Below are 57,671 nucleotides of genomic sequence, written 5' to 3'. Positions count from 1 at the left end.
TGTTGCTGTTAGCATTTTCAGCTTCTATAGAAGATATGCCTGTTGTGCCTTCAGATATTGTCAGATAAACATTTGCATATGTCATGTTCTTCTGCCATTTGCCCCAGTAATATACTTTTACTGTGTATGTTCCTGTGAGATCCTTCAGCTCAGGCAGACATTCTGTTTCTGCAACATCATAGTTTGTAGCCAGACCCCAGCTTTCAAGAAGTTTCTGTGACCATTCAGGCTCTGTAACTTCTGTTGTTGTTACGTGAATGCCGTTGGTGTAGGCTGTCTTGTTGTAGTTGTTGTTCTTGATTCCCTTGTCCTGAGTCTTGTAAACAACATTGCCCTGAGCATCTGTTATTTCAACCTGCCACCAATATGCGTTGCCCAAAAGCAGATATACATCCAAAGCTTCGATGTTTACAGATTTTCCTTCAGGAATATCCATTGTGAATCCAAAGTATTCTTCAGCCTGACGCTCAGTCTGCTCTGCAACTTTCGGATAAATAACATTGTCAGCAGCATAAACAGCTGAAGCTGCCATGCTTTGTGCAGGGTCGCCTGTTACGTTGTAGCCAATGTAGAGATCTGATGCATCAGAAGTTTCCTGACCGGCTTCTTCACGGAATGTTGCATCCTTACCGCGAATCTCTGTAATTTTTACACCATAGGCTTCCTTAACTGCGGGATCGCCAACCTCCAGAATCTTGAGGTCCAATGGGCGATAAATACCTACTTCACTCTGTGCAAATGCACCTAAGCTCATAAGAACTGTAGCACATAAAGTAAAAATCTTTTTCATCTTCTTAAAATTTAAATGTTTGAATTTTTTTAAGAGGAGCCGCTTACTTGTTCAGCGGCTCCGTCATTTGTCGCTTTTATTTTGTATAAGGGTTATATCCAGGATTCTGACCAAATTCCTCGGCATTCTGTAATTTATCAAGGAATGTATTTGGAATAGGTCTCAGTGCATGATATTCTTGCATGCAGTCGTCTCCAATCATACTTGGGTTACGTCCTACTATAGTAGAGGCGAAGTTGCCTTGTGGGCTATAAATTCGCTTCATGTCGAACCAACGCAGCCATTCTCCGCAGAGTTCGCGAGCACGTTCTGCCATAATCCACTCGATATTCATGTCTGAGGCTGTAACTTGAGCTTCGCTAAGGCTATGTCCTGGCTTAACGACGCGTGCTGTACGTATTTCCTGGTTAATGATGTTAGCAGCTTCAGATGCTTGTCCTAATGCGATGTAGCATTCTGCTGCAATCAGAGGCATTTCTGCATAACGCATAACAGGCACATCAGCATATCCAAACTGTCCGTTTGCTGCGGCAAGGAGGAATGTTCCGTTTTCATCGCGGTCCCATATGCGATATTTCATAAAGCGCGGGAATGAACTTGCGATGTACTGTGTTGAGGCTGTCGGGTCTGCCTGGTAGTTGCGGAGCGGTGCTCCTCCGTAGGCATTGACATTCTCTGTTTCAAAAACGTCATCAATGTCGATGGCTGCATAAGACTTGCTTTGCTTGAATTCGTCTGTGAGACTCTTCTTTGTGAAATACAAAGCTGTGTCGCCTACTTCAATTTGCTTGCCAATCAGGTCAGGACGGAGATATCTGTTTGCAAGAGCTTCAGTCCATGTGAATGTTTTGCTTGAATTTTCAGGGAATGCCTCCTGGAATATAACGTCATAGCGCAGGTCCCAGTCCTCCCAAAGGTTGAGGAAGTAATAGGTAGGCATAAGCAGTGTGCCTTCTGACGGATATTCCCATGTGGTTGCAGTATTTCTGATACCGGCGTTACCTACAAGTTTCGGTGCGAAATAACGGTACAGACGGTTTGGCTTGCTGTCAGGGTTCAGACTTGAGTTAGATGAGAATGTAGTAACCCACAGGAACTCAGTGTTGTTCTTGTTGTTCTTTGCCTGCCATATCTCATCGTAAGTATTGTAAATCTGAATGCCATAAGCAGCTTTGTTGTTTATAACGTCAAGTGCTGCCTTGAGCGCCTCTTCATAGAAGTATTTCTGCTCTGCGCTTCCGGCTGTCTCATACTGAGCACGAGTCAGCAGAACGCGTGCAAGGAGAGCCTTGGCTGCTTTCTTTGTAGAGCGGCCTATGTGTCCGTTATACGGTGTCACTGGCAGCTTCTCTGCTGCAATTCTTGCATCAGGTATGATAACGTCGTCATAAATTTTCTTACGGTCTGTTCTTACTGCGGTAAATTCTGCTGTTTGTGTTTCTTCCAGACGTAACTCAATGTCTCCGAAGAATTCAACAAGCCACCAATAGCAGTATGAGCGCATGAAGCGTGCCTCACCTTCGAAATCGAGCTGCTGAGCTTCTGTGAGACCAACAACGTCATCAAGGCGGTTGATTATGGCATTGGCATCATTGATGTTGTCATAAACACGGTTCCATACGTTTGCTATCTGACCGCGGTCGCCCTGCAGGTCGACGCAGCGTGTCAGCTGCTTTCCGTATTCATAGTTAGAACCGATGTTCTGCCAGATGTCAGCGTTGCCTTCCATATACAGACAGGGATCCTCGCGTCCGTAATATTTCCAGCGGAAGTTATAGTACATCTGGTTGACAAGATCCTCCATTCCTTCAGGTGTCTTGAACACCTGGTCTGCGCCTTCGCCTGACGGGTTATATTCGTCAAGGCTGCATGATGTTAACGAAAATGCAGTAGCACCGATAAATAATGCACCGGCAATATGTTTATTAATAATATTTTTCATGTTTACTTTTTATTAGAAGTTTACATTAAGACCTATTGTTACGCTACGCTGGTTTCCTTCCGGATCATAATGTTTCTGCCATTCATTCTTAACGAAATACAACGGGTCGTTGATAGTTGCGTATATGCGCAGGTTGCTTATTCTCATGGCCTTAAGTGCCGATTTAGGCAATGTATAGCCAAGTGTTATTCTCTTCAGCTTTATGAAAGAGTTGTCGCAGTAGGCAAGTGCCTGATAGCCGACATAGTCGTAAAGGTTACGTCCTTTGTACAGTGCAGGGAGTGAACCGCCCTCATTTGTTCCGGCTGCCCAATAGTCAAAGTTAGTTGTCATGCCGCCTGTAGAAGGATCATAGTTTGCAACTTTGCTTTCAGCCCACTGTCCCCAACGTGCGTAGAGATAGATGTTGAGGTCCCAGTTCTTGTATCTGAGGTCATTGTTGAATCCGGCAAACCAGTCTGGTGATGTTGAACCAACATAACCGATGTCGTCATTCTGGTCGATAACGTAGTCGCCGTTAAGGTCGGCAACCTTTATGTCGCCCGGCTTGAACGGATTGGTCTTTTCTGCATCTTTAAAGTATTTAGCAGCCTCGTCAGCTTCAGCTGTGGTCCATATTCCAAGATACTTGAATGTGTTGTATGACTTGATAGGATGGCCAATCATAAGAGTCTGTGTCTCTTTTGCTGTACCGATCATGATGTCTGTTCCGTCAACAAGGTCAGTAATCTTCTCTCTGTTAGCAGAGAATGTAAGTGTTGAAGACCAAGAGAAGTCTTTTGTTACAATGTTACGGCTGTTTACGGTGAATTCAAAACCTGTGTTCTTTGTAGAACCGATGTTTGTGTATGTAGCGTATTTACCGTCCATACCGGCTGATGTCGGAAGTGAGCGCAGCAGGATAAGGTCTGTAGTCTTGGTGTTATACCAGTCGAATGTTACGCTCAGACGGTTGTTCAGCAGCACTGCATCGAAACCTAAATCAAATGTTGTAGATTTCTCCCATTTTGTGTCTTTGTTTGCGATTACATAATATCCGCTGCCGTTTTGGTCTGCCACACCGAGAATATATCTGTTTGCAGAGATATCCTGGAAGCCGAAGCTCCAGTTCGCAAATGTTACTCCTGACTGTGTTCCGTAAACACCGATACCGGCATTACCTGTAACACCATATGTAGCACGTATCTTTAAATCGTCCAGCCATGACTTAGTCTTTTTCATGAAGGCTTCATCAGATATACGCCATGCTAAAGCTGCTGACGGGAACCAGTCCCACTTGTTGCCGTCGGCGAGTTTTGACGAACCGTCTCTACGTAAAGATGCGGTTACGAGGTAGCGGCTCTTCCAGTCGTAAGAGATACGTCCTGCGTAAGAGAAGTTCTGTGCCTGTGTATAGAGGCTTGAGTGTATAGAGCTTCCGTCTTCTCCGTCATTGCTTCCGAGGTTCCACCACAGGTTGCCGGGTATTGTCTGTCCTTTTGATGTAGCAGACATTTCGTCTTTTATAGTCTTGTTCCATGTCGTAAGAAGAGTTACGCCAAGGTGGTGATCGTTAGGCAGTTTTGTGAAGTTGTATGTCAGGATGTTGTTCCACTCTATGTATGTACCAGAGGCTTTTGTCATTTCGGCAGTGCTTTTCTGTCCTGTCTTGTCAAGGTTTGCAGCAGACTTGCCGTCAGTGTATGTTCCCTCTGAAGAGTTTGTAATGTGTGTGTTGAGCTGTGAGCGGAAGGTGAGTCCCTCTATAGGATGAATGTCAACGTATGCGTTGGCTACGATGTTTGTGAAGTATGACTCGTTCTTATATAAGTCATCTCCGGCACCGTCGATAAGCGGGTTCACGTATCCGTCGCTTGCGAGCGGGCGCTCAACCAAAGTGTTGCCTATGTTATATGTGTCTGTTTCGGCATCATATACACCATAGGGTGAGCCGAGCTCCAGGCTGGTAGTTGTTGCCTTCTCATAAGGAGAAGATGCGTTGCGTGAGTGTGTGAGCTGGAAGTTTACACCGGCATTGATCCAGCTGTAGAGCTTATGGTCAATGTTTGCACGCAATGTATATTTGTCTGTTCCTGAGCTTCTCTTCCATTTGTTGCCGTCGTTGGCATATCCGAGAGAGAATCTGGCCTGTGTCTTTTCTGTACCTCCAGACAATGTCACGGTGTGCTTGTTGCTCCATGTCACGTCCTTCTGCAGTAGTTTCTCATAGTCAGTCCATACGCCTGCACGGAATGCTGCATAGCTCTCGAGGTCTGAGAATAGCGATGCGTCGTCGTTGGTGCTGTTCCATAATCCTGCGTTTTGTGCTGCAAGCTTGAGTGTTTCGTAATAGTTCTCCGGCGAGCGGTATTCTGCTCTGTCGGGGCGGAATGCTGCTGTTACATATCCGTCGTAAGACACCTGCATCTTGCCTGCTTCGGCCTTCTTTGTTGTAATGATGATAACACCGTTGGCACCCTGAGAACCATAGATTGCTGTAGATGATGCATCTTTCAATACGTCTATAGACTCAATATCGTTAGGGTTAAGGTCGCTCATAGAACCTCCCTGTACGCCGTCGATGATAACGAGTGGGTCGTTGCTACCGTTGATAGAGCGGTTACCGCGGATTCTCATGTCGTCGCCGTTGATGTCAAGACCTGAGATGCGTCCCTGAAGTGCAGTTGCTACGTCTGATGTAGGCGTCTGCACGATAGCGTCTGCCTTGATTGAGGCAACAGAACCGGTCAGGTCGCGCTTCTTTACTGTACCGAAACCGATTACGACAACCTCGTCAAGGTCGCTTGCCACCGGCTTCAACTGCAGGTTAAGGGTGTTTGATGTTACCTTCACTGTCGTTGTCTCATAGCCGACATAAGACACTTCGATAAAGTCTCCCTGGTTTGCTGATAATGAGAACTTACCGTCCAAGTCTGTTACGGCTGCTGCTCTGCTGCCTTTCACTCTGACAGTAACTCCGATCATAGGCTCGCCGGTTTCGTCAGTAATAGTACCTTTTACCGTGCGGCTCTGCTGAACTACCTGTACCGCCATTTCCTTAGCCTCTGCATTCTCTGCATAACCGCAGGCGGGTATGCACAGTAGGGCAGAAAGACTGAAAATGACAGAAGTTTTTGTCAAGGCTTTGCCTGAATAATGCTTCATGTTTTTTTCCATATTTTTAATTCTGTTGTTAAACATTAGTGACAAAGATATAACTAAACGCCGACTTTCGTGACACGCACGATTAACGTGTCAGAATATGTCATCGCTTGTTTCTGGTGTTTTATTTATTGTAGTTTTAATAGGTCTCGGACAAAGGACGTCAATCTTAAAATCACGTCATGTATGTAAAGTTTTCAAGAACTTGTCAAGGTAAAATGTTTTCTTACAGCAATCAGCTTTTTAACCGTTTATAAAGGCTTATGTTTTTCCTTATGGCAGGTTATTTTATTCGTTGCAAATATAGAAGTTTTTTTATTCTTATCTACAAAATATTATAAAAAAGACTTGCTTGTATCAAAAAAGAAAGTTTTTTACTCAAATTTTAGCGTAGTGTGTTGTGAATTCTTAAAAAATATTGACTTACAATTTTAATATATATATGTATGTTTTGCTTGTTTTATATGTTAAATGACTTGTTGACGTGATGCCGACGTTTAGTTACATTTTGTAGCTGATGAGGCCTTATTTCATTTGTAAAATGATTTTTGTGTATAGCATTTTGATATCTTGGCAGGGTGTTAGGCGATAAATGGTTATATTTGCTCTTGATTTTAATCAAGTCTTGCGAAACGCTTTACCTTAATAATTATAAAGAAAAACAAACGATGAGAAAACTTTTACTTTCACTTTTATTTGCTGTCGCGGGCGCTCCCGCATGCGTCATGGCTCAGCACGGGCTAGTGGGCTTTGCCAACTATGCCGACCTCGGGCTGCGCGGAACCACCGGAGGGGCCGGCGGAAAGATTGTGCATGTAACTAACCGCGCCGACTTTGAGAAGTATGCAGGTGCAGAGGAACCTTATATAATAATACTGGATGCCGACCTGAAGGGCTTTTACGACTACAGCACCGACCCTAAGCAGAAGCACGACGTGGTGTCGGTGGCAAGCAACAAGACCATCATTGGAGGAGGCAGCGGCGCAAGGCTCGACAGTCTGGGACTTGACATCAAGGACCGGCAGAATATCATTATACGCAACCTGAAGATATCGAAGGCCGACCCAGACGCCATTGCCTTCAGAAACAGCCACCACGTGTGGATTGACCACTGCGACCTTTCGAGCCAAAAGGAGGAGAACGACGCCAACGACGGCCTGCTCGACTTTACCTACGGCTCGAGCTATCTGACGGTGTCGTGGTGTAAGTTTCACGACCACGACAAGTCGTCTATATGCAGCTCGGGCACGCGTAACATTGCCGACTACGGCCGACAGCGCGTAACGTATCATCACAACGCGTTCGTCAACTGCACGCAGCGCAATCCGCGCATAGGCTACGGCCTGGGCCACATCTTCAACGACTATAACGAGCGCAACACGTCTTATGCCATAGGCATGTTTGCGCGTGCCGTGGTGAATGTGGAGAACTGCTACTTCAAGGACGTGAAGACGCCGTTCAGCCAGATGTACGCCACGAGCGAAGACGACGCCTACTGGGGATTCCTGAAGAGCGAGGGCAACGTATTTGAGGGCAGCAGGGGCGAGGGCAACAGCAGCGGATTCGACGTGAGCCGCTACTATCAGTATGACTTCGCGATGGACGATGCGCAGAGCGTTCCGGGTCTGGTGGCTCAGATGGGCTGCGTGGACGGCATAGAGAGCGACATCATTCCCTTTCCGGGCGACGGCGCAATAGGCGTTGTCAGAGGTACGCAGATAGCCTGCGGCGACATAGAGGGCGCCACGGGTTATATATATAAGGTGGGCACTTCGCCCGATGCGCTCCAGCAGTGCGACCCTGCGGCGCTCGAGCTGCAGCCCGCCACGACATACTATTGGCAGGTTACGGTAGACGGCGGAGAATATTCGGGCAAGACCTCGGGCGTGTTCCGCTTCACCACTGCACCGGCCGAGGCCACATATCCCACGCCCTTTGACGGCGAGCAGCACGCTTCGCTGCGCGAGGTTGACGGCTCCACGTCGCCCTGCGTGCCGCTGAGCCTGCGCTGGCGCGAAGGCTTCGATGCTGAGGGCTACACCGTGTATATGGGCACCGACAGCAGTCTTGACGACGCCGAGGCCAATTATGTCGAGACGGAGGAATGGCAGCCCGGCAGTCTGCGCTACGGTCAGACATATTATTGGCGCGTCGATGCCACCGCCGCCGACGGCTCTGTGGCTACGGGCGACGTGTGGAGCTTTACATCGGACATAAGCCATGCACATGAAGGGCGAAACGAGGTGGAGCATGCCGTAAGGGGAGCGCTGTGCTTCCCTGAGCTCGACAACCAGCCTTCATGGATACTTGCCTCTAACGACTCGTGCAACGTGGGCGATCAGGGCCCCGGCTACATGAGCTTTGTGTGGGTCGGCGAGGCTGCCGAATACGACATCACTACGGCCTACTTCGACGAGGCTTCGGGGCAGGGATGGTTTGGCCTGTACGTTGGCGAGGAACTGAAAGACCAGTGGACGGCAAAGGCCAACAACAACAAGATGGCCACACGCGTTACCAGAAACGTGCCTCTCTATGCCGGCGATGAGCTTAGACTCGAGTTCTACACCAACGGCAACATGCGCTGCCGCACCGACTATATCGACATAGCGCCGTCGTCAGGCTCGTCGGGCATCGAGGACATAGAGGCCACGGCACAGCAGCAAGTGCGCATCTACTCGCTCGACGGCCGCTATCTCGGCAGCGACATCGGCAGGCTCGGCAAGGGCATATACATCATTAACAACCGCAAGGTGGTTATATCAGGCAGATAACTGCATGCAGCGGCAGCAGTGCCGTGGCTCTCTGTTTCGCATCTCGGTCCCGCAGGGGTAGGGCGCGGGGCGGTCGGAGCAACGGCTATGCCAAACATCATGACATGGATTGTGAAACCATGTTTTTAACATTCTAGCAAATTTTGTTAACACTTCGTCTCGGCTTAAAATAGAGACGGAGTGTTAATGTTTTTAACCTTTCACCCCGTTTTTTTGCTCTTTCCGTCCGCTTTCATGCCTTCTTCATCGCCGTTTGCCGCCTTTCATGTTGCAAAAGGTATCGTTTTGCATCGCAGAACATGGCCTTTTATGCCCCGAAACATGTCCTTTTGTAAGCCGAAAAGCCTTGTTTTGGCAGCCGTTTTGCTGTCGTTGAATTGCCGGTTGAATGTAACAGCTTGACATACAGTGTGATATAGAAATGCCGGTTTTTACGCTTTTCTCTGTCAAACGCTTGCCGCTCTTGCAATATTTCCGTTTTAACTATTCTTAATTAACATAATTAACGATATTTTACTTGCATCCGTCCCTGTTTCCGTCCCTGTCCCTGCGGCTCTTCGCCGCATTGCTCTGCATGCTCATGAGGCAGCCTTTTCGAAGGTCGGCCGGCTGCGCCTTGTGGCTTGCTTAGGGCGTGTCGCATAGCCGTCTTTGCCGCCCCCGTTTCATGGTTGCCCGTGCTTATTCGCCGGCATGCTTATGCCGTAGGTAAGAGAGGCCGAATGTTGCCATAAAGTCGCTTTCTCTATAAATATTGTATTACAAACTGCATAAAAACCGCAAAATATTTGCTAACCTGCGATTTTATTGTTAATTTTGCAGCGTTCAGTGGAATGAGGGGCTTTACGAAGTCCCTCATTTTATTTTAAATACCCGTTTATGATAGACAAAAACGTAGTAAAAAATTTAGTTGACGAGTGGCTTAAGGACAAGGAGTATTTCCTGGTAGACATCGAAATCAGCCAAGACGACAAGATTGTAGTTGAAATTGACCATGCCGACGGTGTGTGGATTGAAGACTGTGTGCAGCTCAGCCGCTTCATTGAGGACCATTTGAGCCGTGATGAAGAAGACTATGAGCTCGAGGTGGGCAGCGCCGGGCTGGGACAGCCCTTCAAGGTGCCGCAGCAGTATGTCAACTTTGTCGGAAAGGAAGTTGAGGTTCTCGACGCCGACGGCAAGAAGTTCCGCGGCGTGCTCAAGGCCGTTGACGGGCGCAACTTTACCGTAACGGTGAGAGAGAAGGTTAAGAAGGAAGGCTCAAAGCGCCCCGTGCTGACAGACGTAGACCACGATTTCAGCATGGACAGCGTTAAGTACACCAAGTATCTCATAAGCTTCAAGTAGGAGCAGCGCGCCCCGTGGCGCCGATATGTGCATGAGCCTAAGGCGGCACTGCCGCCCTGACAGATGATAATAATAAAATAAAAATATACAGACAGCTATGGTAGCAAGAAAGAAAGAGGAAGAAACCGTGAGCATGGTTGACACCTTCAAAGAGTTTAAAGATACCAAGAATATCGACCGTACCACTCTGATGAGTGTGCTGGAAGAGAGTTTCCGCAACGTTATCGCGAAGATTTTTGGCAGCGATGAGAACTTTGACGTTATTGTCAACCCCGATAAAGGCGACTTCGAGATTTACCGCAACCGTATTGTTGTGGCCGACGGCGAGGTGAAAGACCAGAACAAGGAGATAGCCCTCAGCGACGCAATAAAGATTGAGCCCGACTATGAGGTGGGCGAGGAAGTGAGCGAGAAGGTTGACTTCAGCAAGTTTGGCCGCCGCGCCATCCTTAACCTCCGCCAGACCCTCGCGTCAAAGGTGCTCGAGCTTGAACACGACAGCCTCTACAACAAGTATAAAGACCGCGTGGGCCAGGTTATCGCCGGCGAGGTATATCAGGTGTGGAAGCGCGAAGTGCTGCTCGTTGACGACGAGAACAACGAGCTCATCCTGCCCAAGTCGGAGCAGATACCTCACGACGTTTACCGCAAGGGCGAGACCGTGCGCGCCGTGATCAAGGAGGTGAACAACGAGAACAACAACCCGAAGATCATACTTTCGCGCACAAGCAACATGTTCCTTGAGCGCCTGCTCGAGGCTGAGGTGCCCGAAATAGCCGACGGACTCATTACCATAAAGCGCATTGCCCGCATGCCGGGAGAGCGCGCCAAGATAGCCGTTGAAAGCTACGACGACCGTATAGACCCGGTTGGAGCCTGCGTAGGTGTTAAGGGTAGCCGCGTTCACGGCATCGTACGCGAGCTGTGCAACGAGAACATCGACGTTGTTAACTACACTGCAAACATCAAGCTCTTCATCCAGCGTGCGCTCAGTCCGGCAAAGATTTCGAGCATCAACGTTGACGAGGAGAACAAGAAGGCAGAGGTTTATCTCCGTCCCGAAGAGGTGTCTCTGGCCATCGGCCGCGGCGGTATGAACATCAAGCTTGCCAGCATGCTTACCGAATATACTATCGACGTATTCCGCGAGCTCGACGAGAGCGAGGTAGACGAGGACATCTATCTCGACGAGTTCTCTGACGAGATCGACCAGTGGATCATCGACTCTATCAAGGGCATTGGTCTCGACACCGCCAAGGCTGTGCTCAACGCTCCGCGCGACATGCTCGTAGAGAAAGCCGACCTCGAGGAAGAGACCGTTGACAACGTGCTGAAGATACTCAGAGCCGAGTTTGAAGGAAATTAAGTAATTCATAGTTCATAATGCATAATTCATAATCAGGCCTCCGGGCTTTTGGGTTGGCATTATGAGGCTTTGGCCGCCGGACGGGCGCCAGTGGCGTCCGCCGGGCACAGATGCCAATTATGAATTATACACACTGGTGATATTTTACGAATTATGAATTATTAAACAAATTTCGGCAACAGCCAATTACTTAATTAAGAAAATGAGCATAAGATTAAATAAAGCAATACGAGAATTGAATATAGGACTCCAGACCGCAGTTGAGTTCCTGAGAAAAAGAAGTGACCTTGGAGAGGTCAAAGAAGAACTGAGCTTCAAGCTCAGCGACAGTCAGTATAACGCACTTGTTGAGGCTTTCAAGTCGGACAAGGAGGTGAGAAGCCAGGCCGAGAAGCTGTTGCTCAAGCATCCGAAGGAGAAGAAACGCCAGTCGGACGGCAACAAGGAGCGCCGGGCGGACAACGCTGTGAGAAGCGTAAAGCCGCAGAAATATACACCCCTTGGAAAGATCGACCTCGACAGCCTGGGCAAGAAGCCTGCCGCCAAACCGGCGGCGCCGGCCGAAAAGCCGCAGGAGGCTGCCGTTGCAGAACAGCCTAAGCCCGAGGTGAAAGAGTCTGCTGCCGCTACGGTGCAGGCCAAGAGCCAGGAGCCTAAGCCCGAACAGCCGGTTGCGGCGGCTGAAAAGAAGCCGGCAGAGCCAGCACAGCCCGCAGGCAATACTACAGCTGTTGTCGAAGAGAAGAAGACTGAGCCTGAAAAGGTTCAGCCCGAAGCAAAACCCGAGGCCAAGGCCGCAGAGCCGCAGGCACAGCAGCCGGCAGCACCCGAAAAGCCGGCAGAGCCGGAACCCGTAAAGGAAGAGAGCAAAATCTTCACACTGAAGAGCGAGAAGAAGCTCGCACCGAAGGTGAACGTGCTCGGAAAGATTGACCTCGACTCGCTCAACCAGAGCACCCGTCCGAAGAAGAAGACCAAGGAGGAGCGCCGCAAGGAGCGCGAGGAGAAGGCCATGCAGGCTCATCCCGACGGAAAGAAGAAACGTTCGCGCATAACCAAAGAGCGCGTAAACATAGACCAGGCCGTTAAGCAGAACAACAACGGCGGTGGCGACAGCCACGCAGACAAGGGCAACGCCAAGAAGAAGAACCGCAAGCGCAACCATAAGCCGCTCGAGGTTAACGAGGAAGACGTTGCACGTCAGGTAAAGGAAACTCTGGCACGACTCACCAGCAAGGGCCAGAACAAGAAGGGAGCCAAGTACCGCAAGGAGAAGCGCGAGGCCGCTCAGGAGCATCTGAAGGAGCAGCGCGCCGAGGCAAAGGCAGAGAGCAAGACGCTGAAGCTTACGGAGTTTGTAACCGTGAGCGAGCTTGCGAGCATGATGAACGTATCTGTAAACCAGGTAATCGGTACATGTATGAGCGTAGGCATCATGGTTTCTATCAACCAGCGACTCGACGCCGAGACTATCAACCTTGTTGCCGACGAGTTCGGTTTCAAGACAGAGTATGTAAGTGCGGAAGTTTCTGAAGCTATAACCGAGGAGGAGGACGACGAGAACGATCTCGTGCCGCGCGCTCCTATCGTAACAGTGATGGGACACGTAGACCACGGTAAGACATCGCTCCTCGACCATATACGCAACACTAACGTGATTGCCGGTGAGGCAGGAGGCATCACGCAGCACATCGGAGCGTATAACGTTACGCTTGCCGACGGCCGCAAGATAACCTTCCTCGATACCCCGGGACACGAGGCCTTCACCGCCATGCGTGCCCGCGGAGCTCAGGTAACCGACATCGCCATCATCATCATATCTGCCGACGACAGCGTCATGCCTACCACACGCGAGGCCATCGCTCACGCTCAGGCAGCCAACGTTCCGATGGTGTTTGCAATAAACAAGATAGACAAGCCGGGAGCCAACCCGGACAAGATACGCGAAGACCTGGCCAACATGAACCTGCTCGTAGAGGAGTGGGGCGGTAAGTATCAGTGTCAGGAGATAAGTGCCAAGAAGGGCATCGGCGTTGACGACCTTCTGGAGAAGGTGCTTCTCGAGGCAGAGATGCTCGACCTCAAGGCCAATCCTAACCGCAAGGCTACGGGCAGCATCATCGAGTCGTCGCTCGACAAGGGCCGCGGATATGTGTCTACGGTGCTTGTAAGCAACGGAACACTGCGCGTAGGCGACAACGTGATAGCCGGAACAAGCTACGGCCGCATCAAGGCCATGTTCAACGAGCGTAACCAGCGCATCGAGAAGGCATCTCCCGCAGAGCCGGCCATCATTCTCGGTCTTAACGGAGCGCCTACAGCCGGCGACACCTTCCATGTGCTTGAGACCGAGCAGGAGGCACGCGAGATAGCCAACAAGCGTCTGCAGCTGCAGCGCGAGCAGGGCTTGCGCACACAGAAGCGACTCACCCTCAGCGACATCAGCCACCGCATTGCCCTCGGTTCGTTCAAGGAGCTTAACATCATCGTCAAGGGTGACACCGACGGTAGTATCGAGGCTCTTAGCGACTCGTTCATCAAGCTCTCTACAGAGAAGATCAAGGTGGACGTAATCTACAAGGCCGTAGGTCAGATTTCAGAGAGCGACGTTACGCTTGCCGATGCTTCTGACGCCCTCATCGTGGGCTTCCAGGTTCGTCCTTCGGCAGCAGCCCGCAAGCTTGCCGACCAGGAAGGCGTTGAAATCAACACCTATTCGGTTATCTATGATGCCATAGAAGACGTCAAGTCGGCTATGGAAGGTATGCTCGAGAAGGTCAAGAAGGAGGTTGTTACCGGTCAGGTTGAGGTTCGTGAGGTTTACCACATCTCTAAGGTCGGAACCGTTGCCGGAGCTTATGTTACCGAAGGCAAGGTTCACCGCACCGACAAGGCGCGCGTCGTGCGCGACGGTATCGTGGTTCATACCGGCGAGATCAATGCCCTGAAGCGCTTCAAGGACGACGTCAAGGAGGTTGGCGTCAACTTCGAGTGCGGTATCAGTCTGGTCAACTTCAACGACATTCAGGTGGGCGATATCCTCGAGACCTTCATGGAGATTGAGGTTAAGCAGAAGCTATAACATAACGAGTGATTTTTCTTTCACAAATAGATTCTTCATTATGCGCCGTTCCTTTTAAGGGGCGGCGCTTTTTTGTGCCGTGAAATTTTATTCATATTTAATTCACTATTATTTTGCGCCATACACTATTTATACTATATTTGCACTCGTTTAATGCGATTAACCTAAATTCTGATATAATAAATGAAAAAGCTTATCGGTGCCGTTTTGTTCGGTGCGTGTGTCCTGACCGCCAATGCGCAGGACGAAATACTGAGGCTGAAGATGCTTACAAGGGTCGACTACCAGAGAGAATACATCAACGGTGAGGCCATACACGACAACTCCGGCTTTAAGGGAAAATATCTTATGTTTGCCATAGACGGAAAGATAGACGAGCATTTCTCTTATGCCTATCGCCAGCGTCTTAACGTGGGTCATTCAGACATGAGCTTCTTTGATGCTACTGACTGGGCCCGCGTAGTATATACTCCCGACGGCCAGTGGGAGTTCTCGGCAGGTAAGGATGTCGTGGCAGTGGGCGGATATGAGTATGACAAGAACCCCGTGGACGTCTACGCAGCATCTGAATACTGGAACAACATATCGCCCTTCCAGCTCGCGGCCACTGTCAGCTACACCACGCCAGGCAGGCACAGCAAGTTTATAGCGCAGTGCAGCCAGAGCATCTACCGCTCCAATGCCCCCGACATGTATTCGTATAACCTTATGTGGATAGGCAACCACGGCTGTCTGGGCACGATGTATTCGGCCAACCTTGTTGAATATATGCCCGGCAAGTATATCAGCTATCTTGCTCTTGGCCATAAGCTCACACTCGGCAAGCTGTGCATCGAGGCAGACTTCATGAACCGCGCCTCGTCGGGGCACACATTCCTGTTTAAAGACTGCTCTATAATGGCAGAGCTTGCCTATCGCCCGATAGAGAAGCTTAATCTGCTCGGCAAGGTTACTTACGATGTAAACCATACGGGCAAGGATGCCGACTATTCGGTGTACGACGGCACGGAGCTTACCTCAGTTGGCGGCGGCGTTGAGTTTTATCCGCGCGACAACATCCGCCTGCACGCCATGTATGCCCATACGTTCGGCACCAACGGCAATCCCGAAGGCACCATGAAGCCCGGACGCGACTATATGAGCGTAGGCCTTACGTGGAACGTCAACCTGCTTAGCCTGAAGAATCCCTGGAAGAAAGACGACAACTAAAGACCGTTCTTTCTGACTGTTATACTGTCGTCCGGCTGTCCTGACACAGCGGCATGCAGCCGGACGCCTTGCAGAACAAAAGATATAACTTAACCTTAATAACTGCTATGATGAAGACAATGTTAAAGAGAGTCTGGCAGGCCATACCGAGCGGAATAGTCTGTCTGTGCGTAATTTTTGCGCTTTTCGGTTACATCGGTTCAATCATGGGTGTGCCCAATATGCTTAACACCATAATGAAGACCGCCCACGACCTTCTGCTCAACACCGTGTTTTATCTCATGGGCATCTGCGTCATCACGGGTGCCATAGGCCGCCTGTTTGTTGAGTTTGGCGTGGTGAGCCTGCTCGAGAAGCTGCTCCGCCCGCTCATGCGTCCGCTTTTCAATCTGCCCGGAGTGGCATCGCTCGGAGCCGTAATGACCTTCCTGTCGGACAATCCGGCCATCATCTCGCTGTCGCAGGACAAGCGCTTCAGCAGTTATTTCAAGAAATATCAGTTTATCTCGCTCACCAACTTCGGCACGGCCTTCGGTATGGGTCTGCTCGTCATGGTGTTCATGGTGGGGCAGGGCTTCTACATCGAGCCTCTGATAGGCCTCTTCGGAGCCTTTGTCGGCTGCATCGTGTCCACCCGCCTCATGCAGCGCAAGATTCTGAAGGCATATCCGCAGTATGCCGAAGAGCAGGTGTGCGACCCGCATGAGGTGGAGGAAGAGGAGCAGAAGGAAGAGCAGAAGAGCCTGTTCCTGCGCACGCTCAACTCGCTTCTCGACGGCGGACGCACCGGTGTAGACATCGGCATAGCCATCATTCCCGGTGTGCTCATTATATCTACGCTCGTCATGATGCTAACGTTCGGCGCCGGAGCCAACGGCTACGACGGCTCGCCGTATCAGGGCGTAGAGCTTCTGCCGTGGCTCGCCAACAAGATCGACTTCCTGTTTGCGTGGCTCTTCGGCTTCAACGACCCGCATCAGGTGGCATTCCCCATAACAGCTCTCGGCGCCGTTGGAGCGTCGCTCGGCCTTATACCCGGCTTTATGAGCGCCGGATGGGTAGACGGCAACGCCATAGCCGTGTTCACAGCCATCGGAATGTGCTGGAGCGGATACCTCAGCACACATACAGCCATGCTCGATTCTCTCGGCTATCGCGAGCTGACGTCAAAGGCCATTGTGTCGCATACCATCGGCGGCATTGCAGCCGGCATGGTGGCGCATTGGACTTATGTGCTTGTGATGCTGATATAAAAAAGTTTTGATAAAAACTCGTCACTCGTCACATCTCCATGTATCATTCTGATTATCAGCAGTATAAGGTGTGACGAGTTGAAAGCCCCACTCATCACGCGTGACGAGTGGGATTTTTAACTCGTCACGCTCTATGGCGTTGACATACAGACGGTTATGTCTGTTTGTGACGAGTGATGAGTTTTTAAGAAAAATATTTGTGCGCGTTTAATAGTCTGTCCTTTCCTAAGTTTGGTTGATTTCAGACGGTCTTTTTCCTTATAAAAGTTGATTCCGGTTATACTTTATAACTGTTATTGGTTGACTCTACTTATTATAAACCACAAGCCTTTGTTTATACTTTCAGCCTGACGACACACCTTTCGCATTATAAAATGCCGTCTTTTACATCATAAAAGGCCACGTTTCGCATTGCGAAAGGTCACATATTGCAGCCTTATTTGCCGTCTTTTACCTGTCGTTATAGTTCATCCTCAATAGCTTTCGTCAGGCATGTTTTAGTTGCCGCAATTATGTTGCCACCGTCCATGCGTTTTCTGCCGTTGCCTGTTTGATGACGAGCGGCAATCCGGCCGGGCAAAAATTCTCTTGGCTTAAACCATGTCATGCCTTTTTGTGCCTTATGCCCCATATTCCTAGTTCGGTGTCTTAAAATCCCAGTTCATCGTTTATTTGTTTTATTTATGCTTGTGTATGGCTAACTTTGTGAAAAAAAGCAATGAGAAGAATATTAACCTACACAATCACGCTTATGATGCTGTGCATCACGGCAGGTAAGCTCTCGGCGGCTCCGCGCGAGCTGCGCATCACTGACGGCAGCAACAGTATAACATTGGCTTTCGACAGCGAGCCCACGGTTACGTTCTCAGAGACGGCACTTGTGGTTACGGCAGGCGAAAGCACGCTGGAATATCCGCTGACATCTACAGTGACCTTTGATTTTGTCGATGCCTCAGGCGTCAAGTCAGTAACCGCACCCGACGTGCGCTTCTCGTTCAGCTCTTCGGCAATAAGCGTCGAAGGACTTGCAGCCGGCGAGGCCGTGGCCGTCTACACCTATGGCGGACAGATGGTTGCCCGTGCCGTTGCCGACAACGGCGGCAGCTGCACCATCGATGCCGGCACGCTGCCCAGACAGCCCCTTATAGTAAAGACAAGTAAAACCGCATATAAAATAATATTAAGATGAACACCATGAACAGAATAATGTCAGCATTCCTGTTGACGGCGGCTGTATGCATGCCTGCCATGTCACAGACAGTTACGGTATTCCAGAAGAACGGCGAAACCGTGAAATATAAAGTGAGCGATGTAGAGAAGATTGTCTTCGAGGGAGAGAAGCCCGTCGACGAGACCAACCTTCTGAGCGAGAAGTATGTTCCGTGTGAGGCCTTCCGCAACTGGATAGACCAGAACCTGGGCGACGGCAGCGGATATTATTCGCTCGACCAGGCTGCCGCTTACGACGGCACGATAGACATAACCGGACTGACCGACATAACCGACATAACGGGCATTGAACACTTCACGTCGCTTACGCGCCTTGTCAGCGAGAACGTAACCTTCCCCGACTTTGACGTTGCGGCGCTTAAGAACCTTACATATCTTAAGATTGTGAACAACTCAAAATGCACCACGCTCGACCTTTCACAGCTTGTCAAGCTTGAGACAGTCAGTCTGTCGCACGACGCCCTGACAACTCTCAAACTGGGCAACAACAGCGTGCTGAAAACTCTTATCTGCGACACCAACATGCTTCAGGATATAGACCTCACGGGATGCACCTCGCTCGAATCGTTCGTGGCTTCGTGCAACAACCTCTCAAACCTCGTGCTGCCCGACTCACCGCTCAAGACGCTCGCCATACATACCAACAGCAACATAAGGTCGATAGACGTAACCAAGGTGAAGCCTACGCTCGAGCTGCTTAACGTCAACGCCTGCGGACTGACAGAGTTCGACCCGACAAACTGTCCTAAGCTCGACTGGCTTGAGTGCGGACAGAACAATCTGAATACTCTCGACCTTTCAGGCTGTCCGCTGCTTACAAGCGTGCGCTTCGATAACACTTCCATAACCGAGGTAAATCTCTCTGAGTGTGTCAAGCTGCAGGGTGTATATTGCGAGTATGCCAAGCTGAGCAGGCTCGACCTTTCGAACAATCCCGACGTTAACGAGGTAAACGCCATGGGCAACGGCCTGACAGAGATAAACGTGAAGGGCTGCACCAACATGGGCTACATGAACCTGAGCGAGAATAAATTTAAGCAGGTGGACATAAGCGACTGCAAGAACATCTGGCTGTTCTACTGCAACCGCTGCACGACGAGTCCTGAAATCAAGGTGTGGAAGGAGTTCGATATAGAGAATGCCGCAACCAACGGATTCTACTGCGACAACGGCAAGTTTGTCTATGAGTTCAGCTCAGAGCAATAGGCCGACAGCACAGACGGCCATCAGATACGGCAATCGTGATTAAGTGACAGATATAACAGCACTTTAGAAATGTTTGGATTTTGATTAGTAAAGACGAATCATGGGCTTCGTGTCAGAAAGGTCCCGGGCGGCAACGCTGTCCGGGGCTTTTGGCGTTATCGGCCCAGCCACGACAGAAAGTCGGCGCGGCGGGCGGCACTTACGCACACCTCGCGCTCGTTGCCCATACATTCAATCTTAACCTTCAGCTTGCCCTTGAACCATCTCGACACCTTCGTCACAGCCTCTATCGAGGTTATCACGTCTCTCGACACGCGGAAGAAGCGCTGCGGGTCGAGCTGGTCGTCAATCTCGTTGAGGCTTCTGAACGATGTTATGTGTTCCTTGCCGTTGGTGCATACGGCATATACATACTTGTCTTCGCTCAGGAAGAAGGCCACGGTGCCGATGTCTACCGACTCAAAGCGGTCGTTGATTGATATGAGCAGGCGGCTTATGTAGTTCTTGCGCTGAAGCGAGGCTTCGAGCCTTGTGAGGGTTTCGGCGGCTAGCCGCTGCACGCGGCGCTCTATCTTCTCAAACTTTATGAAGGCTCTCTCGAGTGCGCCCGCCTCAAGCGGCTTCAGCAGATAGTCGATGCTGTTGAGCTTGAAGGCGTCGAGCGTATACTCGTCGAAAGCCGTGATGAATATCACGGGAAACTCCGCCGGTATCTTTCTGAATATGCTCAGCGACAGGCCGTCGTCGAGCTCTATGTCGCACAGGGCGAGTCCGATGTCCGGATTAAGCTCAAACAGCCTGCACGCCTCTTCCACGGTTGATGCCGTGAACGCCAGGTGCCATTCGGGCCGCAGCCTCTCGCACATGGCCTTTATGCGCCGCAGGCTCAGAGAGTCGTTTTCTATTATAACATAATTCATCAGCGTCTGTGTTTTAATTATATTCTTTAATGGGCTACAGTGCCGGTATCGTTACCGAGAACATGTTGCCGCATCTGCTTACGTCTGTCTTCTTGCCGCTGGCGGCATACATGCTGCTCAGATATTTCAGTCCCATCCCCGTGCTTCTGCCTGTTTCGGTGCTTTTGTGGTGGCAGGGGTTGCTCACGGTTATGGCATCCTCCTTGATGCTTATTGTTATTGTCATAGGCATCGTGGTCGATATCACGTTGTGCTTCAGCACGTTTTCTATGAGCAGCTGTATCGAGAACGGCACTATCATCATGTCAGTATCTCTGTCGCCCGTAACCTTTACTTCGAGGTTGTCGCCATAGTGTTGCGACACAATCTTAAGATAGCAGAACACCGTTTCAAGCTCGTCTTTCACCGTTACCTTCATCACGTTTTTGCGGCGGAGCATGCCGCGGTAGTAGGCCGTGAGGTTCTCTATGAACTCGAGCGACTGCTTCTTCTCGTCGACTTCTATCATAGAGCAGAGCATGTCGAGCGAGTTGAACAGAAAGTGAGGATTGACATACGACTGCAGCAGCTGCAGCTTGTGGGCGGCATTCTCCTTCAGCAGCAGGCTCTCGCGTATCAGCGCACGCTGTCTCTGCAGGCTCACAGCCCAGAACTCTATGCCCATCCATATCATTATTCCGTTGAACACCGTGCCGCCCCAGTTGATTTCAAGTCCGGTGGTGAGCAGGAACAGTATGTTTACGATGATCACAATGCACGAGGCCATCAGCAGGTCGAGCGTTATCTTCTTCCACAGAACAGCAATGTTGCGCGTAAACCATACCGACCACAAGGCGGCTATGGCTATTATCAGGAACGGAACAAAGTTGAACGGCAGCGAATATATGAACGAACCCCAGTCGCCGTTGAATGTCGGCGAGCCGAAGCGCATCCAGCAGTATGTGGCCTGAAAGAAAACCGAATAGAAGAATATTATCAGTGTCAGGCCCAGGGCGTTATAAATCAGTCTTTTATGCTTTTTGCCCATAGTTATTGCAAAGTTAATTATTTTCTTCGATTTCATTAGTGTAAACGTTAAATTTATTTTAACCAAAAACGGTCATTAGTATTGTTTTTCGTTGCTGTCATGCAGGCGCTTATGCTTTATGCACCAGACATGACAAAAGGCTCTGCAATGCTTGTTGCAGAGCCTTCGCCGTGAGCAAGGTCAGCCTGCGGTTGTCCTTGCGCATAGGGTGTCAGCGTATCATCAGTTTCTTTCCGTTGCAGATATATACGCCTTTAGGCAGGCGGGCTATGTCTGCAGGCGTGGCGTTGCTTATTATCAGGGTGCCGTTTATTGTGTAGACATTGCCGCTGATTTCGTCCGTTGTCGTAACCTTGTCAACAGATGTTGTGCCTGCGGTGAATATGCCCACTTCGTCGCCCTCTTCAAGTCCGGTCAGACTGAAGTAGTTGGAGTATTCCACCGTGCGCGGCCGTCCGTTTACGGTTACGCCCTCAATGCTGCAGTCGTCGTTTACAGCCATTATTGCCATCGACGGCTCGTCGGCCGGAACGGTGACAGTGTTGGCTCCTGCTTCAAGCTCCAGCACGTCATAATAGCTTTCGCTCACGCGGTAGACGATTACGTTGTCAGGGTTGTCGATGTTTACGTTTACTATTATTTCGGGCTTTCTGACGGCCTGTTCAATTATTATTTTTGTGTCGTGTTTCACCACGAAGCTGTAGCCCGGGCCGAACCACGCTGGGGTCTTGCCGTCTATCGTAATTGTTAGTGGCGTGCCGCTTTGTTCGTCCTCCCAGCATGCCGGATTGTAATATAGGCTTACGTTGTCGCCGCAGCGTACGGTCAGTTCGTTGCCGAAGTCGCCTGCCGACTGGCCGTTCACCTGTATGTCGGTGAAGAAGCGCCCTATGTCTTCAGCCTGTTCAAAGGTCAGCGTGCAGTCCTTTTCGGGAAACTCTGCTATTATCACAATCTTGCTGCCGTCCTTCGGCATGACGCTATAGCCGTAGTTGAAGGTCTGCTCAACGCCGTCGAGCGTAACGCTGTAAAGGTCTTGTCCGTAGTTCACCGATCCTATTATGAGCGGCAGCTCGCTCTGCGGCATGCTTATCTCATTGACTCCTTCGCTGAGGCTGATGTTCTTGTAGTTGCAGTCGAGCACGCTTACCTCCGAAGACTTGTCCACCTCGATGGTGAATGCCACTTCGCCTTCTTTCTCAGATGTGATTGTCAGGGTCTCTTCCGTCTTCTCGTCGGTTAGTAGTATGGCGGCAGTGTTAGAGCTGATGGCGATGCTCTCTCCGGCAGAGTTCACCACCGACTTTAGCGTGCAGCCTTTTGCCGCACTGATTTCGATGTTTGTCCACGGGCTGACTTCAAGTTCGTTGTCGCCCTCTTTCAGTCCTTCAAGCGGTTCGCCGAAGATGGCAATGCTGACACGTTCGGGGTTGTCAACGTTCAGCGTCAGTTTTATTTTACCCTCGTCCTGGCCGTATGCTGTTATGCCTGCAATAAAAGTGACGAGCAATAGTAGGAGTTTTTTCATAATACTAATATTTTGATGATTACGTTACGAAGTTACATAATATAATATGCTGTGGCAATGGATTTGCGGCAAACTGGGCAAAGCGTTTACCGAACTGGTATTTCCTTGGATTAAAGTTGGTCTTTTATTGGAAGTGATAGTCTTATGATGCAGATGTTTTTTATTATGCTGCCATAAGTTATCGTGCATTTTTATCTAAATCCGTTTAAATCTTGTCATTTTGACGTTTATTTGTTATATTTGCTGTCAAATTAATCGTCAGACTTAGATTAGCTGACCATAAAACCTTTGCCTATGAAAAAGATAATGCTATTTTTGCTTTCGCTTATGTGTTTGGGCGGATGTGCCGACGAGCCGGTTACTGTTGACAACACCACCGTTAGACAGCTCGACCTCAAGCGGTTTATGGGCCGCTGGTATGAGATAGCGCGCTACGACCATAAGTTTGAGCGCGGAATGACAAACGTGACGGCTACATACACCCTGCTCGACAACGGCAGGATAGATGTGGTGAACGAAGGCCTGAAGGACGGCAAGCGCAAGACGGCCAACGGCAAGGGCAAGCTGCCCGACGCGTCTGAGCCGGGCAAGCTGAAGGTGGCTTTCTTCCTGTGGTTCTATGCCGACTATTACGTGCTCGACATTGCGCCCGACTACAGTTATGCGCTCGTGGGCAGCAGTTCAGACAAATATCTCTGGATAATGAGCCGCACAAAGGCACTGCCGCAGTCGGTGCTGACCGGTCTTCTTGACAACTTGCGTCGTCGCGGCTACGATACCACAAAGCTTATCTGGGTAAGACAGTGAGCATGGGCTTAATCATAATCACCGCTTTTTGAGTTATAAGCCGTCAGAAGCAAAAGAAGAAATATTTTGGATAACGCCGCAGCAAGATAAAAATCCGTTTTGTAGTTTTGTCCGTTGAGGCTTTTGGGCGTGTCCTGCTGTTTCTTCTTTTGCTTTCTTTTTTGTTTATTTTACTTGCCTTTCCGTGGCTATTAGTTCCTTTAGTATTTCCTTTTAGGCATGGTTGCACATAATATGCCGTGCTTGCATGAAAGCAATCAAATTAGTTAAATATTTGACTATCTCGGTAAAAAGATGTACTTTTGCAGCCGAAAAGAAAAAGAAGAATTTTATGGAGGATAACAACGGACATTTTTCATCGCGCGACTGCATCATCCAACTTATAAGTACGCGTATGGCATCACGTCAGGCCATGCAGCGCCTTTTGCGTGATTCGGGCGCAGGCATCACTTTCGAGATGCTTCAGATAATGAGCTGTCTGTGGACAGAACAGGGCATATCGCAGCAGACGCTGGCGGTGAGGACGTCGAAGGATAAGGCCTGTCTTACTAATCTTATGCTGAATCTTGAGAAGAAAGGCTATGTCTGCAGGCGTGAAGACCCTAAGGACAAGCGCAACAAGCTGGTTTATCTTACTGATGAGGGCGAGGCCTTCAGACGGTGGATATCTCCCAAGCTGTCGGCATATTATACGCGGCTTGATGAGATACTGGGCAAAGATGTTATCAAGCAGACGGAGAAACTATTAAAAGACCTGCAGCATGCAATCGAGACATATTAGAACTTTTATTGTTGCGCTCCTGACATCGTCGGCTGCACTGCCGGCATGTGCGCAGACAGCGTGCGACACGTTGTATCTCAGTGTTGAGGAGCTTTTGTCAAAGGTGTCGCGCAGTCATCTTCAGGTGGCTGCCGACCGCCTGAAGGAGCAGATGGCTGCCGAGCGCGCCAAGACGGCACGCATGTCGAGGCTGCCTTCGGTCAGCGTGGGGCTGCGTGCCGGATATTTGGGCCAGCCGATATTGTGGGAGAACGGACTGAGCCACGCCACCAGGCCCGACTCGCCCGACTGGCAGCAGAACTATACGGTAGACGTAAGTCAGCCCGTATATCAGGGCGGCAGGATAAAATACTCCATACGCAAGGCCGACCTTGAGCAGGAACTTTCGCGGCTGCAGACTGCTGCAGACGAGGGCGACATAAGGCTTGCCATGCTCAGCCGCTACCTTGAACTCTTCAGCATGTATAAGCAGCATATGGTGCTTGACAGAAAGATTGCTGAGTCGGAGCGTAGGCTGAAGGACATACGCCGCCTGAAGGCCGAGGGCGTAATAACCAACAACGACGTGCTGCGCAGCGAGCTGCAGCTCACCGACGACCGGCTGGCACTGCAGGAGACAGACAACGACATACGCATAGCCTCGCAGCAGATAGACATCCTTCTCGGGCTCGACGAGCGCCTGCTGCTCATGCCCGACACGGCTTTGCTGGCAGACGAGCGTCATGTGGACAACTATGAATACTATGTTGAGCGCGCATCGCTTGCCGACCCTTCGGTGCTTGCGCTGCACAAGCAGACCGAGATAGCCGAAAACAACGTGTGCATAAAGCAGTCGGCATTGCGCCCCTCTGTATCTCTTACGGCGTCTAACACGCTGGCGCGTCCCGTTTCGCGCACTATGGCCGACATGTATAACAACGCATGGAACGTGGGCGTGTCGGTGTCTTATCCGCTGTCGGCACTCTATACCGACCGCCATCAGCTGCGCGAGGCACGGCAGAACGTTCAGCTCATGCATAACGCCGAGGAGCAGAAACAGCAGCAGATACGCATGGCCGTGCAGTCGGCCCTGCTGCGCCACCGTGAGGCCATCAGCCGTGTAGAGGCCCTGAAGCTTTCGGTGAGGCAGGCATCTGAGAACTACCGCATAATGTATAACAGGTATATGAACCAGCTTGCAATACTGACAGACCTGCTCGACGCCGACAACCTAAGGCTTAACGCCGAGCTGCAGCTTACCACGGCACGCACGCAGGTGGCATACACCTACTATGAACTGCAGCGCGCTGTCGGCGAACTGTAGTAAGGACAACATTTAATTAAAGTAACCTACATAAACGACATGTCTATAATCCATCTGAAATATAAGCGCCTGAAGCAACGGCGCCGCCGTAATATCATTCTTAACATAGTGTGTGTCATCATAGCCGGCTCTGGACTGGCCTGGACTGCAAACTATTTCTGGCGATACATCAGCTACGAAATAACCAACGACGCGTTTGTCGACCAGTATATAGCCCCGATAAACGTCCGTGTGGGCGGATATATCCAGGAAGTGCGCTTCCGCGAGCATCAGTTTGTGCATCAGGGCGACACCCTTGTAGTGCTCGACAACCGCGAATATCTGATAAAGCAGAAGGAGGCACAGGCCGCCCTGCTCAACGCCCGCGGCTCGCGCGGGGTGCTGGCTTCGGGCATACAGACGTCGCACACGCGCATAGCCGAGCAGGATGCCAACCTTGCCGAGGCAAAGGCTAAGCTGTGGCAGGCGCAGCAGGACTATAAGCGATACGAGCGCCTGCTGCATGAAGAGTCGGTGCCCGAGCAGCAGTTTGAGCAGGCAAAGGCCAACTATGAGGCTGCCAAGGCACGCTATGACGCGCTGCTGCGGCAGAAGGAGGCTGCCAGTTCGCAGTATGACGAGACAAGCAAGAAGCAGGTGGGCGTTGAGGCTGGCATACTCAGTGCTGAGGCGGCTCTCGACATGGCCAACCTCAACCTGTCGTACACCGTGGTAACGGCGCCATACAGCGGCTACATGGGCCGCCGCACGCTCGAACCGGGCCAGTATGTCAGCGCCGGACAGACGCTCTCGTACATCGTCAGGCAGTCGGGCAAGTGGATAACGGCCAACTATCGCGAAACTCAGATAGCCAACATCTATATAGGCCAGCCTGTGCGCATAAAGGTCGACGGCGTGCCCGGCCGCGTGTTCCACGGCCATGTTACGGCCATATCAGAGGCCACGGGCTCTAAATATTCGCTTGTGCCTACCGACAATTCGGCAGGAAACTTCGTGAAGGTTCAGCAGCGCATACCCGTGCGCATCGACATCGACGACGCCGGCGAGGAGAGCATGAGGCTGCTGCGTGCAGGCATGATGGTTGAAACAGAAGCACTCAGACGCAAATGAAAACAGCTAAGGAGCTCGACATACCCGTCAGGTCGTGGGTGCCCGACCGTCTGGCCGTGGCAGCCGTGTTTATTATCATGCTGCCCATAGCCATGCTCAACGGCACCTATACCGGAAGCATGGTGGAGGTGTCTAATACGCTGGGCGTATACACCGAGGACATCACCATAGGCTATTATGCCGCGTCGGCCGGCATGGCTGTGGCCTATCCCATAGTGCCCAAGATTCTTAACGCGCTGCCGGCAAAGACGCTTCTGCTTGTCGACCTCGTGCTGCAGTTCTTCTTGAGCTGGTTTTGTGCCCGTCAGGCCAACATCGACCTCCTGATAACTGCAAGTTTCATCATCGGCTTCCTCAAGGGCTTTCTCATGCTGTGGATAATACGCCGCATAAAGTTCATATTCAGTCCGAAAGACGTGCGCAGCGAGTTCTATGCCTATTTCTATCCGCTCGTGTTCGGCGGCGGCCAGCTCTCGATGGTCATCACGGCCCTGCTGGCCTATCATTACGACTGGAAGTATATGTACTACTTCATGATGCTCCTTCTGGCCGTGGCCATATTGTCGGTCATCATGTTCTTCCGCATCGACCGTCAGGCGCGCCCCATACCCTGGAAAGAACTTCATCCGCGCGAGATGCTCATAATATCCACCGGCCTGCTCATGCTCATCTATGTGATAACCTACGGCAAGACGCTCGACTGGATGGCCTCTCCGCGCATACGCATCTACATCGTCATAGCCCCTCTGCTCGTGGCACTGTTCCTTTGGGAGCAGTTTCATTCGCCCCGTCCGTTCGTAAGCCTTAAGCCACTGTTCCAGTGGAAGGCCATTCTCGGCTATTTCTATATGATGCTCGTGATGTTCTTCAGCACGTCCACGAGCCTGCTGACAAGTTATATGACCACAATATTGCATGTCGACAACACCCGCACCTACACCATATACATCTGGCTTCTGCCGGGATATGTCCTCGGCGCGTTCATCTGCTTCTGGTGGTTCCGCTGGCAGCGGTGGCGTTTCCGTTTCTTCATTGCCGGCGGCATGTCGTGTTTTGCCCTGTTCTTCGGCATGCTCTATTTCGGCATATCGCCCGACAGCACCTACGAGATGCTCTATCTGCCGATGTTCCTGCGAGGCCTGGGCATGCTTGCGCTGATAATAGCCTTCGCGCTTTTTGCCGTAGAAGACCTTCAGCCCAAGTATCTGCTATCCAACGCCTTCTTCCTCATAACGTTCCGCTCGGTGCTTACGCCGGTCATAGCCTCGGCATTCTACAGCAACACGCTCTATCGCCTGCAGCAGCGCTATATGGTTGAGCTGTCGGAGACCATGTCGGCCGCCGACCCTCTTGCCGCGTCGCGCTGGCAGTCGGCCTTCAGCAGTGCGCTGGCGCAGGGACACGGAGCCGACGAGGCAGTGCAGATGGCCACTAACACGCTCAACACCATTCTGCAGCAGCAGGGCACTCTGCTCGCGCTGAAACATATCCTGGGTTGGCTCTTTGCCGTGACGCTGGCAATAGCCATAATATCACGCTTCATTCCGTTCCACAAGACCGTGCGCGTGCCGGTGGTAAGGACAGGCGAGGATATGGTCTGACGCTGTGTATGTTATGCCCGTATAGCCTGTCAAGTCCTCATGACGATAGGCATATTTGTAAATAAAAGCGAAAAATTCCGGACGTTTGACGCTCTCAGAATGGCGGTGCCCGTCGCAGATGCGTGGTTTGGCGCGAAAATGGCCGAAAATTGCATGGCTTTGATAAGTTGTTGATTATTAGTGATTTATGCTACTTGTGAAGTAAAACAGCAACAGTTAAAAAATATTACTGGGCCACTTTTGCATCAAAAGTGGCCCGTTTACGATATAATACTTATGCTTTTGCAGCCTGAAAGTGCAGCTTTTGGATATAAAAATCAGCCATTTCATGGTCCTTAAACGCTTCATGTGTAAACGTATGTTAATTAACTTGCGCTGTTGATACGGCCAAATTAACATCCATTATATATTGTTTTCCTAGATTGAAAAAATATTTTGTCATGACTTTTTACTGCCGATTTTGTAAGTCATAAATTTCCATTTATGCAGTTAATCGTAAATTTCCATTCTCAGTGTAACACGGTATACAGCGTATTTCTGATACTCCGTCTGATTTACTCAATAATTCAATGCCTATGTCAGCACATACATTCAGGTCTAAACTATCATTGACAACCTTTTTAAGGTAAGATTACTAAAGTGTCTTAAACCTGTGGCTTCCAGTCGTTTACCAGATTAAATAGTTCTTCAACACTTTCTATGTTCATTTTCTTACGCAGTCTGTAGCGTGCTTTCTGAAGACTTTCGGTTGATATTCCTAAGGCTGTTGCCGTTTCTTTTACAGGTATCTTCATGCGCATAAACCCGAGAATAAGGATGTCGTTATGTGTAAGTTGCGGATATGTCTTTTTGATATATTCCACAAAGTCTGTATTTATAGTGGCTTCGAGCATGTCAAGGCGTGTCATGGCTGTCTGCCGTGCTGTGGCTTCACCGACAATCTGTGCCACGGTTTCAGCGTTCTTGTTTTTTGTCTTTTCCAGTTCACTTATGGTTTGGTTCATCTTCAGCGAAATCAGCTCGTTTTCCAGTTTCTTGTATTCCACTTCTGTTTCAAGCCGCTTGTGCTCTTCCTCTTCTGTCTTCAGCCGCATTTTGTTTTGTCTGTACAGCAGCAATATTATTATGCATGCGGCTATGGCCGTCAAGGCGAGTCCGCTGAACAGCAGTATTCTTATGATGTGCGTCTTTTCAGCTTCGCGTATTATCCTGTTATATTTATATTGTTCTTTTATAACGGCGATGCGCTGTGCAGTTTCTCCGTTTTTAATCACGCCCGCAAGGCTGTCGTATTTGTCTCGGTTGCGTATGTATTCTGTCAGATTTCCGTTGATGCTGTCAGAGCGCATAATTATTTTCAGGGCATTGGCCTCGTTTTCCATTTCGCCGTATCTTGATGAGTATTCCATGCTCATCTTTGCATATATCCGCGAGCTGTCCGTCTGTCCCTCTTTTTCCAGCAGCATAGAGTGTACATAGTAGGTTTGAGACAGATATCTGTCGTCTTTCAGCGGATTGTTCTCGAGCCTTTTTATAGTTTCCCATGCTTTGGCGGTTTGTCCTGTTACATAGAACATTTCTGCCATGTTGGCCATGTCCATATACAGCCATGTTTTTTTGCTCGGAAAGTCTTTCTTGTCCAGCTCAAGGAGATTTTTCATGCACGTAAGAGCTGTTTGGTAATCGTTGTCGAGGGTAAAGGCATAATATGCCATCATTCGCCAATAATATTGTGAGCTGTAGTTACCTTTTTTTCTAACGTGATAATACTTTGTAGACTTCAGCAATTTATATCCTTCGCGTTTCTGTCCTATTATTCCGCATATAATTCCGAGATGCGAGTTTGCCTCAAACACCCCGACGTTGTCTCCTTCTTCTTTGAATGCAGCCGCAGCACGGTGAAACTGCCGGTATGCCACAGGGAGGTTCTGATTTTCCCATTCAATCATTGCCTGGTCAAATATCGACCGTCCGTTTTCGTGTTTGGTTTCGCAGGACAACAGGACGGTGAGCGTAAGCAGAAAAGTGATATATCGTATAAAGATTTTCATTTATTTATGGTTAATATGGAATATTGCTCTGATTACAAAATTAGCAATTTTTTTATTTTAAGAAACATTTCTGTCCTTATTTGTCCGTCCTATTAAATATTATTTAACATAATTGTCCGGTTTATTGTCCGTATTATCCCTGTTGTGGTATAAATGAATTAAGCTAAATTTGGCCACAACATTTTTTTGAAGTAAAAACACACTAAAAGTTTTGCATTATGAAAAAAAGAGATTTGTACGTTGCTTTATTGGGGCTTTCGTTAGCAAGTCCTGTTACAGCTCAGGTGTATGTAACCGAAGGGCAGTTCTTTTCTACAGGAGTAAATAATGATGGTGAGGTGCTGATAATGGAAAATCAGTGCTCACCTTATAATATTTGGAAACCTAAAAACGACATCAATGACATTACAGAAATTGGTGGTGTTTCTGCAGGAAATGGTATAGGAGGTGAAGCTAAATGGACAGAAGATGGAAAGTTCGTAACTGGTACAACTCCATGGGATAATATTGTCATACAAAAAGGATGGAATTGTTCGGCGTTTGAAGAACCGGCAGATGCTCCGCAGCCACATCATGTGAGCAATGTGTTTTTCATAGCTAACAGTTTGCTTGTCACCACAGCCAGTACGGCAGACGGAAGTGATATGCGCATACGCTCGACAATGAATAATGGTGACCGTTGGAGAGCGGGTAATATTATCGTATCTGGTTTTCCTGTTGAAAGTGTTGAGGGTGTTATGCTCGACGGATGTAGATTTACTTCGTTAATAGGTTATATGTGTGGCCGTAATGCATCTATGTATTATATTGGATCAAATGGAAATGACATACATGCAATAACGCCTGTATTAAATGGATTTGATGGTGAAGTGGACACATATTGGGCAGTTGATTTTGTGGTTACTTCAAACACTTATGATCCTGCTAAATATGGACTTTTAAGCGTCGAGGCTAAAGATGGTGAGTGCAGCGTTTGGTATACAGCCGACGGAGGCGACACTTACAGCAAGGCCGACGGAACTTATGCAGATGCTGCCGCAACCGACTTCTGCTATACAGGTACTGAGGCAGATGCCGTTATGTGGCTGGTAAACAGTAAAGGTGCTATACAGAAGTCTGTTGATTTTGGCGTTACATGGACAACGGTTTGTGAGATAGAAGGTTCTTTCAAGCGTATCCACTTCTCTGGCAGCGATAACGGCGTAGCCGTGGCCGATGACGCAGTGTATGTAACCACTGACGGAGGCGAGACATGGACAAGGTGTGAAGTCGGATCTGACGACGTGGAGCTGAATCCGCTGGCCGGAACAGTGTGGAACGATGCTTGCTGGAGAGAGAACACTCTGTATGTGTTCGGAACTAACGGCATGGCATACAGCTCGCAGAACTATGGAAAAGAATGGAAAAAGGAGAATATAGACGATGCTGAAGGCCATGACCTTAACCGAGCCACTCTTTCGGCAGACGGAAAATATATTCTCGTAGGCGCTAACGATTTCCGCGTTTTCCGTCTTGGCTTTGAAGACTCACGCTTTGGATATGTAGCTGGAAAATATGAAGTTGAAACAGACACCTGGACTCCAATGGAATGTAGTGGGGTTTTCTCGCAGGATGTTAATAGTTGCTCATATAACGTATCTGGAGACGGCCATGTACTGGTAGGTAATTCTTATCAGATGATAGGCGAAGGAGGCGATGCGCAGAGTCGTGCTCAGGCGGCTGCATGGGTTGATGGCAGTCTGGTTACTCTGCCAGTTTTGGATGAGGAAAGCAATCGTGCTACTCAAAGCTATGCTACAAGTTATGACGGAAGTGTAATTGCAGGATGGAACGACTTTGTAGGTCCTTGGTACGGATGCTATTGGACACGCAACGACGACGGAAGCTACACGCAGCACATGCTGCTCAAGGCTGGTGTAGATGTAAAAGATGTTGACTTTTATAATTTTGATGACACTAAGCGTTATTGCTTCGGTCCTGCCCATGCCGTGTCGCCTGACGGAAAGTGGATAGGAGGTACTGGCTCGTCGACTAATTACACATTGAACGCATGGCTCTATAACATAGAGACAGGAGAGTTTAAAGATCTTGGAATAGACGGCGGTACGGTTGTAAGAGTGAACAATGAAGGAACAATGGCTGTCGGCTATGGTGCAACAGGACTTAGTGCCTTTATATGGACAGAGAAAGATGGATATAAAGATCTTAATGATTATGCCACAGAACTCGGACTCGACTATACAAACAGCGAATTCTCGATGATAAGTTGCGTAGATGCATCTCCAAACTGGCGCTATCTGTGCGGTTGGGGTATGGCCGGCATGGGTAAATATGCCTATATGATGGATACAAAGGGCGAGTCTACCGGCATAGGTCAGGAGATTATCGAACAATGCAAGGCAGAGATTTATCCTAATCCGGTGTCAGACATCCTGCATGTGGCGCTGCCTTATGAAGGACTTAAGACAACCGTTACGTTGTTCGACCTTCAGGGACGTGCCGTGAAGACGCTGAAAACGGAAAACACAACCAATGAGATTGATGTTACAGACGTAAGGCCCGGCATGTATATCCTCGACGTTGAGGCTAAGGGCCTGCACAAAGGCTTCAAGGTGATGGTTAAGCATTAAATTATATAGTGTAAGGCGGAGAGAAGGCCTTAGCGGCTTTCTTTCTGTCTTATTCATAAATGTAGATGTTATAATTTGTATGCTATGAGAAAGATATTATTATTGGCTGCCGTAATGATTTCGCTCTGTCTGCCGGCACAGAATATTACAAGGCTGGTTGACGTAAAAAGAGTTTCTGAATCCTTCAGGACATTGCCCATATGCAGCCCTCGTACAGATATGATGAGTGTCAAGGCTCAGGTAGACAAGCCGGCAAAGGCGCCTGCAGGAGATGTTGAGACTTTTTATCTTGAATATTACGACAGAGTTTACGGCTTTGAGAATTTATGCGTGAGGTCGCACGTGAAGTCTGACTTCATATTTGGCAACGACGGCAAGGTGTATATCCCCAACATGTTTTTCAAGTCTCAGCTTCCGGGATATATCGAGGGTACGCTTTCAGGCAACACAATAACAGTAAGCGGGGCGCACAATGCAGGCACAGTAGGCGAGAACACCTATTATGTGTCACAGGTTGACCCTGAGACAGGAAGTCCTAAAAATGAGGCTTTCACGCTGACAAAAGATCCTGCCACCGGCATTTGGAAAACAGACGGGAACACGCTGCTGGGACTTTATGTAGATGAACTTATCCCTGAAAATCTTTATTCTTATTGCGCCATGCTTAATTATCTTCCTGCCGGCGCGTTTCCTGCCTCAGTGCAGTGCAGGCTGACAGCGGTGGATAATTATGACAGAAACATAAGCAAGACGCTCGAGGTGATAAAGGTAGAGGACGGCTATTATATAAAGGGCCTTATGAGAGGATATGACGACTCGTGGGTGGTTGGCCTGTATGGTGAGAACGGAGATATAAAAATTCCTTCATATCAGGTGCTTGGCGATGACGTGGCTGCTGTATTTGTAGACGAGTTGAACTACAACCAGCCCGAAGGCCTGTTCGTATATGACGCTGAGGCTGACACTCATTCATTGCAGGATAATATATCTTTGATGGATATGTATTCAGACAACGGTACGGACTTTTATGCAACGCAGGTATATGCAAGGATGACCATAAGCGGACTATCTGCAGACATATCAGACGTAAAGGCAGACAGAAAGATTGTTGGTACGGAATATTTCGACCTGTCTGGGCGTCGGCTCAGCGATGCTTACAAAGGGCTTATAATAAGGGTGACGAGATATGCCGACGGCACCAGCAGTGCTGAGAAAATTATGAAATGAGCTTGTTTTTCATTTTCAGGGTCTTGATTGATTATAATTTCTAATATTTTCATGGTTTTGTTTATTGAAAATAAATCATGAAAAAGTTATTGTGAAAGAAATTACAAGCTGTGATGCTGACGGATGTAGGGTGTCGGTATCTGTAAAGGAACCTGGCATCGTGAAACTTTCTGATGGACGTACAATAAAAAATAATGAAATGAAGTAATTGTTCTTCATTTTGAGGGTTCTTAGTTTATAGGATGCGGTTAGGCAATAAATGTGATTTATTCGCTTAACCGCAATTTCTATTTACGCTTCCTTCTGAATTACCGGGCCACTTTTGCATCAAAAGTGGCCCGTTTACGATATCATACTTATGCTTTTGCTGCCTGAAATTGCTGCTTTTGGATATAAAAATCAGTCAATTCTGGCTTTTTAAATGTCTTAGATGTGAACACGTGTTAATAAACTTGCACTGTTGATACGGACAAATTAACATCCGTTATATATTGTTTTCCTGGATTGAAAAAATATTTTGTCATGACTTTTTACTGCATATTTCACGATTCACAATCCATAATTAGCTAAGCGCTGAACAGCGTTTCATAATAGCCCTGCGCTGAACTTAATTTCGCAAATCATAATTGGCTTGCGCCGAACTTTGTTTTTCCGTTCTTAATTCTCAATTCTCCATTAATAATGTGCTTGCCGTATTATATTTTTTCGTAACTTTGCAGACCACAGCAGATTTTTATTTTTCTGCAAAATTACGACAAATAGAGATGGATAATAAAGAAATAAATAAAAACAACGAGTTCGTAAGACAGGTGGCTGAGCAGAAATATGAGTTCGGCTTCACCACCGACGTGCATACGGACATAATCGACGTGGGCCTTAACGAGGACGTGGTGCGCCTGATTTCGCAGAAGAAGGGCGAGCCCGACTGGATGCTCGACTTCCGCCTGAAGGCCTACAACTACTGGAAGACGCTGGAGCAGCCTACCTGGGGACACGTGAACGTGCCCGAGATAGACTATCAGGCTATATCATATTATGCCGACCCGCTGGCAAAGAAGAAGGACGAGGGCAAGAAGGAGATTGACCCCGAGCTGATGAAGACTTTCGACAAGCTGGGCATTCCGCTCGAAGAGCGCCTTATCCTTAGCGGCCAGACGGCCGTAGACGCCATTATGGACTCGGTGTCGGTGAAGACTACTTATAAGGAGAAGCTGGCCGAGAAGGGCATCATATTCTGCTCTATCGGTGAGGCCATAAAGGAACATCCTGACTTGGTAAGAGAGTATCTCGGCACGGTTGTGCCTTACCGCGACAACTTCTTCGCAGCCTTGAACAGCGCCGTGTTCAGCGACGGCTCGTTCGTCTACATACCAAAAGGCGTGCGCAGCCCCATGGAGCTTAGCTCGTATTTCCGCATCAACGCAAGAAACACGGGCCAGTTTGAGCGCACGCTGATCATTGCCGAGGACGACAGCTATGTGTCTTATCTCGAAGGCTGTACGGCTCCGATGCGCGACGAAAATCAGCTTCATGCTGCCATCGTCGAGATTATCGTCAAGGACAACGCCGAAGTGAAATATTCTACGGTGCAGAACTGGTATCCGGGCGACGAGAACGGCAAGGGCGGAGTGTTCAACCTCGTTACAAAGCGTGGCGACCTGCGTGGAGTTAACTCAAAACTGTCGTGGACTCAGGTTGAGACGGGCTCGGCCATCACGTGGAAATATCCTTCGTGCATCCTGCGCGGCGACAACTCTGTGGCTGAGTTCTACAGCGTAGCCGTTACCAACAATTATCAGGAGGCCGACACGGGTACGAAGATGATTCATTTGGGAAAGAACACCAAGAGCACTATAATAAGCAAGGGCATCAGCGCCGGACACAGCCAGAACTCTTACCGCGGACTGGTGCGCGTGTCGCCTAATGCCGACAATGCCCGCAACTATTCGTCGTGCGACTCGCTGCTGCTGGGCAGCGACTGCGGCGCCCACACGTTCCCGTATATGGACATACACAACGACTCGGCGATAGTGGAGCATGAGGCTACGACGAGCAAGATAAGCGAAGACCAGCTGTTCTACTGCAATCAGCGAGGCATACCTACGGAGCAGGCCGTGGGCCTTATCGTCAACGGATATGCCAAGGAGGTTTTGAACAAGCTGCCTATGGAGTTTGCCGTTGAGGCTCAGAAGCTGCTCAGCGTGTCGTTGGAAGGCACTGTGGGATAGTTCTTCAAATTAAAAATTGGCGGGGTAGTGCCGTAGGGGTTTATCGGTTTATTAACGATATATATATAAAATGTTGTTATGATGAATACAAGACCTTTGATTGTTTTAGTCTTGCTGCTTTGTTTGTCAAGACTTGTGGCAAACGCTCAGGACGATGACTCGCGGCGATGGGCAATAGATTTCAGACTCAGTCCTGTAAAGCCGATTGTAACGCTCAACGAAACTCCTGACAAGTATTACGACCCGATAAAGACTGGAGGCGGTCCTAACTTCTCGGCTCACATAGAGTATTTCATTCCGCAGACAGGCTTCTCTGTTGTCGGCGGCTATGACCACGAAGTGATGGATTTCTACTCAGGCGACGTGTCGGCCGATCTGTCGCAGATTATGCTTGGCGGACGCTGGTATTTCCTGTCAAAGTCATGCGCGCTGCAGCCTTATCTCGGCGTAAGCACCTTCTGGAACGTTGCCGGGCGCAAGGATGCAGGCACAATGAGCATGTCGGGAATGTATGGCAGCTATGAGCGCAAATACAGCGTGAGCAGCCCCGTGCTGAGTGTGGCGCCGGTGGTGGGTCTCGACATATATCTGTTTTCGTGTGTGGCTCTTGAAGTTGACTACGGCTTCCGCATGGCTGTCGACGGACACACATCGTCGCAGACGACATTCGGAAAGGACACAACACCCTATGCAATGCGCTCGCCGATGCACCGCCACGCGCTGTCAGTGGGACTGAAAGTTACGTTCCCGTTCAAGTTTACAAACAGTGATGTCACCGGACTGCTGGACTCTCTGCTGACATATCTATATCTGAAATAAACAATCACGGCAGGCGCAAGCCGTAAGGCCGGAATAAATTATAAGCAAGAATTATGTTAGAAATAAAAGACTTACACGCCAAGATTGGCGACAAGGAAATATTGAAGGGCATCAACCTCACCATAAAGGACGGTGAGACACATGCCATAATGGGACCTAACGGTTCGGGCAAGAGTACATTGAGCGCCGTGCTGGTCGGTAATCCTCTTTATGAGGTTACGTCAGGCTCGATAACCTTCAACGGCAAGGACCTGCTCGAGATGAAGCCTGAGGACAGGGCACACGAAGGACTCTTCCTTTCGTTCCAGTATCCAGTGGAGATTCCGGGCGTGTCGATGACAAACTTCATGCGTGCCGCCATAAACGAGAAGCGCAAGTATGAGGGCAAGGAGCCGCTCAACGCAGCCGACTTCCTGAAGCTGATGCGTGAGAAGAGAAAGATTGTTGAGCTTGACAGCAAGCTGTCTAACCGCTCTGTGAACGAAGGTTTCAGCGGCGGCGAGAAGAAGCGTAACGAGATTTTCCAGATGGCAATGCTCGAGCCGAAGCTCAGTATCCTGGACGAGACTGACTCTGGCCTCGACGTTGACGCGCTGCGCATTGTTGCCGAAGGCGTTAACAAGCTGCGCACACCGGAGTCGAGCTGCATCGTCATCACTCACTATGAGCGCCTGCTCGACATCATCAAGCCCGACATCGTTCACGTGCTCTACAAGGGACGCATCGTAAAGACCGCCGGTCCGGAACTGTCGAAGGAAATCGAGGCACGCGGATACGACTGGATTAAAGAAGAGGTGGACTGAACTTAATTTATAATTCACAATTCACAATTCATAATTCATAATTGGATTGCGCTGAACTTCGTTTCATAATTCACAATTCTTAATTCGTAATTGGCTAACGCCGAACTTCGTTTCATAATTAATATACGGATGGATAGCGAAAAACAATATATAGACCTTTACAACCAGTGCCGCGATATGATATGCGCGCACAGCTCAGCGCCGCTCAACGCTGTGCGCGATGCTGCGTTCGACGACTTCAAGCGGATGGGATTCCCGACAAAGAAGGTCGAGAGATATAAATACACCGACATTCCGTCGCTATTTGAGCCCGACTACGGCCTTAACCTCAATCGCCTTAACATACCGGTTGACCCGTATGAGGCATTCAGATGCGACGTGCCTAACCTCAGTACATCGCTCTATTTCATAGTGAACGACGGCTTCTATGGCAAGTCTACGCCTAAGGGGCAGCCGCTTCCCGAAGGAGTGATTGTCGACTCGCTGGGCAAGGTGGCTGCCGAAAGGCCAGAACTGATAGAGAAATATTATGCCAAGTTGGCAAAGACTTCTGAAGACGGCATAACGGCTCTCAACACAATGCTGGCACAGGACGGACTTTTGGTTTATGTGCCCAAGGGCGTTGTGGTAAGCAAGGCCGTGCAGGTAATCAACATCCTGCGCTCTGACGTCGACCTGATGGTTAATCGCCGTGTGCTGATAATAGTGGAGGAGGGGGCTGAAATCAAGCTGCTCTTCTGCGACCATGCCGCCGACGACCGCCGTTTCCTCACCACACAGGTTATCGAGGCTTATGTCGGCGACAATGCCGGACTTGACCTCTACTGCCTTGAGGAGACTCACGCAAAGAACGTTCGCGTGAGCAACCTGTTCATTGAGCAGCAGCGCAGCAGCAGAGTCAACCATAACATAATAACGCTGCACAACGGCATAACACGCAACCGCACCGACCTTGTGTTTGCAGGTGAGGGTGCCGAGTGTAACCTCAGCGGATGTGTTATAGCTGACAAGAAACAGCATGTTGACAACAATACGCTGATAGATCATCGCGTAGCTCACTGTACGAGCAACGAACTGTATAAATACGTTCTCGACGAGAGCGCCACGGGAGCCTTTGCCGGCCGAGTGCTGGTGCGTCATGGCGCACAGAAGACCGACTCGGTGATGCGTAACCAGAACCTCTGCTCAACCAAGGAGGCGCGTATGTACACGCAGCCGATGCTGGAGATATATGCCGACGACGTTAAGTGTGCCCACGGCAGCACCGTGGGTCAGCTCAACGATGCGGCCCTGTTCTACATGCGTCAGCGCGGCATCAGCCTTAAGGAGGCCAAGCTCCTGCTTGAGTTTGCCTTCGTCAACGAGGTCGTAGACGGCATAAAGCTCGAGCCGCTCCGCGACCGCCTGCATTATCTCGTAGAGAAACGCTTCCGCGGCGAACTCAACAAGTGCGAGGGATGCAAGCTGTGCAGATAAAATTCGGTAGTTAGAAGTAGTTAAAGGAGTTAGAGTAGTTAAAGTCATTACCTTTGTTGATGTCGTCATTCTTTATGTAACAATGTTGACTGGAATTTGGCTTTGGCTGCTCTAATTCTGAAAATAAGCTCGGATACTTGCATGTTTTCATCTCTTGCAATATAAAGTTTCAAGGCTTGTTCGCTTTAACTGCTCTGACTTCTCTAATTTACTGAATATTCTCGTTAGTCTTTGGCCACGTTACTTTGTATAAAATTATTTAGGCTATTGACTTTAACTACTCTAACTCCTTTAACTACTTTAACTCCTAAAAAAGTATGTTCGACGTAACCAAAATAAGAGAAGACTTCCCGATACTCAGCCGTAAGGTTTACGACCGTCCGCTGGTATATCTTGACAACGGTGCAACAACGCAGAAGCCGCTGTGCGTGCTCGATGCCATGCGCGAAGAGTATCTCAATGTCAATGCAAACGTACACCGCGGCGTGCATTATCTTTCGCAGCAGGCAACCGACCTGCACGAACAGGCACGCGAAAAGGTGCGCAAGTTTATCAATGCAGGTTCGGTTAACGAAATAATCTTCACGCGCGGAACCACCGAGAGCCTTAACCTTGTGGTTTCGTCGTTCTGCGACGGGTTTATGAGCGAGGGCGACGAGGTTATCGTGTCCGTCATGGAGCATCATTCCAACATCGTGCCGTGGCAGCTTCAGGCAGCGCGCAAAGGCATATCGCTGCGCGTGATACCAATGAACGACAAAGGCGAACTGCTGCTCGACGAATACGAAAAGCTGTTTACTGAGCGTACTAAGATAGTCAGCGTTACGCATGTAAGCAATGTCCTAGGAACGGTAAACCCTGTTAAGGAGATTGTGCGCATAGCCCACGAGCACGGCGTTCCCGTCATGGTCGACGGTGCACAGAGCACTCCTCACTTTGCCGTTGACGTGCAGGACATTGACTGCGACTTCTTTGCCTTCAGCGGACATAAGATGTATGGTCCTACAGGCGTAGGCGTGCTATACGGAAAGGAATACTGGCTCGACCGCATGCCGCCGTATCAGGGCGGAGGCGAGATGATAGAGAGCGTAAGCTTTGAGAAGACCGTGTTTGAGCATCTCCCGTTTAAGTTTGAGGCCGGCACGCCCGACTATGTTGCCACTCACGGCCTTGCCACCGCCATCGACTATATCAGTTCGATAGGCATCGACAACATCTCGCGCCATGAGCAGGAACTCACAAGATATTGCATGGAGCGGATGCAGGAGATAGACGGCATCAGACTCTTCGGCACGGCCAATGATAAAGACGCCGTGGTTTCGTTCCTCGTAGGCGACATCCACCATCTCGACATGGGCACGCTGCTCGACCGTCTCGGCATAGCCGTTCGCACCGGTCACCACTGCGCCCAGCCCCTCATGATACGTCTCGGCATACAGGGCACGGTGAGAGCCTCGTTTGCCATGTATAACACAAAGCAGGAGATAGACGTTCTTGTTGAAGGCATAAAGCGCGTAAGCAAGATGTTCTGACTTTAGTATTTACTTTTTATATAATAGAAAAATCCTGGAAGTGTAGAGTTTTATTCTTCCAGGATTTTTGTTTGTTTCATGCTTCAAGGGCTATTTCCTCTTCCCCCAATCGGTTGTTATTAGATAAAGATATGTGTGGCCTAATGGCCGATATGGGTTTAATATATTGATATGACCTTTAATCTTTGCCGCCTTTTAACCTGTTGTGAAGGACGTCGTGCAGGTCGACAGATGGTAGGCTCGTTCAAAAAATACCGTCAACTTTTTTCAGTAGATGTTGTGCATTTAGGCAACCAAAATCAGGGGTCTGAGCTTATAATTGTCAGCTAAAGGCAGTAGTGAGTTTAACAGAAGTCAGCTTTAATCAGGGAAAAGGCTCTTTGAGGTCAACCCAAATTAGGAAAGGACATATAGCTACAGGATAAAAAAGTTTTCGATAGAAACTCGTCACTCGTCACATCGACGGGTAAAATGCTGACTGTCAGTTGAATATGGTGTGACGAGTTGTGTCCCTTGACTCGTCACACTTGCGTTGATTAACAGTGCCGTGACGAGTTGAGGTTTTAACTCGTCACATCGTAACGGCTTGTTTGTCAATGAATTATGGCCGATTGTGACGAGTGACGAGTTTCTGCGAAAATTTATTATAAGTAAGATCCCGATTACGTAAAAACTTGCTTACGGCCCTGCGAAACATGGTCTTTTGGCGTGCAATATGTATGCTTTTGCACGATGAAACATGGCTTTTTGTATCTAACAGAGGCTTCTGTCTGTATGGAGCTTGCTTGCTGTTTAAATAAGCATATTGATTTTAAACGGTCAGGATGTTATGTCGTCTTGCATTTTGTGTCTATATAAAAGTCTTGTGGAAACGTTGTGTCATGTGGCGTTGCAAAGGCTTGTTAAGCCTTATTTTATCGGTAGTCGCAGTTTTGTGGTAAGTAATGTCAAATCTGTTTTGCATAATTTATGGCAGAAAACTTTATGATTATAAGTCATGATTTTGCTTGTCCGGAGCTGCATATTGAAATAAATCCATATCTCATCGCGTCAAAAAGTTATTGATAATGTAATCTGTCTTTGCTGTTTTTATGTGCTATGAAACTAAAATTTCTGTATAGGAATGTGGCATGAAATGTGGCTGCCGAGTGTTTGAGGCAGTGCTAAAATACTATAATTTTAAACTTTATATAATACTTTTTGTTGACATTCTGCTCTGTGTTTGCGTTTACATTATGCCATATTGAATCGTTTTTGCTTACATTTTGTCAGTGCTTTATTTATATTTATGCAGAAAATATTGCATATTTATCCAATATTGTTATAATTAAGTTAATTACACCTTATTATATATACAATGAACCATAATTACTGCCTGCATTATTTTATGTATTGAAATAGTTTTGAGTCATAATGTCTGCCGGGCGATATTAAATATCAGTAAATAAGCAATTTACATGCATTTTGTGCATAATATCTTAAATATTTGCATGTCAACATAGACGAAACAGATATTAAGCATTATTTAAAGTGTAAAATTTTAACTCAAAAAATGTGCGAATAAACATAATGCAAGAATATAATTAATTATTTATGCATATAGATTTAAAATTCTTTATATGTGTATTCAGGTGTAAATTGCCTTTATTTTGATGCATTCTAAAAGTCAAGAAGTGGTGTATATACACTTTATATACAAATCAAAATGAAAGTAAAATAACACTCAAAGTTTCATTTTACATGAATTTTTATGTGATTCTGTCAGATTTATGTTAAAAACCCGGCTTAAACCCACTTTTTTTTCTTTCATTTTTTGGACTTTATGAAATAATCTTTATTTTTGCATATTGTAACAAAAGTATAATTTATTTATTTAATTAGAGAGAGTATTTATGGAAAAAAGACTAACTATGATTTTGGCCTGCCTGTTCCTGTCACTGGGAATGGCACTGGCACAAACAGCAGTTACGGGAACCGTGGTGTCTCAGGAGGACGGTCAGCCGATTATCGGTGCTACTGTCCGCGTTGTGGGCGCCAGCGCCGGTGCCGTGACAGACGCTGACGGTAAGTTCTCTATCAGCATGCCCGCAGGGCACAACAAGCTGAAAGTAACCTATGTCGGCATGGTTGATCAAGACGTAACGGTAAAGGGCAACAGCGTACGCGTTGTGCTCGTTCCGGATCAGACCAACCTTGACGAAGTGATGGTCGTTGCTTACGGTACGGCTAAGAAATCAGCCTTCACCGGTTCTGCAGCGGTTGTAAAGTCGGATGACATCGCGAAGATTTCAAGCTCTAACGCAATGTCTGCACTTAGCGGTAAAGTATCTGGTGTGCAGATCAACTCTGCTACAGGTGCTCCTGGTCAGGAGAGCTTCAGCATCCGCATCCGCGGTATCAGCTCTATCAACGCCGGTAACGACCCGCTGATCATAGTAGACGGTGCTCCTTACAACGGAGACATCAACAACCTTAACCAGAACGATATCGCTTCAATGACCGTCCTGAAGGATGCTGCCTCTGCAGCTCTTTACGGTGCGCGTGGTGCCAACGGTGTTGTCATCATCACAACAAAGAACGGCCGCGAGGGTACTTCTTCAATCACTGTTGACGCTAAGTGGGGTGCTAACACACGTGGCGTAGAGTTCTACAATACAGTAGAAAGTCCTGCCGGATATTATGAGGCATACTATCAGTCATTGAAGAACTATCGTACAAGTCTCGGCGACGACGCTGCAACAGCTCACAGATGGGCTCTGAACAATATGTTCTCTGGCGGTTACGACCTTGGCTATAACGTTTACACTGTTCCTGAAGGACAGGACTTCATCGGCCCGAACGGAAAACTGAATCCTAACGCAACACTCGGCCGCGTTGTTAACGTTAATGGCACAGAATACCTGCTCTATCCTGATTCATGGCGCGACGCTGCTTATCAGACAGGTGTACGTCAGGAGTATAACGTTACTGCTACAGGAAGCAACGACAAAGGTTCTTTCTATGGTTCTGCTGGTTATCTGAAGAACGAAGGTATCAGTATCGGTTCTGACTATGAACGTTTCACAGGCCGTCTGAAGGCTGACTACCAGCTCAGATCTTGGTTGAAACTTTCTGGTAACTTCAACTATGCTCACTATAAGGCTAACTCTTTGGCTGACGACGGTGCGAGCACTGTAGGAAACATCTTCGTTGTCAAGAACATGGCTCCTATCTATCCTCTGTACATCCGCGACGCAGCAGGCAACATTCTGCAGGATTCTAAGACAGGTCTCGCTATGTACGACTGGGGTGATGGTACTGTAACAGGTCTTACACGTCCTACAATGACAGGTTCTAACCCTATCTTCGCTAATAATTTTGACAAGAACCAGAACGAGGGTAACAGCCTCGACGCTACAGGTACAGCTGAAATCCGTTTCCTCGAGGACTTCAAGTTCACATCAGCTAACACTGTGATGCTCGATGAAACAAGATTTACAAGTACTATGAACCCGTTCTATGGTCAGTTTGCTGCCAACAACGGTTCTATTCAGAAAACACACGTACGTACATGGGCTTACAACTACCAGCAACTCTTGAACTGGCATCACCTGTTCGACAAGCACGACGTAGAGGTTATGCTCGGTCATGAGTACTACCGTACACGTTATTATTATCTGACAGCATCTAAGAACAATGTGTTCTCTGTATTCAACGATGAGTTGGCTGGTGCTGTTAACACAGGTTCTATGAACTCTTACACAACAGACTACAACGTTGAGGGTTGGTTCGGCCGCGTTCAGTACAACTATGACAACAAGTACTTCGGATCACTTTCTTATCGTCGTGATGCTTCTTCACGCTTCCACCCGGATCACCGCTGGGGTAACTTCTGGTCATTAGGTGGTGCATGGATCATCAGCAAGGAAAAATGGTTCAACGCTCCTTGGGTTGACGAGTTGAAGTTCAAGGCTTCTTATGGTGAGCAGGGTAACGACAACATCGGCAGCTACCTCTACACAGATACATACAGCATTGTTCCTTCTGGCGATGGCGCTGGCGTGAAACCTTCTTCAACTAAGGGTAACGAAACTATTACTTGGGAAAAGAACGGTAACTTCAATACAGGTTTCGAATTCTCATTCTTCCGCGGACGTCTTGCCGGTAGCATCGAGTACTTCTATCGTCGTACAAGCGATATGTTGGCATTCTTCGCACTTCCTGCTTCTTCAGGCTGGAGCGGATACTATGACAACGTAGGTAACATGCAGAACATGGGTGCTGAAGTAGAACTCGACGGAACTCTGATCCGTACAAAGGACTTCGAGTGGGGACTCAACCTTAACTTCACTGCTTACAAGAACGAAATCACATCTATCGCTGATAAGAACAAGACTCAGACTGTTGAGGGTTCTGAAGGTTATGCAAGCGGTAGCTACTTCTATGGTGAAGGCGAGTCACTCTATACATTCTACATGCCTAAATATGCAGGTGTTGACGAGAACGGTAAGTCTATGTTCTATAAAGACAAGCTGGATGAAAACGGAAACATAATTGGCCGTGAGACAACAACAACTCCGGGTGAAGCTACATACTATCTCTGTGGTACAGCTCTTCCATGGGCATACGGAGGTTTCGGAACACGCTTCTCTTACAAAGGCTTCGACCTTGCTGTTGACTTCAACTATCAGCTTGGCGGTCAGATTTACGATTCAGACTATGCCGGCATGATGGGTATCACCAGCAGCGGTAGAGGTAGCGCTATCCACGCTGACTTGCTGAACTCTTGGACAGAAGAGAATCCTAATACAAACATACCTAAGCTGATTATCGACGATACAAGTACAACAACCACTTCAGATCGCTTCCTGATCGGTGCTTCTTACCTGAGCCTGCAGAACCTCAACTTTGGTTATACATTCCCGACAAAGATGACAAGCAAGGTAGGTATCGGCAAGCTTCGTGTTTACCTTACAGCTACAAACTTGTGGTTGTGGTCTAAGCGTCAGGGACTTGACCCACGCCAGAGCATTACTGGTGGTGCTTCTTCTGCATATTACTCTGCAATGCGCACAATTTCAGGTGGTATTTCTGTAACATTCTAAAAACATTAAAAAACAAATTGAACATTATGAAAAGATTCATGACAATATGCCTTGGTGCAGCTTTAACTCTGATGACTTCAATGTCATTCACAAGCTGTATCGACGAGGTTGAGCCCACAGACGGAGCGTCTGACGGTCAGGTTACGGGCTCTGAATCAGCTGTGGCGTCATTGGTTAGCGGTCTTAACTCATACGCTACAAATATTTGGAATACAACTCAATTCCCCGCAAGTTTCGGCTATCCTGCATTGATGATAATCCGTGACATTCAGTCAGGTGAACTTGCTTATGGTGATAATGCCAACGGATGTCTGTTCCTTAACTGGCTTGGTGATACCTATGTGTCACGTGAGTATATGGTAAACCAGTTCTTGTGGTATTATCAGACACAGTATGCTAGCGCTGCTACTAACGCTATTGAAAAGATTGATACTCTTGCCAGCGATGCCAACAAGGGTTACTATGCTGCAGCTCTGGCTTATCGTGCAATGCTTTATATAGATATGGCACGCGAGTATGAGTGGTTGCCCAACGACATCACTCAGGGTGTCAGCCCCGAAGGAAATGACATCACGGGTCTTACTGTGCCTATCGTTAAGGAAGGCATGACAGAGGAGCAGTGGCAGAACAATCCTCGTGCAAATAAAGCAGATATGGCTGCCTTCATCCTTGGCGACCTTCAGAAGGCTGCAAGCATGATAGGCTATCTTGACGACGCAAGCAAGACAATGCCTCATCTCGACTGTATCTATGGTTTGATGGCACGTTGCTATATGTGGCTTGAGGATTATCCTAACGCTGAGAAGTATGCACGTCTGGCTATCGACAACTCAACATCTGCACCTGTAACACAGGCACAGGCTCTTAACACAACATCTGGTTTCAACGACCTGAGCCAGTGGATGTGGGGTACACAGTACTACACAGGTTACGTTAACAACCTTTACTGCTGGACAGCAAACATGTGTAACGAAATCAGATATGGTTACACTGGTACACAGCTCGGTTGCTATGTTCAGATTGACGCTAACATGTATAACCGTATCAGCGACGGCGACTGGCGTAAACTCCTGTGGAAGGCTCCAGAAGGAACATCTCTCGAAGGCAAGAACCAGTTTATCAGCGCTGAGGTTGGAGCTCAGCTTCCTGGATATGCTTCATTGAAGTTCCGTCCGGGCGGTGGTAGCATCAATGACTACACTGTAGGTAACGTTGTAGGTGTTCCGTTCATGCGTATTGAGGAAATGTACTTCATCGAGGCTGAAGCTGCTGCACACAGCGACCAGGCTAGAGGCAAGGAGCTTCTTGAGTCATTCATGAAGCGTCACCGCAACCCGAACTACACATGCCGCGCTGCTGATGTTATCGACGAAATCGTATTCCAGAAGGCTGTTGAACTTTGGGGTGAAGGTCAGTATTTCTATGATGTTAAGCGTCTGAACAAGACTGTTACAAAGGACTACACCGGAACCAACCATACAGCACCTTATCTGTGGAACACAACAACTCGTCCTTCATGGATGAACTGGCAGATAAGTCGTTTGGAGGAAATGAACAACAGCGGAGTAACTGGATACAACAACCCGACACTCGCAGATAAGCCTTATGCTAAATAAATTAATAAATAAGTAATAATAAAACAGAAAATATCATGAACAAGATATTCAAACATTCCATGATGCTCCTCTTTTCGGCACTGGCACTCGTGCTGGGCTCATGTACCGAAGAGTTTGAGTACACAGGAGCAACGATCGAAGGAGAGCAGGTGTATTTCAGCAATGCGCTTTCTTCAACCGTGAACCTCGATCCTAATGCCAGTGAGGTGAAAATACCGGTAAACCGCATCCAGCGTACCGGTGAGCTCACTGTAAACTTCAATGTAACTACATCTGAAAACTGTGCAGTTAGTGTTCCTTCTTCTGTAACTTTTGCTGACGGCGACTCTGTAGCATATCTGACTGTTACTTACGATCCTCAGACAATACAGATGGGTCACTTTGATGATGTTACTGTAGCCATTGCAGATGCTAACTATACAACTCCTTACGGAAGTTCATCTTATACATTCTCTATCGGACTGTCTGAGTGGACATCAGTCGGTACAGGTCTTTATCGCGATGCAATCTACCCTGGCTTCTATGGTGCAGAGCAGCTGACTTACAACGTAGAGATTCAGGAGAACATCCTGAAACCGGGTTACTATCGTATCGTAACTCCTTACGGACCTGGCACAACATTCTATAACACTTATGTTGCTACAGGTATGATGGCATGGGCTAACAAGGAGAACACAAGCGTAGTTATCAATGCAACAGATCCTAACTTCGTTTATGTAACAGGCGACTTCTATCCTGGTACAGACGACGGTATGGCTTCTCAGGGATATGGTGTAATGCACGTATTCAGTATCGTTGACGAGGCTATCAAGCAGGGCAACAGCCTTGAGGATATCAAAGCAAGCGAGCCGGGTCTCTTCGGAACTCTGAAAGACGGTATGATCACTCTGCCTACACAGAGCATTTATGTAAACTTCGACGATTCATTCACTCCGCTTGGCTATCTTGACACAACAGGTTGGGCAATTGCTCTGCCGGGCAGCGAGTTTACTGACTACTCTTCTTCGTTCACATACACAGGCCGCTTCACTGACGTTGCAGGCAACAACTACGCTGAGGGTACTATCACTCTTGGTGAGGATGTAGCTAACGCAAAATATGTATTGGCTGCTGACGGTGACGATATCAATGCTATTGTTGAAGCTATCGCTGACGGTTCTATCGAGGCAAACGGTATCACTGAAAGCGGTGATGTAAGCATCCAGATAGCAGAAGGTGGTAAGTATACAATGGTTATCGTTACATTCGATGCTGAAGGCAACATGAGAAGCAACTCTGCTACTACATTCACATTCAGCACTGGTGGCGGTTCAGGTACAGCTAACTGGCAGCCTGTAACATCTGGTACATACGACCAGAACTACTTCCCGAACTTCATCACTGACGAGGGCGGTCAGCCGGTAGGTAACCCGTTCGGTGACGGAACATATTCAACAACTCTCTATGTTGACGGCAACGACCAGACTCACTACAAACTTGAGCCTTGGCTGACACAGGAAGGTAGCCTTGAATTCACTCTCGACGATAGAGGTATCATCTCATTCGATGTCATCGATACAGGCGTAGACTCTCAGACAGGTTACGGTAATGTGCTTGTTGTAAACGCTAACGACATGTTCGCTGATAATCCTAACTATCCGTTCAGCTTCTATGCTGAGGAAGGTATCTTCGCATTCGGTATGATGTATTATGTTAACATGAACGGCCAGCAAGGCTGGATGGGTGGTGCAACAGAAACATTCACTCCGTCACAGAGCGGTGCTCCTTCAATGGTTAAGATGCCGGCTGCTAAGAAAGGTGTTAAGAGTTATAAGGCTGTCAAGGGTGTTAAGAAAGTGCTCAATGCTAAAGTTGACAGAAGCTATGACTCTAAGTTCTTCAGCAACAGAGGACTGACTATCAAGAAATAATGTGATGAATGCTGTGAGTCAAGTTCTTCACTGTAAGACTTGACAATACTACAGACATCATTAAATAACAAGAAAGGCCTTGCCTGACCAATGTGTCGAGGCAGGGCCTCTTGTTTTTTGATATAATTATAATAATACAAGTATTGTCATTCGGGATAAAATGTTCTCAGATGAGCGAGAAATATAGTGCTATAAATGTTAAGAATTTGTCTGTTTTTAGTATTTGTATCTCATCAGATATGTGCTTTTTCGCCTCTTGATTCGCCCTTTCAGATGGGACAGACGACAGTCTCTCCTCATAAAAACTTATTTATGAGAAGGAAAAAATATTTTTGCTGACGCATGTTAAATATAAGAATTTACTATTATATTTAATTTAACACATATTAGATTTGGCTTAATGTTAGCGGCCGTGATAATCAGTCTACCAAGGCAAATTATGAAATCAATAAATTTAGGGGTTTAATAATATTCTAGTAATCCTTTGGGATTCAGACTGTACGCTTGACATACTAATCAGTTCTGTACGTTGGGTCTGTTGGCATCGGTCTTTGCTGATGCGTCAAGAATTATCTTACAGACTTTAGCATCTTGTCAATGCATTTGCGCTTTTGGCCCATGTCCGGGTGGACATACAGATTAAGCGTCGTGCTTACGCTAGAGTGTCCGAGAATTGAACTTACAGTCTTGTAGTCGCAGTTGCTCTCTATACATCGTGTAGCAAAGGTATGTCTCAGACCGTGGAACTTCATTGCGGGCAAGTTCAGCTTGCTCATGAAGCGTTTATAGTAGTGACGGTAAATTCGTGGCTCAAGCGGCTTTTCGGTGTTAGTTAATACGAAGTATGTGCTGTTGACAAGACCAATAATCGGCTTCAGCAGCCGTAGTAAATCGCCGCTTATGGGTATGTCGCGTATTGAGCTGGCTGACTTTGGCGTGCTTATAATGAGCTTTGTGTATTTATGTCCGTCTTCTATGACATAAACCCGCTCAATGGTGCGGCGTATGCAGATGGTCTGAGTCTTTACGGATATGTCGCTCCATTTAAGCGCGCAGATTTCTCCGATGCGCAGTCCGGTGCAAAGACAGATATACAGACCAAGGTTCTTGAACGAGAAATGTGATTTCAGAAATGTCATAAGCTTTCGCTGTTCGTTAATAGTAAGAACCTGAAACTCGTGTCTCTCTGCTGTTGTCGGGAACTTGATGTCCCATTCGCAATGTTCGAGCCATCCTTGCCGTGTCCCATAGGCCACAATCATCTTCAGCACGAGCAGTATGTCTCTTACTGTGCGCTGGCTTAAGCCTGCCTTCAGTTTGTCAAGAACAAACTGCTGAACGTTGCTCTCTTTTACCGAGTGCATGTCGCCAAGCACCGGCAAAATGTGCTTCTCGGCATTGGTTACATAAGTGGCAAACGTCGATTCCTTGACGAGCCTTACTTTCATCTCACGCCATGCGAGATAGACTTCTTTGATAGTTTTTCTTTCCATAATTTATACATTTTAATTGTTTGTCGCTATAAAAGTAATAAATTATGATATTTAGATGGCAGAAATAGCAAAAAAGGATGAATTTCAAATAATGCATTATATACCTACTTCATCTTATGTGCATCACGCTGATGTGTTCCGCCGTCCCTCAGCTTTCATCCGTCATGAAGTATGGCTACTGAAAGCTGACGTATGCAAGAAACTTAATGATTTTAAAGTTGCTGTCTGAAACAGTTGGTGATAAACAGCGGACGGGGCAGGGCGCCTATATGTAAATTGACTCGCATTGATGCAGCCTGGCTTATTGCTCCTTATGGGTGTATGACGAAGCCATGGCTGCCACTTTCTGCTGCAGATATGATATGAAACCTTCATCGCCAAGCACCTCAATGTCGTCGAACAGGCCAAGCACAAAGCGTCCTATGCCTGCATAGCTGCACACCGGCAAATCAAGCCTGTGGCGTCCGTCGCTGCACGTGGTCATGTTGGCCTCTGCCGCGGGATATTCTTCGCGGAACACGTTGTAAGACAACTGGCCCAGCAGCATGCTTACGGGCACCATCTTTTCACCGCTGAACATAAATACGTCGGTGTACATCTGCTGATGGCGGTCTTTGTATGCCCACTCCGTATCGAGCAGCTCCACCTCCTGCATGCGGCTCACTTTGAAGGTCTTGTTAAGCTTCGACGACGGCTCATAGCAGCGCACCTCATTATTGTTGTTCATCAGCAGGAACGGCTCAACGAGCCTGTCTTTTGTGGTGCGGCTGTGAGGCGATGCATAGCCATGTATCACCACCTGACGCTGCAGCTTTATGGCATCATACAATACGCCGATGTTGTACACCTTCTGCTCTCGCAGCTCGTCGTTGTTTATGATGTCGAAGTCGTAGAAGCGCTCAAGCTTCTTCCTGAGGTTGTCTGCCAGCACGTCGCCTTGTCCGGCCTTGTCCAGCAGGCGCCTTATCATCACCGCCTCCTCTTCCGTTATGGATATCCGTTCTATCAGGCGGTTGAAGAAAGGCGAATTGCGGTCGATACTGTAGCAGTTGCCGTGCTTGTATACCTTAAATCCGCTGTCGCGGAAAAACTCAAGATAGTAATACAGGTTGCGGCGCGATATGCCGAGCTTCTCGCACAGCCGCTCAATGGTGTATGTGCGGTTTTCGGTGAGCAGCTGCAGCAGATACAGTTCGCGTTCGAGTTTGTCGTGTCGCATAGATTCTTTATTAACGTGATAATTTGCGGCATAAGCGTTGTTGCCTGCCGGTGCGTGTCTTTGGCCCTTACATACGTCATAAGCCGTCAGAACGTGCATAAATGGCTTTTGCCGCTTTCATCTTGTGCCATTGTCTGCTTTGTCCTGCGCTTCAGATGCTGATGGTCTACTCAGACGTTTGGCTAAAGCAGTCTGAACGTCTTGCGGTGATATGGCGTAATGCCGTGCTCGGCAATGGCCTGGCGGTGCTTCTTCGTGGGATAACCTTTGTTTGATATCCAGTCATACTGCGGATATTCCTCAGCCAGGCGGTCCATGTAGTCGTCACGGTAAGTCTTTGCCAGGATGCTTGCCGCCGCTATCGACATAAACTTGCCGTCGCCCTTTACCACCGTGGTGTAGGGTATGAAGTTGTAAGGCTTAAAGCGGTTGCCGTCTACGATGATGGCCTCCGGGCGCACCTTCAGTCCGTCAAGCGCCCTGTGCATGGCCAGGATGCTGGCATTAAGTATGTTAATCTTGTCTATCTCCTCAGGTGTAACCACGCCCACGGCCCATGCCACGGCGTCGCGCTCTATTATCCTGCGCAGCTCGTAGCGCCTGTGCGGCGTAAGCTGCTTCGAGTCGTTAAGGTCGTCGTTCCTGTAGTCTTCGGGCAGAATAACGGCCGCCGCATACACACTTCCGGCCAGGCATCCGCGCCCGGCCTCGTCGCATCCGGCCTCAATCAATCCTTTGTTCAGCGAACTTTTAAGCATATTTATTTTCAGTTTATTGTTATAAGCCATGTTCCGCAGCCATGTGGCTAGGCCGTCATGTGCAGTTGGCAGACAGCCATGTGCCGTTCATTAGGTGCAGATTTTACGCTTATTTAACAGATAACGGCCCGAGTTTGAACTTATTGTGCACAAACAAGCATTTATTTTGCACACGGAAAGCCACACCAAAGCGTGGCACATATATATAAACAATATTTACAACGAAACAAAAAACACTTAAAACATACGATTATGGAAAAGCAGATAACACTGGAACAAGCCGGCACTGCATGCGGCAAGATTAATTCAATGATAAAAAAGGCAACCAGTATGCTTAACGCTCCGCTCCGTCTTCTTGGCAGATATTATTCATATGTGATAGAGCGCGATCTGGACATGCGCCAGACAAAGGCCATAACCGAAGCCCAAATGGCATTCTTTGCCACCATACTTCCGGTTGAGATGCCCATACTGCTGCATCTGGCAGCCTGCATATGGTTTATCATATCGCTGAAGAAATGCCGCTCTTTGCTGAAGTGATGCAGCCTGAGTGTATGTCGGCAGCAGCATCATGAAAGGGGTTGCATTGCTGAATTAAAGCCGTTCTGTAGCTCGTCAGCGCTGTTGCTGCCGTATAGATGTCTTGTTGCCGACAAACAAACCACTGGTTTAGACATAAAAACTCGGCCACTTTTGATGCAAAAGTGGCCGAGTTACGACCCGAAAACAATAGGTTAATGATTTGAAACCAATACGTTGTGTTTTGCTTTCGGTTTATGTTTTAATCGCTGTTCAGATGATTGTTTGTTAATTAAAAAGACATGTTTCCCTTTCGAATTTTCGGCCGTTTGAAGCTATGTTTCTTTTGCGGTGCATATACCGTGTGAGAAATTCTTGCAATAAACTTGTTTCTGCCTGCGTCATAGATGTTCAATGATGCTTTCATGCAACATTGCCCACTGGCTGTATTATGGCTTGCATTATCGGCATTGTAAAATAGTGAAAAAGAAATGCCGCCCTGCGCTGTCGAACCGGCATCGGTCCGGCTTGTTGCGCATGGCGGCATATATGTTTGATGTGTGTGGTTTGTAGTGTTAAGTTGGCGACCGCGATAATCGCATCTGCAAAGTGTGCCATTTATCTTGTTGTTTAACATGCTCACGCACCATACTGGCGACATTCCTCTGTAGATGCATCTGGCACGCCAACTATTACATCAGGATAGTTGCATGATGTCCGACATAGAGATGCTGCCTGCTGCGGGATTATATCCGCTGTGGCGAGACTGCTTGTCTTCGTTGATTTTGTTATTCGTCATAACATAATCAGTCGGCCATAAGCTTCATCACCTTCTGTCCGTTGCCGCATATGATTGTGGCAATGTAATATCCGCGGTCGAGGAAACCGAGGTCGGCAGTGTCGTCTGCTGTGGCAGAGTAGACCTGACGGCCCGACATGTCACATACGGTGAGGCGGCTGAATCCGTCTTTTACCATGAGTGTGCTGCCGTCCCATGACACGTGCATGGGCTTAGCAACGGCGTTTTCTATTCCTGCAACGCCCTCATAAGGCACCTTTGCCTCTTCTGCGTTGAGCACGCGGCAGTTGTTCTTGTCTTCAGCATCATAGTTGGCCACAAACGCCACCACACTTAATCTGGCCGCATCCCATCCGGTCTGCACCGGAACGGTATAGTCGGCTGTATAGCTTTTTATGTCAATAGGCTCTCCCCATGTCGGCGTTACGCTCTGTCTTGCCATGTGGCGATGGTAATATCCGCCGGATGCACCGCTTTGGTTGGTAGAGTAGACGCTGTCTTCAGAAACAAAGACAAACAGGCGTGGCGATTCTACGTCAGTGTCTATAAGCTGCTCACCCTCAACATGTATGAGTATGTTGCCGTTTTCGTCGGTTTTCACCGTAGGTTCCACTGATACGAATGCCGGTGCGCAGCTCTGTTCGGCATAGAGAGTCTTTAGCTTTGATGCACCAACGCTCACCACAGGCACTCCGTCAGAATAAATGTCGGGATAATTGTCCGACATCTCCGTGCGGTCGAGCATCACTGCAGGAGCGTAGAGTCTGCCTTCTTTGTAGAACCACTCATACTCCTTGCTTGCTGCTATGGTATAGTTGTCCTCGTAGAAACCGGCATGATGGCCTAGCTCTATGATTCTTTCGCATGTGTCGGCAACGGCAGAAATCTGCTTGTGAACGGTAGGACAGTTGGTGCAGCGTTCCGTAGAGAACACCTCGAGCAGCACCTTGCGCTGCGGCATTACGGAGCGGCAGAGCACCTGTTTCGTGCGCGATGTGTTGTCAGACGGGTCGAAGTCGGTCTCGCCGTTTACAGCCGATATTTCTACGCTTACCTGTGGCTCGCCTTCAGACAGGATGCGCAGTCCGTTCATCTCGAAGGTGCCTGTGCCGCGCGGCTTCACTTCCGTCACGCTTACCGTCTCTGTGGCCAGGCTGTCGCCAACGTGATAGGTGAACGTGAGGCTCTCAACCGGCACGGAACCAAGATTGATAAAGTCGCCCGAGAAGGCCAGCGGCTCGCCCAGCCGGGCGTATCCCGGCATGACAATGTTGCCTAGACTGACGTTGCAGCGCGGCAGATTGTCGCTCTCTACTGTGGCATAAAACGCTGCGCTGAATCCCTCTACGCTCGGCTTCCATTCAGAGCCGTCGGTGCAGATATATTCTTCGCCGTCCACAAGGCTCTGGGCATACGGAATGTTCAGTATGCCTTCTACGAGATAAGACATATAAAACGCCTTGCCGTCTATCCTGAACGGCTTGTCAAGGCGCACCTCGTTCCATCCGTATTTTTCAAGGGTGGCCGTCTGCTCATAAAGTGCCTCGCCACCGTCAAGGCTGCTCCTGATGGCGAAGTGTACGGTAGAAGGCTCCATGATGCTTGACCAAATGTGGAACGATACGATGTCCGTGCCGCTATATGCCTGCATAAGCGTTTCGGGAAAGAATACCGCCGAGCCGCCAGCCGGAGATTCTTTGGTGGCGGGGTAGAAAGACACGGCGTTGCCCTCGCAGTAGCCCAGCTTCATGCTGTCGGCATATATCGTTTGTGTAGCAGCCAGCATCAGTGCCAGCGTTAAGATAATCTTGCTGACGTAGCGCGTTGCTGACGATAAAATATAATTATGCATAAATGTTCATTGTGAATTAACTTGCAGACAAAACTGAAAATGTGACAGGACGCACTGCCTGTCACATTATGTCAAAATGATTTTCAGCCGACATTATATCAGCCTGATGTTGGTGCTGTTTTAGCGTAACACCTTGAATGTCTTAGAACCGCCGTTGTAAGAAACCTTTACAACATAAGTGCCTGAAGGCAGAGATGACAGGTTGAATGCTTCTCCCTGGCCGCCTTTCATTACGAGGTTGCCGCCAACGCCATATATTTCAGCGCTGTTGTATTCGCCGTTTACGTACAGTGTTCCGCCCTTGCGGTAGTCGATGCTTACATCGCTCTTTACAGCCTCAGGCTTAGATATGCCGGTAGCACCTTTTGAAACGATCATAGCGGGGCAGTTTACAACACCGAAACCAAGGTCTATTGTCTCGCCGCCGGCAAGAACCTTTCCGTCAGTGCTGCAGTCGAGAAGTGAATACATACCGCCTGCCGGAACTGCTTGTGCCTCGCCGTTCTCGTCATAGGCAACAGACGGACCGAATTTATATCCGCCTCCTGCGCAAGTAACCAGCTGGTCGAAATATACGATGCTGCCGTCGGCCTTTACGCTGAAATATTTATAAGTGTCATTTTCATCAAGGAAGTAGCCGTACATGTTTCCTTCTGCGTCGATGCTGCAAAGTATTCCTCCGTTGAATGTATTTGTTTCAGGGTCGTCGCAGCTGAACACGTTGTATAGCTTGCCGTCTTTGATGTATGCAGGATTCTGTCCGCCGTTTTCAGCAGTATTGACACCTACAACGGTGTTGCCGTCTTCACTGATGCCGTACACATAGAAGGTGTTTATTCCGAGGTCGTCATAAACCTTCTTTATTTCGTTGTTCTCCCATACGACAGGCAGCAAATAGACTTTCTCAATGCCGAAGTCTTCGTCAATCTCTCCTGTTGATACATAAACCTGTCCGGCCATATATTTTCCGTCAGATGAAACGGCGCGTACGCAGTTGAGTGTGCGCGTTGCGCTGAACTCGTTCGACTGGTCAGAAGAATAATTCTCAGGTACAGGCAATAGTTTCCATCCTCCGTCAGGCGTAAATGTTGCAGGCCATTGTCTTACATAAGTCTCACCTGTCAGCAGCGAGTCAACGCTACCTGCCATAAGTCCGTCGTTGGTTACGTCGTTAAGAGTTGAATATCCTCTGGAATAATCCCAGGCCATATTGATGACGTCTGGTGCGTCGGCATTCCAGT

37 protein-coding genes and 2 pseudogenes (1 of these 39 running past the window's edge) are annotated in these 57,671 nt (G+C 48.5%); 25 read left to right on the top strand and 14 right to left on the bottom strand.

The window, feature by feature from the left end; translation table 11 throughout:
• The 3 genes from QVO66_RS13140 to QVO66_RS13130 form a co-directional block, all read right to left on the bottom strand.
• On the bottom strand, positions 1–790 hold the 5' portion of the coding sequence (locus QVO66_RS13140; RefSeq protein WP_021855963.1) for a hypothetical protein. The gene continues 86 nt to the left of window position 1, outside the view; only the first 790 of its 876 coding nucleotides appear in the window; its start codon is at positions 788–790; the stop codon falls past the left edge of the window.
• A 76-nt stretch (positions 791–866) separates the two neighbouring features.
• Positions 867–2,732 carry a RagB/SusD family nutrient uptake outer membrane protein gene (locus QVO66_RS13135; protein WP_021855962.1) on the bottom strand — a complete coding sequence of 622 codons (1,866 nt, stop codon included), beginning with the start codon at positions 2,730–2,732 and terminating at the stop codon, positions 867–869.
• 12 nt (positions 2,733–2,744) lie between these two features.
• Positions 2,745–5,888 carry a SusC/RagA family TonB-linked outer membrane protein gene (locus QVO66_RS13130; protein WP_288172902.1) on the bottom strand — a complete coding sequence of 1,048 codons (3,144 nt, stop codon included), beginning with the start codon at positions 5,886–5,888 and terminating at the stop codon, positions 2,745–2,747.
• A gap of 653 nt (positions 5,889–6,541) precedes the next feature.
• Here QVO66_RS13130 and QVO66_RS13125 point away from each other — a divergent pair.
• The 6 genes from QVO66_RS13125 to QVO66_RS13100 all read left to right on the top strand — a co-directional run bounded on the left by QVO66_RS13125 (position 6,542) and on the right by QVO66_RS13100 (position 16,901).
• A complete protein-coding gene (locus QVO66_RS13125) occupies positions 6,542–8,644 on the top strand; it encodes a pectate lyase family protein (RefSeq protein WP_021855960.1) in 2,103 nt (700 codons plus the stop codon).
• Positions 8,645–9,523: 879 nt separating this feature from the next.
• A complete protein-coding gene (gene rimP, locus QVO66_RS13120) occupies positions 9,524–9,991 on the top strand; it encodes a ribosome assembly cofactor RimP (protein ID WP_021855958.1) in 468 nt (155 codons plus the stop codon).
• 97 nt (positions 9,992–10,088) lie between these two features.
• Positions 10,089–11,357: a transcription termination factor NusA gene (gene nusA / locus QVO66_RS13115; RefSeq protein WP_021855957.1), complete on the top strand. Its 1,269-nt coding sequence runs from the start codon at positions 10,089–10,091 to the stop codon at positions 11,355–11,357.
• A gap of 202 nt (positions 11,358–11,559) precedes the next feature.
• Positions 11,560–14,439 carry a translation initiation factor IF-2 gene (gene infB / locus QVO66_RS13110; RefSeq protein ID WP_021855956.1) on the top strand — a complete coding sequence of 960 codons (2,880 nt, stop codon included), beginning with the start codon at positions 11,560–11,562 and terminating at the stop codon, positions 14,437–14,439.
• Between the two features lie 183 nt (positions 14,440–14,622).
• Entirely contained in the window at positions 14,623–15,648 is a 1,026-nt protein-coding gene (locus QVO66_RS13105; RefSeq protein ID WP_021855955.1) for a porin, read from the top strand.
• Positions 15,649–15,758: 110 nt separating this feature from the next.
• Positions 15,759–16,901: a CD0519/CD1768 family membrane protein gene (locus tag QVO66_RS13100; protein ID WP_193391580.1), complete on the top strand. Its 1,143-nt coding sequence runs from the start codon at positions 15,759–15,761 to the stop codon at positions 16,899–16,901.
• A 460-nt stretch (positions 16,902–17,361) separates the two neighbouring features.
• On the opposite strand, the gene QVO66_RS13095 is transcribed toward QVO66_RS13100, so the two are convergent.
• On the bottom strand, positions 17,362–17,508 hold the full coding sequence (locus tag QVO66_RS13095) for a hypothetical protein (RefSeq protein ID WP_288172901.1): 147 nt from the start codon (positions 17,506–17,508) through the stop codon (positions 17,362–17,364).
• Between the two features lie 111 nt (positions 17,509–17,619).
• On the opposite strand from QVO66_RS13095, the gene QVO66_RS13090 reads away from it, so the two are divergent.
• Together QVO66_RS13090 and QVO66_RS13085 are read left to right on the top strand one after the other, a co-directional pair.
• Entirely contained in the window at positions 17,620–18,090 is a 471-nt protein-coding gene (locus QVO66_RS13090) for a hypothetical protein (RefSeq protein ID WP_021855953.1), read from the top strand.
• Complete coding sequence (locus QVO66_RS13085; RefSeq protein ID WP_021855952.1) at positions 18,087–19,337, top strand: leucine-rich repeat domain-containing protein; 1,251 nt, start codon at positions 18,087–18,089, stop codon at positions 19,335–19,337. The genes QVO66_RS13090 and QVO66_RS13085 overlap by 4 nt, the downstream gene beginning before the upstream one ends.
• 155 nt (positions 19,338–19,492) lie before the next feature.
• On the opposite strand, the gene QVO66_RS13080 is transcribed toward QVO66_RS13085, so the two are convergent.
• The 3 genes from QVO66_RS13080 to QVO66_RS13070 all read right to left on the bottom strand — a co-directional run bounded on the left by QVO66_RS13080 (position 19,493) and on the right by QVO66_RS13070 (position 22,812).
• The gene (locus tag QVO66_RS13080; protein ID WP_021855951.1) at positions 19,493–20,257 is read right to left on the bottom strand and encodes a LytR/AlgR family response regulator transcription factor; all 765 of its coding nucleotides are present in this window, start codon (positions 20,255–20,257) and stop codon (positions 19,493–19,495) included.
• 34 nt (positions 20,258–20,291) lie between these two features.
• Positions 20,292–21,284, bottom strand: coding sequence for a sensor histidine kinase (locus QVO66_RS13075; protein WP_288172900.1), 993 nt, complete (start codon positions 21,282–21,284; stop codon positions 20,292–20,294).
• Between the two features lie 211 nt (positions 21,285–21,495).
• The gene (locus QVO66_RS13070) at positions 21,496–22,812 is read right to left on the bottom strand and encodes a hypothetical protein (protein WP_021855949.1); all 1,317 of its coding nucleotides are present in this window, start codon (positions 22,810–22,812) and stop codon (positions 21,496–21,498) included.
• Positions 22,813–23,106: 294 nt separating this feature from the next.
• Here QVO66_RS13070 and QVO66_RS13065 point away from each other — a divergent pair, with 294 nt between their 5' ends.
• The 5 genes from QVO66_RS13065 to QVO66_RS13045 all read left to right on the top strand — a co-directional run bounded on the left by QVO66_RS13065 (position 23,107) and on the right by QVO66_RS13045 (position 28,414).
• Positions 23,107–23,619, top strand: coding sequence for a lipocalin family protein (locus QVO66_RS13065; RefSeq protein WP_021855948.1), 513 nt, complete (start codon positions 23,107–23,109; stop codon positions 23,617–23,619).
• Positions 23,620–23,950: 331 nt separating this feature from the next.
• Positions 23,951–24,400: a MarR family winged helix-turn-helix transcriptional regulator gene (locus QVO66_RS13060; protein ID WP_053398513.1), complete on the top strand. Its 450-nt coding sequence runs from the start codon at positions 23,951–23,953 to the stop codon at positions 24,398–24,400.
• Positions 24,381–25,703, top strand: a complete 1,323-nt coding sequence (locus tag QVO66_RS13055) for a TolC family protein (protein WP_021855946.1) — start codon at positions 24,381–24,383, stop codon at positions 25,701–25,703. The genes QVO66_RS13060 and QVO66_RS13055 overlap by 20 nt, the downstream gene beginning before the upstream one ends.
• A 39-nt stretch (positions 25,704–25,742) precedes the next feature.
• On the top strand, positions 25,743–26,813 hold the full coding sequence (locus QVO66_RS13050) for an HlyD family secretion protein (RefSeq protein WP_021855945.1): 1,071 nt from the start codon (positions 25,743–25,745) through the stop codon (positions 26,811–26,813).
• A complete protein-coding gene (locus tag QVO66_RS13045) occupies positions 26,810–28,414 on the top strand; it encodes an MFS transporter (RefSeq protein ID WP_021855944.1) in 1,605 nt (534 codons plus the stop codon). Before QVO66_RS13050 ends, QVO66_RS13045 begins: the two co-directional genes overlap by 4 nt.
• Before the next feature lie 644 nt (positions 28,415–29,058).
• Here the strand turns inward: QVO66_RS13045 and QVO66_RS13040 are convergent.
• Positions 29,059–30,465 (bottom strand): helix-turn-helix transcriptional regulator, encoded by a 1,407-nt coding sequence (locus tag QVO66_RS13040; protein ID WP_021855943.1) that lies wholly within the window; start codon positions 30,463–30,465, stop codon positions 29,059–29,061.
• A 218-nt stretch (positions 30,466–30,683) separates the two neighbouring features.
• Here QVO66_RS13040 and QVO66_RS13035 point away from each other — a divergent pair, with 218 nt between their 5' ends.
• The 10 genes from QVO66_RS13035 to QVO66_RS12990 all read left to right on the top strand — a co-directional run bounded on the left by QVO66_RS13035 (position 30,684) and on the right by QVO66_RS12990 (position 49,790).
• On the top strand, positions 30,684–33,095 hold the full coding sequence (locus tag QVO66_RS13035) for a T9SS type A sorting domain-containing protein (protein ID WP_021855942.1): 2,412 nt from the start codon (positions 30,684–30,686) through the stop codon (positions 33,093–33,095).
• An 84-nt stretch (positions 33,096–33,179) separates the two neighbouring features.
• The gene (locus tag QVO66_RS13030) at positions 33,180–34,322 is read left to right on the top strand and encodes a hypothetical protein (protein ID WP_021855941.1); all 1,143 of its coding nucleotides are present in this window, start codon (positions 33,180–33,182) and stop codon (positions 34,320–34,322) included.
• A 764-nt stretch (positions 34,323–35,086) separates the two neighbouring features.
• Positions 35,087–36,550, top strand: a complete 1,464-nt coding sequence (sufB, locus tag QVO66_RS13025) for a Fe-S cluster assembly protein SufB (protein WP_021855940.1) — start codon at positions 35,087–35,089, stop codon at positions 36,548–36,550.
• Positions 36,551–36,628: 78 nt separating this feature from the next.
• The gene (locus QVO66_RS13020; RefSeq protein ID WP_288172899.1) at positions 36,629–37,369 is read left to right on the top strand and encodes a hypothetical protein; all 741 of its coding nucleotides are present in this window, start codon (positions 36,629–36,631) and stop codon (positions 37,367–37,369) included.
• A gap of 53 nt (positions 37,370–37,422) precedes the next feature.
• Positions 37,423–38,172, top strand: a complete 750-nt coding sequence (sufC, locus tag QVO66_RS13015) for a Fe-S cluster assembly ATPase SufC (protein WP_021855938.1) — start codon at positions 37,423–37,425, stop codon at positions 38,170–38,172.
• Positions 38,173–38,301: 129 nt separating this feature from the next.
• Positions 38,302–39,648, top strand: a complete 1,347-nt coding sequence (gene sufD / locus QVO66_RS13010; protein WP_021855937.1) for a Fe-S cluster assembly protein SufD — start codon at positions 38,302–38,304, stop codon at positions 39,646–39,648.
• Between the two features lie 317 nt (positions 39,649–39,965).
• On the top strand, positions 39,966–41,180 hold the full coding sequence (locus QVO66_RS13005) for an aminotransferase class V-fold PLP-dependent enzyme (protein ID WP_021855936.1): 1,215 nt from the start codon (positions 39,966–39,968) through the stop codon (positions 41,178–41,180).
• Positions 41,181–43,072: 1,892 nt separating this feature from the next.
• Complete coding sequence (locus tag QVO66_RS13000; RefSeq protein WP_021855935.1) at positions 43,073–46,264, top strand: SusC/RagA family TonB-linked outer membrane protein; 3,192 nt, start codon at positions 43,073–43,075, stop codon at positions 46,262–46,264.
• Between the two features lie 26 nt (positions 46,265–46,290).
• Complete coding sequence (locus QVO66_RS12995; protein ID WP_021855934.1) at positions 46,291–47,880, top strand: RagB/SusD family nutrient uptake outer membrane protein; 1,590 nt, start codon at positions 46,291–46,293, stop codon at positions 47,878–47,880.
• Positions 47,881–47,915: 35 nt separating this feature from the next.
• Positions 47,916–49,790, top strand: coding sequence for a hypothetical protein (locus QVO66_RS12990; protein ID WP_021855933.1), 1,875 nt, complete (start codon positions 47,916–47,918; stop codon positions 49,788–49,790).
• A gap of 569 nt (positions 49,791–50,359) precedes the next feature.
• On the opposite strand, the gene QVO66_RS12985 is transcribed toward QVO66_RS12990, so the two are convergent.
• The gene (locus QVO66_RS12985; protein WP_021855932.1) at positions 50,360–51,283 is read right to left on the bottom strand and encodes a tyrosine-type recombinase/integrase; all 924 of its coding nucleotides are present in this window, start codon (positions 51,281–51,283) and stop codon (positions 50,360–50,362) included.
• A 55-nt stretch (positions 51,284–51,338) separates the two neighbouring features.
• Here QVO66_RS12985 and QVO66_RS12980 point away from each other — a divergent pair, with 55 nt between their 5' ends.
• Positions 51,339–51,512, top strand: coding sequence for a hypothetical protein (locus QVO66_RS12980; RefSeq protein ID WP_021855931.1), 174 nt, complete (start codon positions 51,339–51,341; stop codon positions 51,510–51,512).
• A gap of 72 nt (positions 51,513–51,584) precedes the next feature.
• Here the strand turns inward: QVO66_RS12980 and QVO66_RS13740 are convergent.
• The 3 genes and pseudogenes from QVO66_RS13740 to QVO66_RS12970 all read right to left on the bottom strand — a co-directional run.
• Positions 51,585–52,106: pseudogene (locus tag QVO66_RS13740) on the bottom strand (WYL domain-containing protein); the annotation flags it as partial.
• Positions 52,107–52,373: 267 nt separating this feature from the next.
• Positions 52,374–52,502: pseudogene (locus tag QVO66_RS13735) on the bottom strand (helix-turn-helix domain-containing protein); the annotation flags it as partial.
• Between the two features lie 182 nt (positions 52,503–52,684).
• A complete protein-coding gene (locus QVO66_RS12970; protein WP_021855929.1) occupies positions 52,685–53,260 on the bottom strand; it encodes a ribonuclease HII in 576 nt (191 codons plus the stop codon).
• 252 nt (positions 53,261–53,512) lie between these two features.
• On the opposite strand from QVO66_RS12970, the gene QVO66_RS12965 reads away from it, so the two are divergent.
• The gene (locus QVO66_RS12965; RefSeq protein ID WP_021855928.1) at positions 53,513–53,800 is read left to right on the top strand and encodes a hypothetical protein; all 288 of its coding nucleotides are present in this window, start codon (positions 53,513–53,515) and stop codon (positions 53,798–53,800) included.
• 785 nt (positions 53,801–54,585) lie between these two features.
• Here QVO66_RS12965 and QVO66_RS12960 read toward each other — a convergent pair.
• On the bottom strand, positions 54,586–56,430 hold the full coding sequence (locus QVO66_RS12960) for an Omp28-related outer membrane protein (RefSeq protein ID WP_021855927.1): 1,845 nt from the start codon (positions 56,428–56,430) through the stop codon (positions 54,586–54,588).
• 120 nt (positions 56,431–56,550) lie between these two features.
• A partial coding sequence (locus QVO66_RS12955) for a T9SS type A sorting domain-containing protein (protein WP_288172896.1) occupies positions 56,551–57,671 on the bottom strand: 1,121 nt, incomplete at its 5' end.

The organism is Prevotella sp. CAG:255 (assembly GCF_000431195.1).
GTDB classification, from domain to species: Bacteria; Bacteroidota; Bacteroidia; order Bacteroidales; family Bacteroidaceae; genus Prevotella; species Prevotella rara.
The sequence above is the reverse complement of the archived record's forward strand: the minus strand, read 5'-3'. Positions and strand labels throughout refer to the sequence as shown.

Excerpts from the sequence above, each read along its gene's own strand:
- infB (WP_021855956.1), top strand. The coding sequence starts at position 11,560 with ATGAGCATAAGATTAAATAAAGCAATACGAGAATTGAATATAGGACTC.
- nusA (WP_021855957.1), top strand. The coding sequence starts at position 10,089 with ATGGTAGCAAGAAAGAAAGAGGAAGAAACCGTGAGCATGGTTGACACC.
- QVO66_RS13000 (WP_021855935.1), top strand. The coding sequence starts at position 43,073 with ATGGAAAAAAGACTAACTATGATTTTGGCCTGCCTGTTCCTGTCACTG.
- QVO66_RS13005 (WP_021855936.1), top strand. The coding sequence starts at position 39,966 with ATGTTCGACGTAACCAAAATAAGAGAAGACTTCCCGATACTCAGCCGT.
- QVO66_RS13050 (WP_021855945.1), top strand. The coding sequence starts at position 25,743 with ATGTCTATAATCCATCTGAAATATAAGCGCCTGAAGCAACGGCGCCGC.
- sufC (WP_021855938.1), top strand. The coding sequence starts at position 37,423 with ATGTTAGAAATAAAAGACTTACACGCCAAGATTGGCGACAAGGAAATA.
- QVO66_RS13055 (WP_021855946.1), top strand. The coding sequence starts at position 24,381 with ATGCAATCGAGACATATTAGAACTTTTATTGTTGCGCTCCTGACATCG.
- rimP (WP_021855958.1), top strand. The coding sequence starts at position 9,524 with ATGATAGACAAAAACGTAGTAAAAAATTTAGTTGACGAGTGGCTTAAG.
- QVO66_RS12995 (WP_021855934.1), top strand. The coding sequence starts at position 46,291 with ATGAAAAGATTCATGACAATATGCCTTGGTGCAGCTTTAACTCTGATG.
- QVO66_RS12985 (WP_021855932.1), bottom strand. The coding sequence starts at position 51,283 with ATGGAAAGAAAAACTATCAAAGAAGTCTATCTCGCATGGCGTGAGATG.
- QVO66_RS13065 (WP_021855948.1), top strand. The coding sequence starts at position 23,107 with ATGAAAAAGATAATGCTATTTTTGCTTTCGCTTATGTGTTTGGGCGGA.
- QVO66_RS12990 (WP_021855933.1), top strand. The coding sequence starts at position 47,916 with ATGAACAAGATATTCAAACATTCCATGATGCTCCTCTTTTCGGCACTG.
- QVO66_RS12960 (WP_021855927.1), bottom strand. The coding sequence starts at position 56,430 with ATGCATAATTATATTTTATCGTCAGCAACGCGCTACGTCAGCAAGATT.
- QVO66_RS13070 (WP_021855949.1), bottom strand. The coding sequence starts at position 22,812 with ATGAAAAAACTCCTACTATTGCTCGTCACTTTTATTGCAGGCATAACA.
- QVO66_RS13040 (WP_021855943.1), bottom strand. The coding sequence starts at position 30,465 with ATGAAAATCTTTATACGATATATCACTTTTCTGCTTACGCTCACCGTC.
- QVO66_RS13035 (WP_021855942.1), top strand. The coding sequence starts at position 30,684 with ATGAAAAAAAGAGATTTGTACGTTGCTTTATTGGGGCTTTCGTTAGCA.
- QVO66_RS13105 (WP_021855955.1), top strand. The coding sequence starts at position 14,623 with ATGAAAAAGCTTATCGGTGCCGTTTTGTTCGGTGCGTGTGTCCTGACC.
- QVO66_RS13125 (WP_021855960.1), top strand. The coding sequence starts at position 6,542 with ATGAGAAAACTTTTACTTTCACTTTTATTTGCTGTCGCGGGCGCTCCC.
- QVO66_RS12980 (WP_021855931.1), top strand. The coding sequence starts at position 51,339 with ATGGCAGAAATAGCAAAAAAGGATGAATTTCAAATAATGCATTATATA.
- QVO66_RS13095 (WP_288172901.1), bottom strand. The coding sequence starts at position 17,508 with ATGACATGGTTTAAGCCAAGAGAATTTTTGCCCGGCCGGATTGCCGCT.
- QVO66_RS13085 (WP_021855952.1), top strand. The coding sequence starts at position 18,087 with ATGAACACCATGAACAGAATAATGTCAGCATTCCTGTTGACGGCGGCT.
- QVO66_RS13075 (WP_288172900.1), bottom strand. The coding sequence starts at position 21,284 with ATGGGCAAAAAGCATAAAAGACTGATTTATAACGCCCTGGGCCTGACA.
- QVO66_RS13080 (WP_021855951.1), bottom strand. The coding sequence starts at position 20,257 with ATGAATTATGTTATAATAGAAAACGACTCTCTGAGCCTGCGGCGCATA.
- QVO66_RS13060 (WP_053398513.1), top strand. The coding sequence starts at position 23,951 with ATGGAGGATAACAACGGACATTTTTCATCGCGCGACTGCATCATCCAA.
- QVO66_RS13090 (WP_021855953.1), top strand. The coding sequence starts at position 17,620 with ATGAGAAGAATATTAACCTACACAATCACGCTTATGATGCTGTGCATC.
- sufB (WP_021855940.1), top strand. The coding sequence starts at position 35,087 with ATGGATAATAAAGAAATAAATAAAAACAACGAGTTCGTAAGACAGGTG.
- QVO66_RS13030 (WP_021855941.1), top strand. The coding sequence starts at position 33,180 with ATGAGAAAGATATTATTATTGGCTGCCGTAATGATTTCGCTCTGTCTG.
- QVO66_RS12965 (WP_021855928.1), top strand. The coding sequence starts at position 53,513 with ATGGAAAAGCAGATAACACTGGAACAAGCCGGCACTGCATGCGGCAAG.
- QVO66_RS13135 (WP_021855962.1), bottom strand. The coding sequence starts at position 2,732 with ATGAAAAATATTATTAATAAACATATTGCCGGTGCATTATTTATCGGT.
- QVO66_RS13020 (WP_288172899.1), top strand. The coding sequence starts at position 36,629 with ATGATGAATACAAGACCTTTGATTGTTTTAGTCTTGCTGCTTTGTTTG.
- sufD (WP_021855937.1), top strand. The coding sequence starts at position 38,302 with ATGGATAGCGAAAAACAATATATAGACCTTTACAACCAGTGCCGCGAT.
- QVO66_RS13100 (WP_193391580.1), top strand. The coding sequence starts at position 15,759 with ATGAAGACAATGTTAAAGAGAGTCTGGCAGGCCATACCGAGCGGAATA.
- QVO66_RS13045 (WP_021855944.1), top strand. The coding sequence starts at position 26,810 with ATGAAAACAGCTAAGGAGCTCGACATACCCGTCAGGTCGTGGGTGCCC.
- QVO66_RS13130 (WP_288172902.1), bottom strand. The coding sequence starts at position 5,888 with ATGGAAAAAAACATGAAGCATTATTCAGGCAAAGCCTTGACAAAAACT.
- QVO66_RS12970 (WP_021855929.1), bottom strand. The coding sequence starts at position 53,260 with ATGCTTAAAAGTTCGCTGAACAAAGGATTGATTGAGGCCGGATGCGAC.